Below are 51,247 nucleotides of genomic sequence, written 5' to 3'. Positions count from 1 at the left end.
GGCGCTCGCGGGGATACGCGGGGTCCAGGGGAACGTAGGCGGCGCCGGACTTGAGGACGGCGAGCAGCGCGACGACGAGGTCGAGCGAGCGCTCCAGGCAGACGCCGACGAGAGAACCCGGGCGAGCACCAAGGGAGCGCAGGTGCCACGCCAGTTGGTTGGAGCGTGAGTCGAGCTGCGCGTAGGAAAGAGCAGAGTCTTCGAAGCGCAGTGCCTCCGCGTCGGGAGTGCGACGAGCCTGGGCCTCGATGAGTGAGTGCAGGCACACGTCGCGCGGGAAGTCGTCCTGCTGGCCCTGGAAGTCGGAGAGCAGTTGGAGCTGCTCCTCCTGGGTGAGCAGGGGCAGCTCGGACAGACGGGCGTCGGGGTTGGCGGCCACTGCGCCGAGCAGCGAGTAGAAGTGCCCGCGCATCCGCTGGATGGTCGCGACGTCGAACAGGTCGGTGTTGTATTCGAGCCAGCCGAAGATTTCGTCCGGCCGGTCCTCGCGCAGCTCCAGCAGCAGGTCGAACTTGGCCGAGCCCGGGTCCACCAGCAGATAGGTGGACTGCAACCCCGGCATCGACAGGTCCTGGCGCGGGGTGTTCTGGAAGCTGAACATCACCTGGAACAACGGGTGACGGCTCAAGTCACGCGGGGGCTGCAGCTCCTCCACCAGCTTCTCGAAGGGCAGCTCCTGGTGTGCGTACGCGGCCATGCACACCTCCTTCGCGCGGCGCAGCAGCTCGCGGAAGGTGGGGTTGCCGCCCAGGTCATTGCGCAGCACCAGCGTGTTGACGAAGAAGCCGATCAGCGTCTCCAGCTCCGGCACGTTGCGGCCGGCGATGGGCGAGCCGACGGTGATGTCCGTCTGTCGAGAGTGCCGGTGCATCAACGTCTGGAACGTGGCCAAGAGCGTCATGAAGAGGGTGGCCCCCTCCTGCTGGCTGACCTCCTTCAGCGCACGCGTGAGCGCGACGGGGAGCGTGACGAACTGGCGGGAGCCCCGGTACGTCTGGCGCGCCGGGCGCTGCCTGTCCGTGGGCAGCTCCAACGGCGCTGGCAACGTCTTCAGGTGCTGCTTCCAGAAGTCCAGCTCGACGCGCAGCCGCTCACCCTGCATCCGCTCGCGCTGCCACTCCGCGAAGTCGGAGTACTGGATGACGAGCTCGGGAATCGCGGGCGCCTGTCCCGTGACCTCCGCCGCGTAGAAGGCCATCAGCTCGCGGACGAAGACACCCAGCGACCAACGGTCCGTCACCAGGTGATGCATGGTGACCAGGGCCACGTGGTTGTCGGGCCCCAGGCGCAGCACCTTGCCGCGCAGCAGGGGGCCTCGCGCCAGGTCGAACAGGCGCTGGGACTCCTCGCTCGTGCGGCGCTCCACCTCCTCGTCCTGCTCCGCCTTGCCGAGCCGGGAGATGTCCTCCACTGGGATGGTCAGCAAAAGCTCCGGCACGACGACCTGGATGGGGAGCCCGTCGTCCCTCGCGGCGAACACGGTGCGCAGCGACTCGTGGCGTCGCACCACCTGATTCACACACCGCTCCAGCAGCGGGACGTCCAGCACGCCGGTGAACTGCACGGTGATGTGAACGTTGTAGGCGAAGGCCTCTCCGCCCTCGAGCTGATCCACCACCCACAGTCGCTGCTGCGGGAAGGAAGCCGGTGCGGGCTCCGTTCCGGCGCGACGCGGAATGGTCCGCTCGAGCGCCTGCGTCGTCGTGGCCTGGAGCTGCCCCTTCTTCTCCTTGAGGAGCAACTCGTACAGCGCGCGCTGCTTGGGAGTGAGCTTGTCGAGATTCTTGGAGCTACCGCTCATTGCTGGACTCCAACTTCGGTGCCTCCGCGACCCGGGGGAACCCAGGGCGGAGGAGAAGGTTGCGGGGGGCCGATGACGTGTCCTGCTCGGCCCGGCTGAAATTCAGTGCGGGCTAGCGCGAGCGTCGCGCCAGCTCGGCTTCAATCTCTTCGTCGCTGAGGTTGGACAGCTCCTCGAGCGCGGCTTGACTGGCGGCCTCTTCGAGCGCGGTCTGGTGGTCGGCCACCAGCTTCGCGAGAGAGGCCACGGTGGCGGCCTCGAAGAGCTTCGCCAGGGGAATGTCGAACTCGAACTGGGTGCGCAGGCGTCCGGCCACGCGCGTGGCCAGCAGCGAGTGGCCTCCCAGGTCGAAGAAGTTGTCGTTGAGGCCCACGGAGTCCACGCCGAGGACTTCCTGCCAGATGGCCGCGAGCTGTTTCTCCAGCTCGCTCGCGGGCGCCACGAAGGGCGTCTTCGCGCGACGCGGCTTGCCGGCCGCCCGCGCACCCGACGTGGGCTGGGACGTGTCGCGCTGAATCCAAAGCTTCCAGCGCTGGGCCAGGTCTCCGGTGGCGACGATGACGTGTCCATCCACGCCGAGCGTCACCAGGCGACGGACGGCCTCGGCGCCTTCCTGGGGCGTCATGGCGTACTGGTCCATGCTGGTGCGCACGTGGGTGTGCTTCGTCTCTTCCGGCCACGGGTCCCACGACGCGCTCACCCAGCGAGTCCCAGTTCCTCCGGAGCGGGCTTGAGCGAAGGCGTCCATGAAGAGGTTGGAGGACGCGTACGTCAGGTAGCCGAGACCACCGAGGACCGCGGCGTTGGACGAGAAGAGCAGGGCGAAGTCCACCGAGCGACGGCTCAGCACCTTCTCCAGCGCATACGTGCCGTAGACCTTCGGGCCGAACTGCGTCTCGGACTCGCCCCGACCAATCTCCGTCAGCGGGTTGTAGAGCGACGGGCCGTGGGTGACGCCCGCGCAGTGGAGCACGCCATGCAACGCGCCGAAGCGGGCCTCCACCTGCGTCACCGCCGCCTCCAGTTGCTGGGCGTCCGCGACGTCCGCGCCCACCACCATCACCTGCGCGCCGCTCTGCTCCAGCTCCCGTACGCGGAGGATGCGCTGGGCCACCGCGTCAGTCTCCGGGTGCGTGGCCAGATACGAATCCCATTCGGACGGCGCCGGCAGGGTGGTCCGGCCCAGCAGCGCGAGCCGTGCCTTGAGGGTCTGCGCCAGGTGCCTGGCGAGCATCAGGCCCACGCCGCCAAGGCCTCCGGTGATGAGATAGACGCCCTGCTCGCGCAGCGGCGCGTGCGCCTCTCCCGAGGGTTCCAGGCGGAGCGGCGCATGGGTCTGCGTGAAGCGCTGGTTGGAGCGCCACGCGACGACCGCGTCACGCGTGCGTTGACTGAACTCGGCCAGCAGGCGCTCCGCGAGCTTCTCCACGCCCGCGCTCCGAGGCTCGGGGGCAATCAGGTCGATGCAGCGCGTGGTGACGTGCTCCTGCTCCTGCGGAATCACCTTGCAGGGCCCCAGCAGCGTGGCCTTCTCCGGGAGGGCTCTTCCTTCGCCCGCGACGTCATGCAGCCGGTCCGTCACGACCTCCAGCCGCACGGGGCGGGAGGTGTCACCCTGGGCGAGCGCCTGCCCCACGTGCAGGAGGCTGTAGTAGCCCGTGTCCTGGACCTTGCGGAACAGCTCCGGCCCCGGGAGGTCCTCGCCCGACGAGGCGAGGCTCCACAGGTGGACCACCACGGACGGGCTCAGCTCCTGGTCCGCCAGGTCCTTCCACAGCGTGGCGTAGTCACCGCGCAGACGCGGGTCGAGCGCGTAGCGGCGCGCGGCGTCTCGCATGAACGCGCTCCCCTGGCGCACGCTCACCACGTCCTGTCCTGACTCCTCCAGTCGACGGCACAAAGCCTCGCCGACGCCCAGTCCATCCACGAAGACGACCCAGCAACGACGCTCGGCCAGGGCCTTGCGGTCCAGGGCCACGGGCGCCGTGCGATGCCAGGCGGGCACGTGGAACCAGTCCGCCATGTCCACCAGCTTGCCCTGCGGCACCTGTGCCTGCGTGGCCTCGACGCGCGTGCCCGGAGCCACCCAGTAGCGCTGGCGCTCGAAGGGGTACGTGGGGAGCGGCACGCGGCGCAGGACACGGCCCTCGCTCACGGCTTCCCAGTCCACCTCCACGCCCTCCAGCCAGAGCTGGCCCAGCGTGCCGAGCACCGCCACCGGCGCGGGCTGGCTGTCTCCAGACGCGGGCAGGCAGCCTCGCACCGAGCGCGTCCCGGTGCTTCCCGCCAGCGCGCGCGCCCGCTCGACGATCAGCCCCGTGGCCCCCATCGCGAGCACGACGCGAGACGGCTCCTTCACCAGCTCACGAAGCGCGTCGTCCAGGCGCGGCGCGCGGCTCGCCGCGTCCTTCCACGTCTCCGGTCGAGTCGCCTCGGCGGCGGTGAGCAGGGCGCCCGTGACGAGAGAGTAGAGCGGCACTTCTGGCGCCTTCAGCGTGGAGGCGCTCGGTGACAGCTCGCGGCCCTCGCCTCGGGCGACCACCAACGAGAGGGCTTCCTCCAGCGGGAGCGTGCCCGCGAGGCTCGCGGCGATCCACGCGCCCATGCCCTCACCGAGCATCGACTCGGGCTGAACGCCCCATGACATCCACAGGCGCGCCAGGGCATACGGCTCGACGAAGCGCGCGGCGGCGCTCACCGGTCCGGAGCGGCTGGGACGGCTCCCGTCCTCCGGATACAGCACGGCGCGCAGGTCCACGCCGAGCCGCGACTGGAGCAGCTCCGCGCAGCGGTCCACTTCCGCGCGAAAGGCGGGCTCCGAGCGGTACAGCGACTCCAGCGGAGCCTCCGCTCCGGCGTCGGAGAAGAGGAAGGACACGGGGCGGTTGCCCGTCTCGTGCGTGCCCGAGAGGACGCGCTGGGGCTCCGCCATGCGCAACACGCGCACGGCATCCTGCCCGTCGCGAGCCACCACTACCCGACGGTGCGCATGGGCCTTGCGGCCCACCTGGAGCGTGTACGCCACGTCCGCCAGCGCCTGTTGCGGCTGAGACTCCAGGTGCTGCGCGAGCCGAGCGGTGGCCGAGTCGAGCGCGGTGTGGCTGCGCGCGGAGAGCACGAGCAACTCCCACGGGCGTCCGGTCGATGCCGACGGCGCGGGAGGTGCTTCTTCCAGGACGATGTGCGCGTTGGTGCCGCCAATGCCGAACGAGCTGACGCCCGCGCGCCGGGGCGTCCTGCCGCGCGGCCAGGGCTGCAGCGCGGTGTTCACGTAGAAGGGGCCGCTGTCGAAGTCGATCTGCGGGTTGGGGGACTCGAAGTGGAGGCTGGGCGGAAGCTGCTGATGCTTCATCGCGAGGATGGCCTTGAGCAGGCTCGCGCTGCCGGCCGCCGCGTCCAGGTGGCCCACGTTCGTCTTCACCGAGCCGATGGGCACCGTGCGACGGCCCTTCGCCTTAGCGCCGAACACCTTCGTCAGGGCGCGCAGCTCGATGGGGTCTCCCAGCGCGGTGCCGGTGCCGTGCGTTTCCACGTAGGAAATCGTGTCGGCGGAGACTTCCGCCGCGGCGAGGGCGTCCTTGATGACGGTGGCCTGGCCCTGCACGCTGGGCGCGGTGAAGCTGGCCTTCACTGCGCCGTCGTTGTTGATGGCGGAGCCCTTGATGACGGCATGGATGGTGTCGCCGTCGGCCAGCGCGTCCTCCAGGCGCTTGAGCACCACCAGACCAATGCCGCTGCCGAAGATGGTACCCGCCGCCTTCGCATCGAAGGCGCGGCAGTGGCCGTCCGGCGAGGCGATGCCGCCGTACTGATACAGGTAGCCCACCTTCTGCGGGACGTTGATGGCGACGCCGCCCGCGATGGCCATCCGGCACTCGTCCGCGAGCAGGGCCTGTCCCGCCAGGTGCAACGCGACCAGCGCGGTGGAGCACGCGGTGTGCACGGAGTACGCGGGCCCGCGCAGGTTGAGGCGGTGAGCGACGCGCGTGGTGAGGAAGGCCAGGTCATTGCCCAGGCCAATCTCGAACGGGTCCAGTCCACCCAGCGCGGCGGGGTTGGAGAAGAGGTTGAAGACGTACGTGTCCGTGCGCGCGCCGGCGTACACGCCGATGCGACCCTTGTAGCGCTCGGCGTCGTAGCCCGCGTGCTCCAGGGCCTCCACGGCGCACTCCAGGAAGACACGCTGCTGCGGGTCCATCACCTCCGCTTCCTTGGGGGTGACGCCGAAGTAGCCCGCGTCGAAGAGGTCCGCGTCCTCCAGGACGGCGGCGGCCTTCACGTAGTTCGGGTCCGAGCGGATGGCGGCCGTGTCCAACGCGCTCGCCTCCAGGTCCGCGTCCGTCAGGAAGCTGATGGACTCCACGCCGTCCCGCAGGTTGCGCCAGAAGGCCTCCAGGTCGCGTGCTCCCGGGAAGCGCCCGGCCATGCCGACGATGGCGATCTCCAGTCCCGTGGTGTCCGCGTTGGAAGAATCCGTGGCCATGTCTCTCTCCAAAGTCCCGCTCAAGTTTCGACCTTCCTCGCCCGCTGCTGCTTCAGCGCCATCCGCCGGCGCTGTTGCCGCCCCTCGTCATCCGCGTCCGCCTCGTTCTCGGTGCCCGAGTCCGAGGCGAGCCCTACTCGACGGACCAGGTCCTCGAGGAGGTGACGCGCCTTCATCGTTCCGTGCTCCGCGCGGAGCTGCTCGCCCAGCCGCGCCGCTGCCGCCTGGAGGTCCGCGCGAGCGTGCACCGTGCTCAGCGCGTCCCCGAGTCGCTCCGCGTTCAGCTCCCCGATGGGAAGCGCCGCGGCTCCACAACCCAGCTCCTGGACGACCTCGCCCCAGGTGAACTGGTCATACGTGTGCGGCACGACGACGTGCGGGACGCCCGCCCGGAAGGCCGCGCCCGTGGTCCCCGCGCCACCGTGATGCACCACGCACGACACCCGCGAGAAGAGCCAGGCGTGCGGCACCTGTCCCAAGGCCCTCACTGTCGACGGGAGGGCGCGCTGCCCCAGTCCGCTCCAGCCGTGCTGGATGAGGGCCCGTCGTCCCGAGCGCACCGTGGCCTGTACCAGCGCCTCCGTCAGCGCCTCCGGGTCCGCGTGCGTCATGCTGCCGAAGGTGATGCAGACGGGAGGTTCGCCCTCCGCGAGGAACGCGGCGAGCTCCGCGTCCGGCGTGAAGCCCGGCTCATCGAGGAAGCAGTACCCGACGGTGTGGTGGTGCGGCGGCAGGTCCGCGGCGGGAGGCCGCACGTGCCGGCTCAGCGCGGTGAGCACGAGCTGATTCGACAGGCCATCCACCAGCGGATTGTCGAGCGGTGGCAGGCCGTGGGCTTCGCGCAGGGGATTGACCAGTCCGCGCACGGCCGCCTGGAAGGCCGGGCCGCCACCACCACTGCCGCTGTGCTCCACCAGCACCGTGACGAAGGGCAGGTGCGTCAGGTCATGCACCATGCGCGCGGCGGGCTGGACGCGCCCGCTGATGAGCACGTCCGCGCCCCGACACGCGGCGCGCAGGTCCTCGAACATGCGGGGCAGCGACTCCACGAGCGGCTGGAAGAGCTGGAGCATGCCTCCGGCGGAGTGCACGACGTCCGGGCTCCCCATCATCGCCTGGGTGATGCCGCTCTGCGCCGCCCTCAGGTCGGGACCCACCGGGATGAAGTCGAGGTCATGGAGTTGCGCGAGCGCGCGGTACGAGGGCGCGGCGGCGAGCACGGGCTGATGGCCGTGGCGCTTCAGCTCGACGGCCAGCGCCACGAAGGGCTGGATGTCGCCGAGGGTTCCGAAGTTGGTGAGGATGGCTCGCATGGGGTGAGGGCGCGGGGAGGTCGAGGCGGAGCCGCGACGACTCAGTCGCCGTCCTCCGGCTCTTCGTCGTCCGCGCGTCGACGAGAGCGCTGACGCTGGAGGTTCTGTTTGCGGCGCTGGACGGTGGACTCGCGCTCGTCGGCCTCGTTGTTCGCCGAGCCCGGTCCCGCCTCGGGCGGCTGGAGCAACGCCGCGAGGGCCTTCACCGTGACGCCTTCGTAGAGGCTGGACGCGGGCACGCTGACATTGAGCCGCCGCTTGAGCCGGTCGCTGAGCTGCACGGCGATGAGGGAGTCACCGCCCAGCTCGAAGAAGTTGTCCTGGATGCCAATGGGCGCCACACCCAGCGTCTGCTGCCACAGGTCCGCCAGCGTCCGCTCCATGTCCGTCGTGGGCGCCACGTAGGCGCTGCGCAGGTTCGACGGCCGAGGATGCTGAGGGCGCGCCGCGGGCTCTTCGCGGAGCTCCTCGGACACGGAGGCCCGGGAGCCCGAAGACTGGCGCGCGGCCACGTCATGCGTGGACACCACCAGCCAGGGGCCCGTGGCATGCGCGAGCGCGCGGCTCAGGGCCTCCGCGCCTTGCTCGGGAGAGAGCGCCAGGCGGTCCAGCGCCTCGCCACGTGCGCCCGGGTGCGCGCCGTAGTCCTCCACCTTCACCACGTCCCAACCCAGGCTCAACCACCGCCGGCCTTCATGTGACGCGGCCTGGGCGAAGGCGTCCTGCCAAGCGCTCGCGGCCGTGTGCGCGACCGTGGCCATGCCGCCGAGCACCGCGGAGATGGACGAGGCCACCACGCGGAAGTCCAGCGCACGCTCACCCAGCACCGCGTCGAACAGGGCCAGCCCTCGCGCGCGCGGGTCGAAATGCCAGGCGCTCTCCTCGGGCCCCGTCTCGGAGACGAGTCGCGCCACCTGGTCTTTCGGGAGCCACGCCGCATGCACCACGCCGTGGAGCGCACCGAAGCGGGCCACGGCCGTGTCGACGGCTTCGCGCAGCGACTCCTGCCGCGTCAGGTCGACGGGGAGCACCACCACCTCCGCGCCCAGGGCCTCCAACTGCCGTGCCCGGCGGATCCGCTGCGTCCAGGCCTCGGTCTCACCGTGACTTGCGACGTGAGCGTCCCAGGTGTCGCGCGACGGAAAGCCCAGCGGCTCCAGGCAGACGAGCTTCGCTCCTGGCGACAGGCTGGCCAGCGCGCGCCCATTCATCGCGCCCAGACCGCCCAGCCCATGGACGAGCAGGTACACGCCACCGGGGCGCGCGCTCGGGTGGGGCGTGGGGGCATCGGGCAGCGGCAGCGGCTCCAGGGACTGGACCCAGCGATGCGGACCCCGCAGCGCGACCACCGTTTCCACGGGCACCGAACGCAGCTCCGCGCGGAGGGCCCGCAGTCCGGTGGAAGAGAGGTTCGCCGCCGGGCCCGTCACCACGTCCACGTGATGGAACCGCAGGCTCGGGTGCTCCTGCGGAATCACCCGGCAGGGGCCGAGCAGCGTGGCCTTGTCGGCGCGGAGCGACTCGTCGCCTGTCACGTCGTGGACGTGGTTGGACACCACCCAGACGGTGCAGGGCCGCTCGGGCGCGAACTCGACGAGCGCCCGCGCGAGCGCGACGAGCGTGAAGTAGCCGCTCGCCTGGACCTGCGCGAAGGAGGCGGGGACGTCCGACGTCAGGCTCCAGAGATGCAACACGGTGTCGGGGAGCCTGCTCGCATCCCGCAGCGCACCGAGGAGCGCGCGCAGGTCCGGAAGCGAGCCCGGCGCCACGGTGTAGTCCCACTCTCCCGTGCGACTGAAGCCCGCACCCGGCCGCACGCGGAGCACCATCCGCTCCTCGCCGGGCTCCGGCGTCAGCAGGGCCTCGGTGGGAGACGACTCGTCCTCGAGCACCAGGCAGACGCGCGGGTGTGTCGCCTTCGCGGTGCGGCCGGGAGGAAGCGGCGCGCGCTTCCACGACGGGGCATGGAACCAGCGCTCCATCGGCGCCTGGGCGAGCGGCACCCCGAGCGTCTCGGTCGTGACGGGCACGGCCTCGGCGTGAGGCTTCGTGTCGGGCTCTACCCAGAAGCGCTGTCGCTCGAAGGGGTAGGTCGGCAGCGGAAGGCGATGGCGACGCTCCTCGCCGTGGAAGCCTCGCCAATCCACGGTGACTCCGGCCTGCCACAGTCCGCCCAGCGTCGTGTACGCGAGCGGCGGCGCGTCCGTGGCCACGGTGTCCTGCGGCGTGGGCATGGAGGCGAGCACCGGGCGTCCCGGGGTGGTGTCGGGATACCGCCGCGTGAGCCGGCTGAGCACCTGTCCGGGTCCCACCTCCAGCACGACGCGCTTCGGGTCCGAGAGCAGCGCGTGCAGTCCATCCGCGAAGCGCACCGCGCCACGCAGGTGCTGGGCCCAGTACTTCGGGCTCGTCGCCTGCTCCGTGGTGATCCACGTCCCGGTGACATTGGAGACGAAGGGCAGGGTGGGGGGCCGCAGCGTCACAGCCGCCGCGCGCGCGGTGAAGGCCTCCAGGATGGGGTCCATCATCGCCGAGTGGAAGGCATGAGACGTGACGAGCACGTGGCTGCGTACGCCCGCCTCATCCAACTGGCGCTTCAACTTCTCCACGGCCTCCGTCGGCCCGGAGGCGACGCACTGCATGGGTGCGTTCACCGCGGCGAGGCTCAGCTCGGTGCCGAGATAGGGACGGACCTCGTCCTCGCTCAGCGGCACCGCCAGCATGGAGCCGGACGGCAGCGACTGCATCAGCCGGCCGCGTGCGGCGACCAGTTGAAGCGCGTGCTCCAGGGTGAAGACACCCGCGAGGCATGCGGCCACGTACTCGCCAATGCTGTGACCGAGCATCGCCGCGGGCTTCACGCCCCAGGACATCCAGAGCCGCGCGGTGGCGTACTCGAGGGTGAACAACGCGGGCTGTGTGAACTCCGTGCGCGCCAGCGTCTTCTCGTGCTCCGCGGGCTCTCCCGACTTCGGGTACATCACCTCGCGCAGGTCGCGCCCGGCCAGATGCGCCTTGAGCAGCTCGGCGCAGCGGTCCACTTCGGCGCGGAAGACGGGCTCCGCGTCATACAGTGCGCGCCCCATGCCCACGTGCTGCGAGCCCTGACCCGGGAAGAGGAACGCCACCGGGCGCTCCACCGCGTCCTGCGTCTCCGTGTGGCCGCGTGCATCCCCTGTCGTGGAGAGCACCTCCACCGCGTCACCCACGCTTCGCGCGAGGACGAAGCGTCGCTGCGAGAAGCGCTGGCGTCCCGCCTGGAGCGTCCAGGCCACGTCCGCGAGCTTCGCGTCGGGCTGGGACTTCAGGGCCTCGGCCAGTCGCTTCGTGCTGGCCTCCAGCGCGGAGGGAGTGCGCGCGGACAGCGGCAACAACTGCCACGCGCGACGCGAGGCCGCGCTGTCGGGCGACCGAGGCGCCTGCTCCAGCACCACATGCGCGTTGGTGCCACCCACGCCGAACGAACTCACGCCGCCGCGCCGGGGCAGTGCGCCGGCGGGCCAGGGCTTGAGCGTCGCATTGACGTAGAAGGGACTGCCGTCGAAGTCGATGGCCGGGTTGGGCCGCTCGTAGTGGAGGCTGGGCGGCAGCTCTCCGTGCTTCACGGCCAGGGCTGTCTTGATGAGGCCGGTGATGCCGGCGGCGGCGTCCAGGTGGCCGACGTTGCCCTTCACCGAGCCCAGCGCGCAGAAGCGCCGCCGCTGCGTGGAGGAGCGGAAGGCGCGCGTGAGGGCCTCCACCTCGATGGGGTCTCCCAGGGGCGTCGCGGTGCCGTGGGCTTCCACATAACCGATGGAGTCCGCGTCCAGTCCGGAGGCCGCGAGCGCCTCCGCCACCACCTGGGACTGCCCTTCGATGCCCGGGGCGGTGTAGCCCGCCTTGAGCGCGCCATCGTTGTTGATGGCCGAGCCCTTGATGACGGCGTGCACCGTGTCGCCATCTCGCACGGCGTTGCGCAGCTTCTTCAGCAGCACGACGCCCGCGCCGCTGCCGAACAGCGTGCCCCGGGCCTTCGCGTCGAAGGGACGGCAGCGGCCATCCGGTGACGCCATCCCACCCTCGGCGTGTCGGTAGCCATGGAGGAAGCTGACGTTGACGGACGCTCCGCCCGCGAGCGCCATGTCGCACTCGCCATTGAGCAGGCTCTGGCAGGCAAGGTGTACGGCCACCAGTGACGTCGAGCACGCGCTCTGCACCGCGTGGCTCGCTCCCCGGAGGTTCAGCTTGTACGAGACGCGGGTGGCCAGGAAGTCGGTGCCGTTGCCGATGTTGACCTGCACCGGCTCGACGGACTCCAGCACGCGGGGATTCCGCGCCAGGTTCATCAGCAGATACGTGTTGAGCGTGGCCCCGCCGTACACGGAGATGGCGCCCGGGTAGTCGCGCGGCGAATAGCCCGCGTGCTCCAGCGCCTCCCAGCAGACCTCCAGGAAGACGCGGTGCTGCGGGTCCGTCAGCTCCGCCTCACGCGGCGGCATGTCGAAGAAGGCGGCATCGAAGGACTCGGGCTCGGGCAGCACCGCGGCCGCGCGCACGAAGTCGGGGTCCTCCACCAGCTCCGGAGCAACTCCCGCCGCGAGACACTCCTCGGGGGTGAAGAAGCGGATGGACTCCACGCCGCCGCGTACGTTCGCCCAGAACTCCGCCGTGTCGCGGGCGCCAGGAAAGCGCCCGGACATGCCGATGATGGCAAGGTCCGCGTCGTCGATGTCTGCTGGCTGCTTCACGTCCACGTCATCCACTCCTTGACTGCTTCACTCACGGCGACTGCGCCGCTCCCTGCGCTGGGCTCCCCGGTTCTGACTCGTCTCGAAGCTGGGGGACTCCTCCGGGGCGGGCAGTCCTCCCAGTCGCTTCGCCAGCGCGGCCACGGTGGGAGCCTCGAAGACGGAGGTGAGGGGGACTTCGCGCCCCAGCTCCCGCTTCAGGCGGCCGACAATCTTGAGCCACAGCAGCGAGTTGCCACCAAGGTCGAAGAAGTTGTCGTGGATGCCCAGCCGCGCCAGTCCGAGCTGCTCCTGCCACACCTTCGTCAGCGCCAGCTCCACGTCATCCGTGGGCGCCACGTACTCGGTGCCGAGCTGGGGCCGCTCGTGCGTCGCGCCACCCGCCGCGTCCGCGTGCTTCCCCGTGCCCTCGCGCCGCACCCACCGCGCGACGCGCGCGACCAGGTCGCCGGTGGACACCACCACCTGTCCACTCAGGGGAGACTCCACCACGCGGCGGAAGGCCTCCACCGCTTCGGTGGGCGACATGGCGAACACGTCGATGCTCGTGCGGACCTCGCGAGTCACCTCGTCCACGCCGGGCCAGCCGTCCCAGTTGGTGCTCAGCCACCGGGTCAGCCCCTCGCGCGAGCGGGAGATGGCGAAGGCATCCAGGAAGGCGTTCGCCGCGCCATAGGCCGCGAGCCCCAATCCTCCGAGCACCGCGGCGTTGGAGGACACGAGCAGCACGAAGTCCAGGGGCCGGCCCGTCAGCGCGCGCTCCAGCGCGTAGGTGCCATGGACCTTGGCCCGGAAGTGGGGTGCGCAGGCCGCCGCGTCCAGTCCGGAGAGCAGTGCCACCGCGCCTTCACCCGCGAGTCCCGCCGCGTGAATCACTCCGTCCACCGCGCCGAAGCGAACGTCCGCCTCCGCGAGCGCCATGCGCAGCCGCGACTCGTCCGCCACGTCCGCGCGGACCACCAGCACCTCCGCGCCCGCTGCCTCCAGGTCCTTCACCGCGCGCTGCTTGTGCCCGCCCGGGTCCACTTCCAACCCCGCGCGGCTCACCAGGATGAGCCGGGCCTGATGGGCGCTCGCCAGATGCCGCGCGAGCAGCAGGCCCACGCCACCCAGGCCGCCGGTGATGAGGTACACGCCGCGCGCCTTGAAGGGCTGCGCCGGCACGCCATCCTGTTCGAGCCGCAGCGACTCATGCGTCTGCGCCAGTCGGTGCGTCCCTCTCCAGGCGACCACGGGCTCCGGGGTGTCGGAGGTGAGCTCGCGCAGAAGGGCGCTCGAGGTCATCGCCACGCCGCCAGGGCCCAGGTCCACGTAGCGGCAGGCCAGGGTGTCGTGCTCCTGGGGAATCACCTTGCACAGCGCGGGCAGCGTGGCGTGCTCGGGATTGACCGCGTCCATGCTCTCCACGTCGAACGCTCCGCGCCCCACCACCGTCAGCTCCACGGGGCCGGGAAGGGACCCCTCCGCCAGCGCGCGCGTCAGCCGCAGCAGGGGATGGAACCCGCGCTCCTGAAGTTGGTCGAAGCGGGCCTCGGCCGACTCGTGCTCCGCGCCGTCGAGTCCATCCAGGCTCCACAGGTGGACGATGCGCTCCACCTTGAAGTCCTTCGCCTTCAGGGCCAGCAGCAGGAACGTGGGCTCCTCCGCGTCCATCGGGTCCAGGCTGAAGTGGTGCCCGCCCAGCTCCTGAAGTCGAGCACCGCGTGACACGCGCGCCACGCGGTGACCCGCGCTCTCCAGTCGGGCGGCCAGCGCCTCGCCCACTCCACCCGCATCCACGAACACGACCCAGTCGCGCACCGTGCTGGCGCCCGCACGAGGCAGGGGCAGCGGCGCGCGACGCCACGAGGGCAGGTAGAACCAGCCGCCGACGTCCGACGTCTTGCGCGCCGCGCCTCGCCGCTGAGCAGACGGGGCCTCCGGTGCGAGCCAGTAGTCCTGTCCCTCGAAGGGATAGGTGGGCAGGGGCACGCGCAGGCGCCGCTTGTCGCCGCGCACCGCGTTCCAGTCGACGCCGATTCCCGCCGCCCAGAGCTTGCCGAGCGTGGCGGTGAGCAGTTCCTCGTCGGGCACCGGGTCCTGCGGATGGCGCAGCGAGGGAAGGACTGGTGGCGCCTGGGGCCCCGTGAGCTGGAGGCGCGCGAGCGTGCTCAGCGTGCGGCCGGGGCCGACCTCCAGGTAGACGCGGTGGGGCAGCTCCGCCAGCGTGCGGATGCCATCGCCAAAGCGCACGGTCTGCCGCAGGTGACGCGTCCAGTAGACCGGGTCCGTGGCCTCCTCGGGCGTCATCCATGTGCCGGTGACGTTGGACATCAGCGGCAGCGTGGGCGCGTTGCGCTGGAGCGTCCCGATGAACTCCTGGAAGCGCGCGAGAATCGGCCCCACCAGATGCGAGTGCGCCGCCACGTCGATGGGGATGTGACGGAACTCCACCTCACGTCGCGTCAGCTCGGCCGCCAGGGTCTCCACGGCTTCCACCGTGCCGGCCACCACGCACTGAGAGGGGCCGTTCACCGCCGCCAGGGACAGCGTCTCCCCCAGCAGGGGCCGCACTTCCGACTCGGGCAGCGGCACACTGAGCATTCCGCCACCCGGCAGTTCCTCGAAGAGCTTGCCGCGCAGCACCACCAGCGCCAGCGCGTCCTCCAGCGAGAAGACGCCCGCGAGACAGGCCGCCGTGTACTCGCCCAGGCTGTGGCCGATGACGGCCTCGGGCTTCACGCCCCAGGACTCCCAGAGTCGGGCCAGGGCGTACTCGATGGTGAACAGCGCGGGCAGCGCCAGCGAGGTCCGCTTGAGCCGCTGGCTCGCGCTCGCCGCGGAGTCCGCGTCCGGGTACATGACGGGCTTCAGGTCGAAGCCGAGTCGGGGACGCAGCAGCGTGCAGCACTGGTCCACCGCTTCGCGGAAGGCGGGCTCGGCGGCGTAGAGACCCCGGCCCATGTCCGGGTACTGCGCGCCGCCGCCCGGGAACATGAAGACGGCCGAGGGCGTGGCGGAGCCGGGCGCGAGCGTGAAGAGGCGCTGCGGATCTCTCGTCTCCAGCACACGCACGGCATCGTCCCTGTCGCGGCACACCAGCACGCGACGGAGGTCCAGCGCCTTGCGCCCCGACTGCAGCGTCCACGCCACGTCCGCGAGCTGCTGCTCGGGATGCACCTTCAGGTGCGCCAGCAGGGCGGTGGTCTGTTTCTCCAGCGCCGTCTGCGTCCGGGCGGAGAGCACCAGGAGCTGCCAGTCGCGAGGCGCATCGCCCGGCCGGACGAGCGGGGACTCTTCCAGGATGAGGTGCGCGTTGGTGCCACCGATACCGAACGAGCTCACCCCCGCGCGGCGCGGCGTGGCGCCTTCGGGCCAGGGCGTGAGCGCGGTGTTGACGTAGAAGGGGCTGTTGGCGAAGTCGATGCGCGGGTTGGGCGTCTCGTAGTTCAGGCTGGGGGGCAGCTCCGCGTGCTCCAGGGAGAGCACCGTCTTCACCAGTCCGGTGACTCCCGCCGCGGCGTCCAGGTGGCCCACGTTCGTCTTCACCGAGCCCAGGCCGCAGAAGGCGCGCTTGTCGGTGCCGGCGCGGAACACGGTGTCGAGCGCCTGCACCTCGATGGGGTCTCCGAGCGGCGTGGCGGTGCCGTGGGCCTCCACGTAGCTGATGGACTCCGGTGTCACCTCCGCGATGGCCTGGGCCCGGGCGATGACCTCCACCTGTCCCTCCACGCCCGGCGCGGTGAAGCCCACCTTCATCGCGCCGTCGTTGTTGATGGCCGAGGCGCGGATGACGGCGTGGATGGTGTCGCCGTCGTTGAGCGCATCCTCCAGGCGCTTGAGCACCACCACGCCCGCGCCGCTGCCGAAGAGCGTGCCCTGGCCCTTCGCGTCGAACGCGCGGCAGTGGCCATCCGGAGAGGTGATGCCGCCCTCTTGATAGTGGTATCCGGTGCGCTGAGGGACGTGCACGGACACGCCGCCCGCGAGCGCCACGTCGCACTGGTAGCCCAGCAGCGACTGGCAGGCGAGGTGCGTGGCGACGAGCGACGTGGAGCAGCCCGTCTGCACCGTCAGGGCCGGACCCTTGAGGTCCAGGTGATAGGCCACGCGCGTGGCGAGGAAGTCCTTGTCGTTGGCCACCATGGCCGGGAAGGTGTCCTCGGCCTGCTGGAACTCCGCGCGCGAGAGCAGGTTGAAGAGCAGGTAGCTGCTCAGGCTGGAGCCCGCGTAGATGCCCGTCGTCCCAGGGATTCGCCCCGGCGCGTAGCCCGCGTGCTCCAGCGCCGTCCAGACGCACTCCAGGAAGATACGGTGCTGCGGGTCCAGCAGCTCCGCCTCTCGCGGGGCGTAACCGAAGAAGCCCGCGTCGAAGCGGCCCGGCCGCTCCAGCACCGGCGCCGCGCGGACGAAGTGGGGGTTGGCCAGAAAGGCCGGGTCCACACCCAGGGATTTCAACGCGTCGTCGGAGAAGAAGGTGATGCCCTCTACTCCGTCGCGCAACAGGCGCCAGAAGGCGGCCACGTCCTCCGCGCCGGGCACGCGCACGGCCATGCCAACGATGGCCACCGCCAGCCCCAACTCCCCCTGGTACTCCGTGTGACGCCCCATGAAAGTCCTACCCCTGTTTCCTGGCCCGTTGCTGCTGTCGTTTCAGGCTTTCGAGCTGGCGCTTCGCCCGGTCCTGCGCCGTCTCCACCGATGAGGCACCCACCGGAGTCCCCTGCCGCAGGAAACGCGCGAGCGCGCTGACGGTGGGGTGCTCCAGCAGCTTGAGCAGCGGCAGCTCGCCCCCGAGCGCCGCCTTGAGTCGTGCGTGCACCTGGACCATGAGCAGCGAGTGCCCACCCAGGTCGAAGAAGTTGTCGTTCACGCCCACCTGCTCGACCTTGAGCACTTCCTTCCAGATTTCGGAAATCTGCTGCTCGAGCTGGCTCTGCGGCGCCACGTAGGCCGCGCGTGAGGAGCGCGCCGCGGTGGGCGCGGGCAGGGCCTTGCGGTCCACCTTGCCGTTGGGCGTGAGGGGCAGCGCCGGCAGGTCCACCACCAGCGACGGCACCATGTGCTCGGGCAGCCGCTGCGCCACCGCATCGCGCAGCGCCGCCGCGTCGACGGCGTGTCCGTCACGCGCCACCACGTAGGCGACCAGTCGCACGTCGCCCGGGGTGTCCTCGCGGGCCACCACCACCGCCTCGCGGACCTCGGGGCGCGCGCTGAGGACCGCCTCGATTTCACCCGCCTCGATGCGGAAGCCGCGCACCTTGAGCTGGTGGTCCACGCGGCCCAGGAACTCCACCGTGCCGTCCTCGCGCCAGCGAGCCCGGTCTCCGGTGCGGTACAGCCGCGCGCCCGGCTCGCGAGCGAACGGGTCCGGCAGGAAGCGGTCCGCCGTCAGCTCCGGACGTGCCAGGTAGCCGCGCACCACGCCCGCGCCGCCGATGAAGAGCTCTCCGGGCACGCCCACCGGCACCGGGCGCAGCCGCGCGTCGAGCAGGTAGAACTGCGTGCGCAGGAACGGCGTGCCGATGGAGACCACCGGCCCGGCCTCGCTCTTCACGTCGTGCGTGGACGACCAGATGGTCGTCTCCGTGGGGCCGTACATGTTGAGCAGCCCGGAGCCCTCGCCCAGGACCTGGCGCAGCGACGCACCCAGGGAGGAGGGGAGGGCCTCGCCGCCGACCATCAGCCGGCGCAGCCCGCCCACCGCTTCGGAGGACTCGGGCTCGGCCAGCAGTGCGCGCGCCAGTGACGGCGTGCATTGCAGGTGCGTGACGGCGTGCTCGCGCAGGTTGAGCGGGATGGAGCGCGCGGTGCCGGAGCGACGGCCATCGCGGTCCGCCTGGAGCTTCACCTCGAGGAGCAGGGGGAGGCTGGCCAGCACCGTGTCCGCCGGGATTCCGAAGTCGATGAGGCACCCCACCTCGTCCACGCCCAGGGCCCGCAACCGCTCCATCTGCTCGCGCACGGAGCGCGGTGTGCCGAACAGACCGCTCGTCTCGAAGTAACGCTCGAACGCCTGCGCCGCCAGCCGATCCAGATCCGCCTCGGTGGCCGTGTTCAGGTCCACGCCCAGCGTCTGCCCCAGGCCGCGCATCAGGTCCGCGGAGCTGCGCAGGTAGTCGCGGAAGGGCTTCTCCACCACCGAGCGCACCTTGGCGGCGTCCTCGCCGATGAAGGTGTGCAGCATCAGCGTGACGTGGCCGTCACCCGCGTGGCCCGCCGCGCGCCAGGCATCGCGGTAGAGGACCAGCTTCTTCTCCAGGTCCTCCCACGTCTGTCCCAGCAGGTGGGTGAGGACATGGCAGCCCAGGCGCCCCGCCGTAAGGAACGTTTCGGGGTTGCCCGCCGCCGTGAGCCACACCGGCAGCTCCTTCTGCACCGGACGGGGCCGCAGCGTGACGTCCACCTGCGCGCCCGCGCCGCCCGTCATGCGCAGCGTGTCGCCGCGCCAGAGGCGGCGCACCGTGTCCAGCCCCTCCAGCATCAGCTCGCGCCGCTTCTCGTAGCGCTCGGGCGCGAAGACGAAGTCATTCGCGTGCCAGCCGGAGGCGACGGAGATGCCCACGCGGCCCCGGGACAGGTTGTCGACGAGGGCCCACTCTTCCGCGACGCGGACCGGGTGGTGCAGGGGCAGCACGACGCTGCCGGCGCGGATGGCCACGCGCTCCGTCACGGCGGCGATGGCGGCGCCCGCCACGGAGGGACTGGGGTACAGGCCTCCGAAGGCGTGGAAATGGCGCTCCGGCGTCCACACCGCCGCGAAGCCATGGCGGTCCGCGAACTTCGCGCCCTCCAGCAGCAGCCGATAGCGGTCTCCCGACGACGCCTCCGCGTCATCCGCGAAGTAGAAGAGGCTCAGCTCCATCGACTTGCGCTTCGCGGCCGAGGCCCGGGCGGGCGCCTTGATGGACGCGCCCTCGCCCTGCACCACGACCTTGAAGCCGCGCGTGAGCGTCCACAGCAGCTCCAGCACGGAGATGTCGAAGGAGATGCTGGTGACGGCCAGCCACGAGCCCACGGGCTGGTGGCCGATGCGCGCGTCCATCGCGGTGAAGAAGTTGGCCACGCCGCCGTGGGGCACCATCACGCCCTTGGGCCGCCCCGTGGAACCCGACGTGTAGATGACGTACGCCAGGTGGGCCGGGCTCATGCCGAACGGAGGCGGGCTGTCGCGCCGCTCACCGTTGGCCAGGGCCACGCTCTCCAACGTCACGACGCGCGCCTTCCCCGGGGGCACGGTGCCTTCCAGGTGCGTCTCGGTGAGCAGCACGGCCGCGCCGGAGTCCTCCAGCATGTATGCCAGCCGCTCGCGGGGATAGTCCGGGTCCAGGGGCACGTACGCGCCGCCCGCCTTGAGCACCCCCATCATCGCGACAACCATCGCGGCCGAGCGCTCCACGCACAGGCCCACGCGCACCTCGGGCCCGACACCCATCAGCCGCAGGTGCCACGCCAGCGCGTTGGAGCGCGCGTCCAGCTCCGCGTACGTGAGCGTCGCGTCGTCACCCACCACGGCCACCGCGTCGGGCGTCTTCGCCGCCTGGGTGCGGAACTGCGCGTGGATGCACGCGTTGTCGTCCTCCGACTCCGAGGGCGTCAGGTCATTCCAGTCCACCAGCAGCCGCCGCGTCTCCTCGGCGTCGAGCAGGGGCAGGTCCTCCACCCGCGTCTCGGAGGAGTCCACCGCCGCGCGCAGCAGCGTCTCCAGGTGCTTCGCCAGGCGCGCCACGGTGGCGGACGAGAAGAGGTCCGTGCGGTACTCGAGCGCACCCGTCAGGCCGTCTGGCGTCTCCGCTAGCGACAGCTGGAGGTCGAACTTCGACGTGCCCTCCACCGCGCCATCCGGCACGGGCAGCACCGGCTGCCACTGCATGCCCGGCACCGTCAGGTCCGTGGGAGGCAGCGCCTCCAGCAAGAGCGCCGTCTGGAACAGCGGGTTGTCCGCGCCACCCCGAGGGGCTCGCGCCGCGCCGACGACTTCCTCGAAGGGAAGGTCCGCGTGGGACAGCGCCTCGTGGAAGGTCTGCCGCGTCCGGGAGAGCAGCTCGCGGAAGCTCGGCTGGCCCGCGAGGTTCGCGCGCAGCACGAGCGTGTGCGCGAAGAAGCCCACCACGTCACGCAGCTCGGGGCGCTCGCGGTTGGCCACCACGGTGCCCACGGCGAAGTCCTCCTGCCCGCTGTAGCGGTGTAGCAGCGCCGCCCAGGCCGCCGACAGGGTGACGAAGAGCGTGCAGCCCTCGCGACGTCCCAGCGCGCGCAGCGACTCCACCAGTGGACGCTCCAGCGTGAGCCGGTGCAGCGCGCCCTGGAACCCCGGCTCACGGGGGCGAGGGAAGTCGGTGGGCAGCTCCAGGCGGGACAGGCCCGCGAGCTGCTTCGCCCAGTACGCGCGCTGTCCGTCCAGCAGCGCGCCCAGGCCCTGCTGCCAGCGCGAGAAGTCCGTGTACTGGAAGGCGGGCAGCGGCAGCTCGGCGGTGGCCCCGGAGACCTGGGCCCGGTACAGCGCCGCCAGCTCACGCGCCAGCACGCCGATGGACCAGCCATCCGTGGCGATGTGGTGCTGCGTCATCAGCAGCACGTGCTCGTGCTCACCCAGGGCCACCAGCGACGCGCGCACGGAGGGACCCTCGGCCAGCCGGAAGGGCTCTCGCGACTGCTCCAGCGACAGCCGTCGCAGCTCTCCTTCGCGCACCTCGGGCTCCAGCGTGCGCAGGTCGAACCGGGGGAGCGCCAGCGGGGCGGGGGCTCGAGTCACCAGGCGCGGCTGTCCCTCCACCTCGGGGAAGGCCGCGCTCAGCATGGGGTGCCGCGCCAGCAGCGCGTCCAGGCTTCGGCGCAGGGCCTCCGCGTCCAGGGGGCCCGTGAGCCGCAACTGGAAGTGGAGGTTGTAGAGCGCGCTGTCCGGGACCAGCCGGTCCAGGAACCACAGCCGCAGCTGGCCCGACGACATGGGCAGCTCACCCTCGCGAGGCCCCGAGGTCAGCGGCGGCGCGACGAGCGAGGCCACGGGCCGGATGCCCTGCCACGCCTCCAACAGCCGCGCGGCGGCCGACTCCAACGTCGGGCTGGTCCAGAGGAAGGCCGCGGGCAGGGCCACGCCCAGCTCGGACTCCAGCAGGCCGTGCAGCTCCAGCACCATCAGCGAGTCCAGGCCCAGGCTCGCCAGCTCCGTGTGGGCCTGGAGCTTCGCGGCGTCCAGGCGCAGCGTGCGCGCCACGGCGTACCGCAGGAAGTCCGCGACATGCGCGGGGCGCTCGGCCTCGGACGCGGAGGCCAGCAGCTCCTTGAGGGGCAAGGAAGGCGTCGCGGGTGCTTCGATGACCTCGGGCTCCGTCACGGAGGCCTCGACGATCTCCAGCTCACCCGCGAGGTATGCGGCCTTCGTCGCGCGCCGCTGGATCTTCCCGCTCGACGTCTTCGGGATGCTGCGCGCCTGGAGCAGCACCACGCCATGCGCGTGGACCGAGTGCTGCTCCGCGAGCACGCGGCGCACCGAGGCCACGACGGCCGAGGCATCGAAGCCGTCGCGCACGTCCACCTCCGCCGCGAGCACCAGCCGCTCCTCGCCCTCCACGTCCACGCTGAAGGCCGCGCAGCAACCGGCGCGGATGGCGCGGTGGGCGCGCTCCGCCTCCAGCTCCAGGTCCTGGGGATACAGGTTGCGGCCCCGGATGATGAGCAGGTCCTTGAGCCGTCCGGTGACGAAGAGCTGCCCTTCGGGCGACAGGAACGCCAGGTCTCCGGTGCGCAGGAACGGGCCCTCGCCCGAGGCCAGCCGCGCCTCGAAGGCGTGCGCCGTCTCCTCGGGCCTTGCCCAGTAGCCTTGCGCCACGCTCGGACCCGACACCCAGACCTCGCCCACGGCGTTCGCCGCGAGCGGCTCACGCGTCTCCGGATGGACGATGAGAACCCGCTGATCCGGCGCGCTGATTCCCGCGCCCACCAGCGTGCGCACGCGCGCGCCCTCCACATCCGAAGCCGGCGCCTCCGCGCGACCCTGCTCCAGCGACTCCGCGGTGAAGCGTCCGTGGACGAAGGCTTCGCCCTGCGTGCCACCCGTGACGATGAGCGTCGCTTCGGCCAGGCCGTAACAGGGGTAGAAGGACGTGCTGCGGAAACCACAGGGCGCGAAGGTGTCCGCGAAGCGCTCCAGCGTCTCGCGCCGCACCGGCTCCGCGCCGTTGAACGCCAGGTCCCAGCTGCCCAGCTTCAGCTTGGCCCGGTCCTCCTCCGTCGCCTTCCGCACGCACAAGTCGTAGGCGAAGTTGGGGCCGCCGCTGCACGTCGCCTGGAAGTGGGAGATGGCCTCCAGCCACCGCAGCGGGCGCTGCAGGAAGGAGATGGGCGACATCAGCGTGCAGGGGAAGCCGAGATACATCGGCTGAAGCACTTTTCCGATGAGCCCCATGTCGTGGAACATGGGCAGCCAGCCCATCCCCGACGAGCGCGACGCATCCAGCCCGAACCCTCGGGAGATGAGCGCTTCGTTGTGGAGGATGTTGGCATGGCTCACCATCACCCCCTTGGGATTGCCCGTGGAGCCGGACGTGTACTGGAGGAACGCCAGCGTGCCGCCCTCCAATTCCGGGCGCCGCCATTCGGCCGCTTGAGACTCCGGCACCGCGTCGCTGGCCAGCCACGGCAGCTCCGCCAGCTCCGGCGCCTGCGGCTTGAACAGCTCCGACATCTCCAGGATGAAGCTCGTGGTGAGCACGTAGCGCGCGCCGCTGTCCTGGGCGATGGCGCGCAGGCGGGGCAGGGTGCGCTCCAGGCGTGTCGGGTCCGGCGGATAACAAGGCACCGCCACCACGCCGCCGTAGAGACAGCCCATGAAGCCCGCGACGAACTCCATGCCGGGCGGATACAGCAGCAGCGCACGCTGTCCCTGCGCCCCGGAAGCCCGCAAGAGCGCGCCCAGCGCGCGCGCCCGCGTGTCCAGCCGTGCGTAGCTCCACTCCTCGATAGGGCCGTCGACGTCTCCCGATTCGAGAAAGCGATACAGCAGCGAATCACCCTGTGTCTGCGCGCGATGGCACAGCAGATCCACGAGGTGGAGAAAGTCACCCGGTGACGGCTCGTTGCGCTGTTTCATCCCTGCTCCCAGGCGGACGGCTCGCGAAGTTGGTTCCGCGGGCCCGAGGAGTAGGCCGCTCCTGGGACCGCTTCAGTCCAGTTGGCTGCTGGTGAAGACCTCGCCCCTCAACAGCGGGCGGATTCGACAATCCGCCTCGCGGGAGGTACGGCCATGGAGCTCCCCCCGATCTGCCGCGAGAGGCCCGCTACCGCGCGGTGGCACGGCACCGTTGCTGGGAGCCGTGAACGAGGAAAATTAGGTCGGAGGTGAAGCATGCCCTCTGCCTTCATCCCTTGTTTTATCTGGAATGTCTAGTCAGCCTCGAACCGCGCTAACTCCTTGGTTTGTCAGGGGGTCAGGCACTTCTGATAAACTGGTGGGATTCGCTCCCGAGACCGCATGGCTTCGACTCCAGCTTCGCCTTACCCCCCGGGTCCCCGGGGTCTCCCCATCTGGGGCAACCTCCTGAGCCACGAGAAAGACCCGTTGGGTCTCTTCGTCGAGAGTTTCCGAGCGCATGGTGACGTGGTCCGCTTCAAGTTGGACGCCAAGCCCACCTACATGTTGAGTCATCCGGACCACGTCCGGTACTTCCTCACCGAGAACGCCCCCAACTACGCGAAGCCGGAGCTGGTGGACGACCCGTTCCTGGGCAACGGGCTCTTCGTGAGCGAGGGGAACTACTGGCGGCGGCAGCGGCGGCTCGTCCAGCCCGCCTTCCACCGGGAGCGGCTGGCCGGCCTGCTGACGGGCATGGTGGACCTCATCCAGCGCAAGCTGGCGCAGTGGGAGGCCGTGCGGGAGCCGGGGCGGCGGTTCGACATCGCGGAGGAGATGGGGGTGCTCTCGCTGCGGATGACGACGCGGGCGCTGTACTCGGATGAGCCCGACGAGCCGACGGCGGAGGCCATGCGCCGGATGATGTGGATGCTGAACGACCGCGGCTCGTTCCTGTACCGGCTCCTGAAGTTGGAGCGGCTGCCCATCTACAAGAAGAAGTGGGCGGACTTCTTCGCCACGTTGCGGCTGCTCAATGGCAAGGCCAAGGAGGTCATCGTCCAGCGCAAGCAAGGCGGTCCCGAGGACGACATCATGGCCATGCTGCTGGCGGCGAAGGACCGCGACACCGGCGAGGGCATGACGGACAAGGAGCTGCGCGACGAGTTCATGAACCTCTACTCCGCGAACGAAGGCGCGGGGGCCGCGCTGGCCTGGGCCTGGCATCTGTTGTCGACCCACCCGGAAATCGCCGACCGGCTGGCCGCCGAGAGCGCGGCGGTGCTCGGTGGCGGGGCGCCGACCCTGGAGTCCCTGCCGCGCCTGCGCTACGCCATGCAGGTGTTCGAGGAGACGCTCCGGCTCTATCCCACGGCCTGGAAGCTGGTGCGCGTGGCCAAGGAGGAGGACACCGTGGGTGGCTACCGCGTGGAGCCGGGCACGGTTGTCGTCGCCATCACCTACGTGCTGCACCGGCACCCGGAGTTCTGGTCGTCACCGGAGACCTTCGATCCGGACCGCTTCGCCCCCGAGTCGCGCGGGGCGCGCCACAAGTTCGCCTACATTCCGTTCGGCGCGGGCCAGCACATCTGCATCGGCAACAACCTGTCGCTGATGTTCGGCGCGCTGGTGCTGGCGATGGTCTCCCAGCGCTTCCGCCTGCGCGCCATTCCCGGGCGGAAGGTGGACATCTATCCGGGCATCTCGCTGCTCCCCCGGGGCGGACTGCCGCTGACGCTGGAGCCCCGGAAGTGATGTGACGTGCGTGGCCGCGGGCTCGTCTCAGCCCGCGGCGCGCGTGGCCTCCTGCTCCTTGGCCGCGTAGAGCGCCTGGATGTTGGCGCCACCGAAGCCTCGGGCCTGCTGCCGCTGGATGACCTCGAAGAAGAGGGTGCGCCGCGCGTGCTGGGAGCGGGTGAAGACCTGCAGCAGCACGCCCCAGGCGTCCCGGTCCATCAGGATGTTGCGCGCCTGGAGCAGCTCCCGGCGGAACGGGCCCAGGGTGCCGAGCCTCGCCTCCAGGTCCTCGTAGTACCCCCGGGGCGCGTCGAGCAGGCCCACGCCCCGCTGGGTCAGCGCATCCACCGCGCGGGTGATGTCGTCCGCGAGGAACGCCAGGTGCTGCACGCCCGAGCCACCATGGGCGTCGACGAAGTCCTCGAGCTGTCCCCTCCGCGCACCGGAGACGGGCTCCTGCAGCGGGAAGCACACCTGTCCCCCCGCGGCCTGCACCACCCGCGAGCTCATCCCGCTGTACTCGGTGCGCACGTCTTCCTGGTGCGTCTGCGCGAAGCCGAGCACGTCCACGTAGAACCCCACCGTGTCCAGCAGCCGGCCCCGCTCCAGGGCGAAGGCGAAGTGGTCCACCCCGGAGAACAGCGTCGCGCCGCCCGAGGGCCCCGCGTCCACCGGCAGGTATGCGCCCGGGAGGTACGCACCCGACGGCGTGTCGCGCTGGATGAACGAATGCACCCAGTTGCCTGGCCCCGCGATGGTGGCCTTCACCACGCGCTGGCCATCGGCTTCGTAGGTGAAGGGCTCGGCCACCGCCCGGGCGCCCCGGCTCACCGCCTCGCGAAAGGCCGTGTGCGCGTCCGGCGTCCCCAGCGCGATGTCTCGCACGCCGTCGCCATGGGCCCGCACGTACGCGGCGACTTCACCCTCGGAGCCCAGGGCGGACGTGACGACGAGCCGCGCGGCTCCCTGCTCGAGCACGAAGGAGCGACGGCCGGGCAGCCCCGTCTCCGGTCCACCGCTGGCCACCATCCGGAAGCCGAGCGCGTGGCAGAAGTAGTAGGCGGAGAGCGCCGCGTCGCCCACGAACAGCTCGGCATGCTCCACCCGCGTGAGCTCCACTCGGAGAACCTCGATTCAAGTGGGCGAGACCATTCCAGGCCAGCCCGATGGGAGCGCGAGACGGTGATTGCGTTGCAATAAGTCTTATCACGGATTGCCGCCGTAAACCTCTCAGCATGTCATCCGTGAAAAGTGTCGGACGCTGTATCACCCGGTGCTCACGCCGAGACATCACGTGGGGCGATGTATCACCCGCGGCTCACGCCGAGACGGCGGTGGGGGCGGTGTCTGGCATGGAGACGAGCTGTCCTGACTCGAGCTTGAGCAGACGGTCGGCCAGGTGGAAGTAACGGTCGTCGTGGCTGATGACGAAGACGAGCTTCCCCTGGTTCTTCAGCGCGGGGAGCATCTCCCGGTAGAACAGCTCGCGGAAGAGGGGGTCCTGGTCCGCGGCCCACTCGTCGAAGACGTAGATGGGGCGGTCCTCCAGGAACGACGTGAGCAGGGCCAGGCGCTTGCGCTGTCCCTGGGAGAGCGACACCGTGGACAGCTTGCCGTCCTCCACGCGCACCTTGTGCTGCAACTGGAGCCGGGACAGGAAACCTTTCGCCTTCTCCTCGAGCCCGGGTTGGTCCAGGCCGAGCATGCGCTCGAAGAGGTGGAAGTCGAAGAACACGGAGGAGAAGAGCTGGCGGTAGGAGCGGCGGTTGGCGGCGGTGATGGGCACGCCGTCCACTCGCAGCTCCCCCTTCTCCGGCGAGTACAGTCCGGTGAGCAGCTTGGCCAGCGTCGTCTTGCCGCTGCCGTTGCCGCCCACGAGGAAGACCAGCTCGCCCCGGCGCATCATCGTGTTGATGGGACCCAGGGTGAAGGTCGCGCCGTCCTGCTCGCGGTAGTAGGTGTGGGTGATGTCCACCAGTTCGACTCGCTCGAACTTCGTCGGCACGGCGCCGTCGGCGGGAGGCTCCGGGTCCGCCAGCGACAGGCCCAGTTTCTCCAACTTCTTCATCGCCACGTGGCTGCGAGACAGGGCGGGCCACTGGTTCATCAGGCCGTCGAGCGGCTGTTGCAGGTACAGCACCACCAGCGCGTACGCGGCCAGCGTGGACATCTCCACCGTCTGGAACCGGGGCACGCCGAAGAGGATGACGGCGATGACGGCCATCACCATGAAGCCGCCCCAGCTCCCGGTGATGATGAAGAGGTTGTTGGTCGTCAGCGAGACACGTGAGACCTCCTCGGCCGTCGGCTTGAGCTCCTTGTTGAAGAAGTCCTCGCTGCGCGCGTGGTGAAGCTGCAGCTCCTTGGCGCCGTCGATGAGCGTCCTGAAGTTGGAGTACAGGGCGTCCTGGCTCTCGCGCCGCTTGTAGAACTGCGAATACGCGTAGCGGTTGGGGATGGCCACGCTCGCCATCACCACGGCGATGACCGCGAGGATCATCATCAGGAGCGGCCCGGACAGCCACGCCAGGTAGACGAGGCAGCCCGCGAGCGTCGCCAGGCAGATGATGACGCCGGGGATGACGGAGATGGTGCTGTTGATGACGGCGATGTCCTCCGTCAGCGCGGCCAACAGCTTGTGCGGCCCGGCGCTCTCCAGCTTGCTCAGCGGGGCCTCCAGCATGCGCCGACACAGCGACAGCCGGAGGTCCAGCAAGGCCACCTGCTGCATGGAGCTGAGCTGCATCTGAGACACGATGCGCAGCACCAGCACCGCCACCGCGAAGCCGAGGAACGCGGGCATCAGCGTCAGCGCGTCCGCCACCGTCCGGGACGTCAGCGCCTGGTTCATCACCGCGACGAGCGCCGCGCTGCATGCACCCGTGAGGATGCCCAGGAGCGCCGCGAGAATGATGGGGAGTTTGGACTTCTGGAAGAGCAGGGCGAGCAATGACACGACGGCTCCCGGAGACCCGGAGGGACCTGAGAATCGGGCCCTCGCCGCTCTCATACGTCATTGCCGCGCGAAGTGATACCCGGGGACAGGCTGCTTATCGGGTTATCATGGTGCCAGGCGGGACGGGGTTGCGCCGCCCTTGGCGAGCGGCCCGGGGGCGCGGAATACTGGGCGGATATGCGACTGCCCGCCCTCGTCCCCAACGTCCTGACCGCCCTGGTGCTTTTCGGGGGGACCGCCTGGGTCGGGCTCGCGCTCGCCTTGACAGGGGCGGGGCCCGAAGGGGCGCACCTCCTCAGGGCATTGGGTGCCCTGGTCGTGGCGGGCCTGGCCCTCGTCGTGTGGCGGCGGTTCGGCTCGCGGTCGGGCGCGGTGGCGGTGGTGCTCGCGGCGTGTGGGGGGCTTCACGTCTGGGCCTGGTCCCAGGCGCCGTCGACCGAGCGCGACTGGGCGCCGGACCTGGCACGGATGGCTCGCGCGGACGTGGAGGGCTCGCGGGTGACGATTCACGACGTGCGCGACTTCCGCTACCGGAGCACGACGGACTGGGATGCGTCCTGGTACTCGGCCACGTATGACGCGCGCGAGCTGACGGGGGCGTGGTTCATCGTGGAGCCGTTCTCCGGCTTCTTCGGCGCCGCGCACACCATGGTGAGCTTCGGCTTCTCGGATGGGCGCTACCTCGTCTTCTCCGTGGAGATTCGTCGCGAGAAGGGGGAGACGTTCTCCGCCGTGGGAGGGCTGTTCCGCCAGTTCGAGCTCGTCTACGTCGTGGGCGACGAGCGGGACCTGGTGCAACTGCGCTCCAACCACCGACATGACGACGTGTACCTCTACCCGGTGAACGCGTCGAAGGAGCGCATCTCCGACTTCTTCCTGGACATGGTGGCCCGGATGAACGCGCTGCACGCGAAGCCGGAGTTCTACAACTCGCTCTCCAACAACTGCACCACCAACCTGGTGCACCACTTCGAGAAGGTGAGCGCGGTGAAGGTGCCCTATGACCACCGCACGCTGCTGCCGGCCTTCTCCGACGCGCTGGCGTACGAGCTGGGGCTCATCGAGACGGACGCGCCGCTGGAAGTGGTGCGCGCGCGGCACCTCATCAACCCGCGCGCGCTGGCGGCGGCGAACCAGCCGGACTTCTCGCGGCGCATCCGTGAGACGCAAGCGCGCGCGGCCGACTCAGCTCCCTGACGCCGCTTTCAAGACGGGGGCCGGCCCGGCCTCCAGGTGGCGGACGTAGTGCGCCTCCAGCGTGGAGAAGTAGCCGCGCTCCTCCCACAGCAGGGCGAGCAGCCGGTCCGCCAGCGACTTCACCTCCGCGCTCTCGCCCGGCTCGGGCGCGCGGGGGCCCACGTTCCTGGGATTGAGGAACACGCGCGTGGCCTCCGCCACCAGCAGCCGGCTGCTCGCGAAGAGGCGCCGCAGGGCCTGATTGACGGGCCTTGCATCCACCTCCGCGCAGGCCGCGACGATGGCCGCGTGGATGGCTTGAGGCTTGTCGCCCTGCAGGCTCAGCGCATCCAGGTCTCCGCGCTCCAGCGCGTGGTGGAGCAGGTAGCCGTGGTGCAGGGACACGGAGGCCACGTCCACGCAGTCCTTCACCCACAGGACGAAGAAGACCTTCCGGAAGAGCTTCTTCACCGGAAGCAGCATCATCCCCTTGAGGTAGCTGGCCAACCGCCCGCCCAGCGTGCGGCCCAGACTGGAGCCCGCGAGCGCCTCCACGGCCTGGTTCGGCGCGCGCAGCCCGCGCTCCTCCAACAGCGAGCGGACCAACTGCTCGCGCACCTGGAAGAGGGCGTAGTCATCCAGGAAGGGGACGGGGATGAGGGGCGTCAGCCCGGAGGCGACGGCATGCAGCGCCACGCGCCCCAGGGGCGGAGACGACGGAGGGCTCGGCGTGGGGCGGGGGCTCGGCTCGCTCATCACTCATCTCTATGCGAAATCCGGCGGACGATTGCGTCAGGCCGTCGGCCCGCTCGGTGGGTGGACGGACAGGCTCAGCCCTGACGCGCGCCGCGCACGTGGGGCATCAGCACGGAGTACAGGGTGCTCATGACGGGCGTGGGGACGCCGAGCGCATGGCCGCGCCGGGCCACCGTGCCCTGGAGGTATTCGACCTCCAGCGGCTTGCCCGCGTCGAAGTCCACCATCATCGACGGGCGGATCTCCGGGGCCATCGCCTCCATGAAGCGCATCACGTCGTCGGGACGCGTGGTGGTGGAGACGCCCTCCGCGGCGGCGACGCGGAGCACCTCGGCGGCGGCCTCGCGGAACATCTCCCGGAAGAAGGGGACCTCTCTCAAGGGGCCAATCGAGGAGCGCGCGGCGGTACAGAAGCCGGACATCGCGGCGAGGAAGGCGAGCTTCTCCCAGAGGGGCGCGCGGATGTCGGCCACCGCCTCCGCGTTGAGGCCCGCCTGGGCGAGCACGTCCCGCAGCGCCTGGACGCGCGGGGAGACGCGCGAGATGTCACCGAACGCCTCGCCCAGCACCACCCGGTGCAGCGTGCCCGCCTGACGGATGACGCCCGGCTCGGTGATGGCGGTGGAGATGTACGTCGTCCCTCCGATGACCGCGGCCTCGCCCACGGCGGCGGCCACCTCCGAGGGGCTGTCCACGCCGTTCTGGAGCGTGACGACCACCGTGCCGGGAGCGCCGTGCGAGGGCTGCTCCTTCGAGGCGAGCAGCGTCTTCACCTGGGCGAGCACGCTGGCGACGTCGTAGTTCTTCACCGCGAGCACCACCACGTCCACCGGCCCCAGCCGCGCGGCGTCCTCTTCGGCGCGGACGGGGACGGTGAAGTCCCCCTCCTGACTGAGGATGGTGAGGCCCCGCTCCCGCATGGCGCGCAGGTGCGAGCCTCGGGCAAGGAAGCCCACGTCGTGCCCCGCGCGCACCAACCTCGCGCCGTAATAGCCGCCCACTCCACCCGAACCGACGATGCCAAATCGCATGGCTCGCGAGGATAGCGAAGCGCCGCCGCTCCCGCAGGAGCGTTTCGACGGCGCCTCGCCCGGACTTCGAGTCTCAGCCGGCGAGAGGCCGGATTCTGGCTCCGGTGTCCCAGCCCATGGCTCCGGACGCGGCCAGCACGTCCGCGCTCGGCGTTCCCGCGTGGGCGATGAACTCCGCGGAGGCCTCGGGCGAGGCACAGGCGGAGAGGATGCGCTCGGGAATCATGAAGGCGCTGACGATGGCGTCGGCCACCCGGTTGTCCCGGCTGCCGGCGACCAGCAGGTCGACGACGTGCGGCGGAGGCGGTTGGAGCAGCGCGTTCGTCCAGTCGGTCGCCGGGGCGACGGCGGTCCACATCCGCGCCTCCGTGTCGCGGCAGAACGTCTCGTCGAAGGGGCGCTCGGACAGGAGCGCGTCCTGGATGGCGATGGCCAGCGTGAAGGCGGAGGCCGACGCGGCGTTGGCGCCCTGGCCCGCGACGGGGTCGTTCGTCACGTGGGTGTCGCCCACCGCCATGACGAAGCGGCCCTCGCCCACCTGGGCCCAGGCGCGGCGCACCACGGGCGTGAAGCCTCCCTGGAGGAAGTCCAGCGGACCTCGGACGCCGAACTCCGTCGGGTCGATGCGCTCGTAGGTGGCGGGCGCGTGGCGGCGCATGAGGTCCAGCAGCATCGCGTCGAAGGCGGCCGGGTCGTCGTCGCGCTTGAGGGAAATCATCGACGCCAGCTCGCTTCCGGGCACCGCCTCGATGAGCGTGCTGGGGACGCGGCCGTGGCGGGTGATCATCTGCGATTCGAAGACCTCACCCTGGCCCGGCACCAGGTTGACGTGCATGCCGAAGGGCTCCGGCATCCGCAGGCCCTTGAGGATCGCCGCGAACAGCACGCGAGGAGGCCGGGTATGCGGCGACAGCTCCGGCACGCGCGGAAACAGCGCGTTGAGCCCATTGCGCCCGGAGGCCACCACCACCAGCGCATGGCGCCGCGTCAGGCCCTCCAGCGCGACGTTGTCCACCGGCGCGACCTCCAGCCGCCCTCCGCGCTCCACGAAGGCCTCCGCGAGCCGGGGCTGATAGAGGCGATAGTCCACGCAGAGGCTCGGCTCGAGGACGCGCCCCTTCACGCTGAACGGATGCGGCCCGTGGACGTGGATGGCGCAGCGGTTCATCGCCAGCTCCGGCGCGCCCCAGAAGTCCACCCACAGCTCCCGCTCCCGTGCGCGAGTGGGCGCATGGTGAGTCACCGTGTTCAGAAGTCGGCCTGCGCGAAGGGCGTCTGGCTCCTGCTCCGCGTAGAGCGTGACGGGAATGCCCTGCGAGAGAAGCTTCAGACCCAGGTGCAGTCCGGCAGTGCCGGCGCCGACGATACCGATGCTCGCCATCTGTCTCTCCTTCACTTTTCCCGACTTGAAAGACTTTGCGTCGGGACGGCCCCTCAGGGGATGTGGGGTTCCCCGGGTGTTCCGGGGTGCGCAGGGCTCCATATCACAATGTGAATGGAGTTCTTTAGACTGGTCATACCCCGAGTCTCAGGAACATGGGGGTCCCCGGGCACCCGTTCGCGAGTGGACCGTTGGGTTCCAGGTTGGGGCCAGACAGTCAGCGGCCCTACAGTCGAGGGATGAGCGCGGCCCTCGACGTGGTGCTGGAAGTGGGCGACGTCACCGAGATGACGGCGGATGTCGCCTTGTTCAAATATGCACAAAAGCTGTACGGCGCGGCTGGCGAGGCGTCACGGCGGCTGGAGGCCGTGGGCGTGCCGCCGGTGCAGGTCGCGGTGCAGCCGGGCGAATTCCGCTTCGTGGAGACGCTGGGCGCGCTGGCCTCGCCGCTGGCGCTCTTCATGGGCACGGTGCGGCTGGGCGAGTTCGGCTACCACGAGATTCGCCAGTTCGCGTTGCGCGCGCTGAAGGCGCTGGAGGCGCACGCCTCGGTGAAGCACGTGGCGGGCACGGTGCACGGCCCCAACTACGGGCTCGACGAGGACGAGGCGGTGCTGGCCTTCGTGGGCGGACTCATCGAGGCCTTCCAGCGCGGCACGGGCCCCAAGGGGTTGGAGCGCTTCACGGTGGTGGAGCTGGACATGCGCCGTGCCCTGCGGCTGCGCAAGGCGCTGGAGCGGGGCCTGGGTGGAACGCCGGGCGTGGAGACGCTGCCAGGGGGAGGTTTCCGGGTGCGGCGCAGCAGCGCGTTCGTGCAGGCGCCGTCCATGGCCAGCGCGGGCACGGTGTCCATGGGAAAGCCTCACGCATTCGTGGCGATGCCCTTCACGCCCGAGTTGGAGGACACGTACCACTACGGCATCCAGGGGCCCGTGAAGGCGGCGGGCCTGCTGTGCGAGCGCGTGGACCAGGCCGTGTTCGACGGGCCCATCATCCAGCGAATCAAGGAGCGCATCGACACGGCGAAGGTCGTCATCGCCGACCTGTCGCTGGCCAATCCCAACGTGTACCTGGAGGTCGGCTACGCGTGGGGTAAAGGGCGGCCCACGCTGCTCCTGGTTCGCGACGTGAAGGAGCTGCGCTTCGACGTCGCGTCCTACCGGTGCATCGTCTATCGCAACATCCGCGAGCTGGAGTCGATGCTCTCGCGCGAGCTGGAGCGGCTCGACAAGCTGGTGTGAGAGGAAGCTACCAGCCGCGCGCGGCGACGGCCCACGTGGCCGTCACGGTGTCGCCGCGCAGCACGTGGAGCCGCTCGTGCAGGTTGACGGCGGCGCAGACGTGGTTGGGGACGACGCGCAACCGGTCCCCCACGCGGGGGCGCCAGGACGTGCCCGAGACGTCGAGCAGGCCGTGCTCCTCGGAGACGCTCCGGACGACGAGCTCGGGCCTGTCCAGCAGCGCGCCATAGCCACCCGTCGGGGCGAGCCCTTCCTCCTTGGCCAGGGCCTTGGAGCCCGCGTCGACCACCACCTGGCCGGGGACGGCGGTGCTCACCACGGTGGTCAGGACGGAGAACGCGCACTCGTTCCAGGCGCAGGCGTTGAGCGCGGCGGTGTTGCGGTCATTCAGCACGTTGATGCCGGGGCGGATCTCCGTCAGGCCTTCCACTTCGTGCGAGCGCCACAGCATGGGCGTGGAGCCTCCGCTGACGACGTCGGGGCGGAGTCCCTCGGAGGCGAGCGCGTCCACGAACTCGCGCACGCGTGCTCCCTGGTTCTTCAACGCGGACTCCTGCTGCTCCACCGGCACGCGCACGTGGCCTGGATAGAAGATGATGCCTCGGTACGTCGCGCCGGACGTGGCGGCGACCGCGCGGGCCAGGGCCACGGCATCGGCCGGGGTCTGCACGCCCACGCGGCGCATGCCCAGGTCCAGCTCCACCAGCACCCCCACGGTTCGCCCCGCGTCCCGGGCCGCGTGGCCCAGTCCCTCCAGCGCCTCCACCGAGTCGAGCGCCACCGTGAGCCGCGTGCGCCGGGGCAGGGCCATCAGTTGCGCGAGTCGGCTCGGGCCCACGGGTGGGTAGGCCAGCAGCACGTCGTCGCAGACGGTGGCCATGACCGCGGCCTCGCGCGGCGTGGCGACGGTGGCGCCCATGGCCCCGGCGGCGAGCTGGAGCGCGGTGAGCTCCGCGGTCTTGTGCGTCTTCGTGTGGGGGCGCCAGTGCAGGCGGTGCTCCCGCGTGTACGCGGCCACGCGCGCGAGGTTTGCTTCCACGCGGTCCAGGTCCACGAGGGCGGCGGGGGTCGTGAGCGCTTCGAGCGGGAGCAGGTCCATGCGGCGCAATCTGGCACCGCGCGCGCTGGCGCTCCAGGTGTCCGTGGCCCGCGCGTGCCCTTCACCTGACACGACGAGGCCCACCTCGGGCCCGGAGCGTTTCCTCCAGGTCCAGGGCGGGCCTCGCCAGCGTCAGCGTGTTACTGCGGCTTGGGGGCCGCGACCTTCTTCGCCGGCGGCAGGTACTTCACGCCGAGCTGGCTGAAGATGAACGAGTACGCGTCCACCTCCTCCTCGATGCGGGCGTTGAGCGGGGTGCCGGAGCCGTGGCCCGTCTCGGCGTCGGCGCGCAGCAGGATGGGGCTCTTGGCCGCCGTGGCCGTCTGCATCCGGGCCACCATCTTCCGCGAGTGGAACGGGTCCACGCGCGGGTCATTGGCGCCGGAGGTGAACAGCACGGGCGGGTACTTCGTGCCGTCCTTCACGTTGTGGACGGGCGAGTAGGCCAGCAGCGCCTTGAACTGCTCGGAGTCCTTCACCGTGCCGTACTCGGTGACGTTGAACTGGCCGTTGGACGTGCGCTCCGAGCGCAGCATGTCGTAGAGGCCCACGCGGGCCACCACGGCGCCGTACGCCTCCGGGTGCTGGGTGACGACGGCGCCCATCAGCAGGCCGCCGTTGCTGCCGCCCTGGATGGCCAGCTTCTTGGGCTGCGTGTACTTCTGGTCCACCAGCAGCTTCGCGCAGGCATAGAAGTCGTCGAAGACGTTCTGCTTCTTCGTCAGCGAGCCCTCGGCGTGCCACTTCTCGCCGAACTCCGAGCCGCCGCGCAGGTTCGCGATGGCGTAGACGCCGCCCTGCTCCAGCCACAGGCCCGCCAGCGGGCTGAAGCCCGGGCTGATGGAGATGTTGAAGCCGCCGTAGCCGGTGAGCAGCGTCGGGTTGGTGCCGTTGAGCTTCGTGCCCTTCTTCTTGAGGATGGTGAGCGGAACCTTGGTGCCGTCCTTCGACGTGGCCTCGGTGCGCACCACCTCCACGTCGCTCACGTCCATGGGCGAGGTCTTGGCCAGGGCCGTCTTGGTCACCTTGCCGTCCGCGGGCGTGAAGCGGTACCAGGCCTGCGGCTGCACGAAGCTGGAGTTGCTGAAGTAGATGTCCTCGCCGCCCGCGCTCACCAGTCCGCCCACCGACGATACCGGCGGGGTGGGGACCAGGCCCAGGTCCTTGCCCTTCAGGTCCACCATGCGCAGCTGCGACGGGCCGCCGAGCTGCTCGCTCACGTACAGGCGCGACTTCGTCGGGAAGAAGCCCTGGACGCTGGCCTCGCCCTCGGGCAGCAGCACCGTGGCCTTGTCCAGCGTCGGGGTGGCCAGGGCCAGGCGCAGCACCTTGCCGCGCGGCGCGTCCTGCCGGCTGAGCAGGTAGAGGGCGCCGTCATGGCCAAAGCGGGCGCGGATGACCTTGTCCGCGAACTTCGTCACCTGCGTCCACTTCCCGTCGGGGCCGTGGAGGTACAGCATGAACTCGCCGCCGTCGCCGTTGGCGACCATCGCAGTGATGTACTTGCCGTCGGGCGACGTCTCCAGCTCCGTCATGGCGATGCGTGGGAAGTCCTTGCCCAGCGCGTACGTGTCCTTCTCCGTGGGCGTGCCCAGCTTGTGGAAGTACACCTGCTGGAAGAAGTCCCGGTCCTCCGCCGGGCGCTCCTCGCCGCGCGGATAACGCGTGTAGAAGTAGCCCGTTCCGTCCGCGTTCCACGCGAGGCCACCGCCCGCCGTGCCGCCGTTCACGCGAGGGACGACCTCGTTCGGCAGCGGCTTGCCCGTGGCCACGTCATAGACGGACACGTCGCCGCTCTCCGTGCCGTTCTTCGACAGCGACACCGCCAGCTTCTTGCCGTCCAGCGTGGGCTCGATGAAGTCGATGGTGGTGTGGCCCGACGGGTCGATGACCATGGGGTCCAGCAGCGAGCGCTCCTTCGACGTGTCGTCAGCGGAGCCAATCACCACCACGTACGGCTGTTGCCGGGGCGGCTGATACTTGACGCCGATGAGGGTGCCGTTGGCCTCCGTCAAACCCGCGTAGCCCGGGGACTTCCAGGACAGCAGCTCGGCGACGCGCTGACGGATGCCCTCGCGGCCGGGCAGCCTGTCCAGGATGGCCCGCGTGTGGGCGTTCTGGGCGTCGTTCCACTGCTTCACCTTCGCGTCATCGGTGGCCTCCAGCCACTGGTAGGCGTCCTTCACCTCCGTGCCGTGGTAGGTGTCGACGACCTCCTTCTTCTCCGTGACGGGCGGCTTGGACGCGCCCTTGCCTGCGGCCGGGGACGTGAGTGGCAGCAGCAGTGCCGCCGCGGCCAGTGCGGTTGTCAGCTTCATGTTCACCTCGGGGATAGGGAAAGGCGGACGCAGCCTGCCACGTCCTATCCTCCGTGGCGTCGGTTCCCGACAGGGGAATGTCGCCACGGAGCCCGTGTTCCCTCGGGTTGCTTCCAGGCGTGCGCTGCGTCAAAGCCGCCGGGGAATTCGAGAACGCCCATCGTCACGGGGCGCGCAGGGGAAGCTCGACCAGGGCGGCGGCGAAGCGGTCGAAGGCCTCGTTGGCGGGGAGGGCGGTGGTTTCGTCCATGTTGCCGAGCATCAACGCGAAGACAACGCGCGGGTGCTCGGCGTCACCGGGCCGGTCCACCACGCCCGCGAAGCACTTCTGTCCGGAGAGCGTGCCCGTCTTGGCGCGGATGCGGCCCGCGGTGATGGCGGTGACGGGGCGGGTGGCCAGCGTGCCGTCCACGCCGGCCACGGGCAGGCTGTCCACCAGCGCGGCGCCGTAGGGCTCTCGCAGGCTGGTGAAGAGCACGCGCGCCAGGCCTCGCGCGGTGGCCAGGTTGTACCGGGACAGGCCGCTGCCATCGACGGGGCGCAGGTCTCGGGCGGGGATGCCGCGACGGGTGAGCTCCTCGGCCAACGCGCTGCGCAGCGTGGCGTAGCCCTCCGTGCCGCTGCGCTCGCGCGCGAAGCGCAGGCCCAGTCGCTCCGCGTAGAGGTTGAGGGACTCCTTGTTGGTGGCCTTCACCAGCTCCGACAGGGGCGGGCTGACCAGGGTGACGAGCGGCTCCGGCACGGGCGGGCGCAGGGGGCCGGGAGCCTCCAGGGTGGTGGGCAGGCGGGGCACGCCGCGCTTGAGCAGGGCTTCCTCCACGCAGGCGGAGAAGAGGACCTGGGGCTCGTCCACGGAGAGCTTCACCGCGGCGGAGCGGGGGCACTGGTTGACGGGGGAGCGCCACACGCAGCGCACGCCCGGGGCACCGCGCTGGCGCGTGCAGGAGAGGTTCGCGCGCTCCGCGTTCGGGTCCACGCGGACGATGGCGGAGAGCGTGGCGAAGGCCGGGGTGAGCTGCACGGTGGGAGGCAGCGCGCAGTCGGCGCCGTCCGCGCGGGACAGCGCGAGGTCCACGACGTTCTCCCGGAAGACGAAGGGCGTGGGGGCGGCGCTGTAGGCATAGGCGGCGTCATCCCAGGCCCAGCCCGGACCGAATGCGGCCTCCACGTCGTCGGTGCCTCGCACGCGCACCTGTCCGCGCCACTGTTGGACGCCGCGCGCCTGGAGCGCGTCCGCGACCTGCTCGCAGGCGAGCGCCGTCTCCGGAAAACGCCACGAGCCCAGCGACGGGTCCCCCGATGGGTCCACCACGAGGTCGCCAAGGTACAGCCCGTTCGTCAGCGTGCCCTCCAGCGTCACCGGCGTGTGGAAGCGGAAGTCCGGACCGAGCGCGGAGAGCACCGACGCGGTGGAGACGACCTTCATCGTGGACGCGGGCAGCAACCGGATGTGCTCCCGATGCGCGAACAGTGGCTCGCCGGTTCGCGCGTCCAGCACGAAGGCGCTCGCGAGCGCGCCCTCGTCCTCCAGGGTGGCGAAGAGGCTGCTCGCCACCGAGCCCACGGTGCGAGCTTCAGGGTGCTGCGCATGGCGACAGCCGGCGAGCATCGAGGTGGCCAGCAGCAGGGAGAGGGGCAGGGCTTGGCTCATCACGCGCGCCACGCTAACCCTGACGGCAGTGGGTGTCATGCGGCGAGGTGCGGGGGAGGGTGAGCCGTACGAACCCGGCCGTCCGGTATGCGACCCGGCTGTCCTCCCTTCGTGTGACTCGGCTCATCGTGTCACCGGGGCCGCATGAGAGGAATTGGGTGCGGGGCCTTGCTTCGGGGGGAGGGGGTGTTGGAGAAAGGGCGCGGGTTGTTCCCACCAGGGATGGTTCCGCATGTTTCCCGGCTTGTGGCTGTCGTTGCTCCTGACGCAGACGTCCGCGCCCTCGCTCCACTTCAGCGCCGAAAAGGTGAAGGAGGGGCAGCAGCGCACGCCGGAGCAATTCGCCTTCACGACCTGGGAGCCGTCCTGCGAGCTGGAGACATTGTTCGTGGGGGTGGATGAGGCGAACCTCCGGAAGGAGCCCTCGACGGAGGCGGCGGTGGTCGCCGTGTTGCCCCTGGGCGCGGCCGTGCGAGTGCAGGAGCGTGGCACGGCGCGTCTGAAGGTGGGGGAGTACGTCAACCACTGGTACTCGGTGGAGCATGTGGACACGAAGGGCACCGCGGAGAAGGCGGACGACGCGGTCTTGCGGGGCTGGCTCTTCGGCAACACGCTGACGCCCTTCCGGTTCGAGGAGGACTTCGACGGGGACGGAGAGAAGGAGGTCGCCACGGTGGTGATGAGTGGGGACTTCAAGATTCGCGTCCGGGTCCTGGAGCCGAAGCTGAAGCCTCCCTTCCGAGTCAGCAGCGTGGACGCCAAACCCGCGGGGGAGAACTGGCGCCAGGTCAGTGGCGGACCGGCGGCGGTGACACTCGTTCCCTCGAAGACCGCGGGAGTCGTCCTGCTGCGGGTGGACTCCACCCCCGAGGAGTGTGGCGACTACAGCACCACGTACGTGAGCTACACCGTGCCAGGGAACAAGAAGGGTGTCCTGGGCACGGCGAAGCTGGCGCTGTCGCTGGAGGGCGTGTCGGAGGCTCCCGGTGTCTCCCGATACGAGGTCTCCTTCCAGGCGCGGAAGAAGGAACTCACGATGGTGAGGACCGATGAGCAGGAGGATGAGTCCGGCAATGTGCTGACGACGAAGGCCCAGACGCGCTACCAGCTCAAGGACGGCGTCTACTCAGAACTGACGCCGGCGGGCTCCTCCGTCGCGGAGTCGAAGCCCTGACGGACGACGAGTCCCTGTCACGAAGGGACTCGTCGCCGAGCGTCAGTGCGTCGCGGGGACTGGACTCAGGGGCGTGAAGCCCAGCTCGTAGCCGATGTCCACGTTGGAGATAACCAACGGACACCAGAAATTCGGGTGGGTGAGCCGGGCCTTCCAGCAGAGCTGAGAACCTCCGGACGGCGGAAGGCTCATCACGGCTTCGTTCTGTCCGGGCTCGAAGGGTACGTTCAACCAGGTGGGCGCGGGATTCGTCTGGCAGCTCCCATTCGCGCACACGTTGCAGTCCGAGGCGACGGCGTACGCGATGCCGAAGTTGCTCGCTGATTGCTGGCACTCCAGGGGAGCCCAGTCGGTCTTGCGAACGCGCAGGCGGGAGATGGCGCACTGGCCATCCAGGGCGGGGCTGATGACGTTGGAGCGGACGTTGCCTGGCACGCGAGTGGCCTGAAGGAGGAGCACCACGTTCGTGAAGTCCCGATCGCCTCCTCCGTTGAGGTCCTCGATGCCGAGGATCCAGTTGCCCGGGCTCGTGGTCACCGCTTGCACCTGGAAGTGCGGCATGTTGCCGTTGCTGACCCTGGGCACCCAGCTTCGCGCCTTCGGCAGGACGATGTTTCCATAGGCGGGCGTCCCGAGCAGGTCGTGGGAGGTATACTGGAGCCAACCACAGAGCGGCTGGCTGGTGGAGGCATCGGGGCAGGTGTAGTCCATGGGCCTGATGGGATTGCAGCGCGGGTCACGCGCACAACCCAGGTTGTACTGGGCCACCGGCGAGGTTCCGCGGGCATCCTGATCCAGGTTCCAACCCGGCTTCGAGAAGAAGACGGACGTGGAGGTCTTCAGGTGCAGGCTGCACCGGCCATCTATCGCCTTCATCAGGCAGGGATACACCGTGCCGTCACCGTTCGGGTCGTGGGTGGCGTCGTAATAGGTGACGAGGAAGAAGACGATCTCCCGTCCCGCCTGGATGCGCCCCAGCTTCACGGTGCGGTCGGCCGGAGTGATGCCAGGGTCCGGGTTGGTGGTCCGAAGCACTCCGTCCGGCGTGTACGCGGAGGTGTCGTAGTCGGGAAGGCCGTCCTCGAAGGACTCGCTCCGGTCTTGGACCGGGCCCAGTTGCTTGAAGGTGGTCCTGTTGGGGTCGTCGTCAGTCAACAGGAAGGCCAGATGCCCGAGTCCCATGTTGGCATTCGCGGGCGCCGCGGGCTCGAGCAGATTGGGGATGCGCGCAAAGAGGCCTCCGTCCGAGAAACCGGTGGCTGGAGTCTGCGCGACAGCGAGTGCGCCGACGACATCCACGGGGATGAGGTTGTTTGTCTGTCCCGGTCGGGCGTCCGCGAGCAGGACATCGGGCGAGAAGACCGGGTTGCAGGTTCGGTCCATCGCCAGTTCCGGCTGGCTGAGGAAGCCATTGACCGAGAGGAAGGGTTGGGAGCACCGGCGAGTCGTGCCGATGTAGGGCCGTGATGCATGGAAGCCGGACGGAGGCGCGAGGTTGTAGATGTCCTCGTGGAGGTCGGTGATGCCGTTGTTGTTGGCGTCGCTCAGGAAGTCGTCGCCGGAGTATTCTGGGGTCCCGCGGGTGTCGACATAGCCGCGCGCGATGAGGTCGTCGTAGTACATCCAGCCCAGCGAATGGGATGCCAGGGCGTCGGTGCTCAGGAAGGACAGGGACAGCTCGACGTCCGAGGCGAACATCATCAACTCGCCGCCGAAAACGGAGAGGAGCGGCTCCGGATAATTCAGCGCCGAGTTCGATAGGAGGGACACGTTGTCGAGGGACTGGAACTGGCCTTCCGCGAAAGGGGGCTGGTGGTCGTCGTTGAGGGTGGGGCCCACTTGGAAGGAGAAGTCCACTTCGGAGGAGAGGCCCTGTGCGTTGGTGACGGTGACCTTCACGGGGGCGCTGCCGGGGATGATGCAGTCCGGGGCGGTCCAGGTGATTTCGCTGCTGTCCTCGCCGTTCAGCTGGGTGCTCAGCTCTCCCATGGTGGCGGTCCAGGTGAAATTGATTCGACCGCCCTGGGGATCACGTGCCCTCACCACCAACCGCGCGGTGCCGCGCGAGGGCACGACGGACTGGGACTGGCTGCTACCGAGAATCAGGGGCGGTGGAGGGGTCCTCGCGGCGGCTGCCCGGGTGCCCGTGGCCAGCAGTGCCAGCATGACGACGAAAGCCAGGCTTCGTGGAACTGGAGTTGGAATCAATGACAAGACAATCCCCCTCGGATTGACGGTTGATGGATGCTGCCCCCGTGCTGAATCCAGCCTTCCGAGGGCGCGCTCATGGACGCCGGAGCGTGCACCGACTGACGGTGCGCGCTCACGCCGCGATGCCACGCTTTCTCCGGGGGGTATGGGTCGAATCAGAACCGGCCGACGAGCCCCGCGAAGCCGCCATCCCTCGACGCGCCCACGGTGGGGGCGACCAGGAGCCCCTCGTCTCGCCGCGGACTTCGCGCGGAGAGCCCACCCCCGCTGAATCGGTGCGACAGCTCGTTGAGCAGGAGCGCGCCCACGGTGGGAATCAGCAGGCTGAGCACGATGTGCGTGCCTCCCTCCGTCACGAGCGGTTCGCCCGGCGCGTTGTCCCCCGTCATCAGGGCCACGACCACCGTGCCGAGCCCGCCGCCCAGCACGCTGAGCGCGAAGTCGCCGTTGCTCCCGAGGGCCCGGCCCGTGGCGAAGACCCCGATGCCCGAGCCGCCAGCCATGCCGATGAAGATGGGAATCAGGCTTTGTCCGCAGTGGATGGTGGCGGGGAAGGAGCCGCAGCTCGTGAGCCTGCCCATGGAGAAGAGCCCGCCAATGGTTCCACCCGCGGCGCCGCCCAGAAGCGTCCCCGCGAGTCGGACGCGGGTGTCCATGGGCGTGGAGGCGCCTCGCACGCCGCTCGGGTTGTCTTCATTCGCCGAGGTGAGGGGAGGGGGACTAGGCCTTCCTGGGCGAAGGACGTGAAGGACAGCAACGCGACGACGAACAGCGTTGGGAGACGCGCGGTCATGGCAGACACCCAAAGCTCGTGCGCCCGGCCGGGCACTTCACTTCAGGGTGGGGTGTGGGAATGGCCAGGAATGACATGCGCGAGTGGCCCGAGTCCGCGCATGACTGGCGCACCCACGATAGCCGAACGCCAGCTGGCCGACGCAAGTGACCGGTGGTCTCAGCCCCGCTAGAACCTGCCAGCGACTCCACCCATCAGCCCGCCGTGAGGCGTCACCCGGAAGGTGAACGCGGGCAGCGGCGCACCCTGGTTGCGTGTCTGGGAAAAGCGAGACACCGCGGGCGGCTCTGAGCGGGAGAGCTCATAACCCAGCATGGCGCCGATGGGAGGAAGGGCCAGGAGGGTGATGATTCCGAAGGCGTCTGCCCCTTCGTTGGCGAAGAACCCCAGCGCGCCCGCGCCAGTGCCCGCCAGCCCGCCCACCACGGTCGCCAGGAGCGACCCGCGCCCCCTCATCACGCTTCCGGCCGCGTAGGTCCCCATCGCCGAGCCCAGCGCCATGCCCGCGAAGCCCGCGACGATGGGGAGGGCGCAATCCTCGTCGATGAACGCGCAGTCCCCCACGAGGGTTCCTCCGAGCAGTGCCAGGACGCCGCCTCCCACCATCCCCAGCCCGCCCGCCACCGTCTCGATCATGACGCGCGGCACGGTGGACACCCCTGCCTTCTCGGGGGCCTCGGCCAACGGGGGCCGCTGAGGCACGAAGGGCGCGGGCTCCACGTCGTCCGGCGCGGAGATCAACGGTGGTGCCTGGACCGTCGTGGGCGCCTGGGCGTCCTCCTGCGCGAGCACTTCCCGGGGGAGGGTGGCACCCAGCAAGAGCACGGCGAGCAGGCACGACACAGGGGCGAGCTTCATGGGCGGTACATTCCTCCAACCGCGAGGTAGGCACCAGCGCACCCGTGTCCCGGTCGGGAGGGGGACAGCACCAAGAGTGCCTTGACGTCGTAGCTCGCGCCCCCCATCCTGCCGCGCCCCATGCCTGTCCTTCGTGGTGCCGTCACCTTCTCGCGCTTCCGGGTCGAACCCGCCAAGGAAGCGCCTTCCGACATCAAGCGCTGGCTGACCCGCGGTCTCAAGGCGCACGCGTTCGAGCCCATCGACCGTCGCTCCGAGGATGACCGCGCGGCCGGCTTCGTCGAACTGGAGAACGCGGACGCCGTCGAGTTCTCCGTCGGCCGCGTCTTTTACGGAGAGTACGTCCTCTTCTCCTTCCGCATCGACTCGTTGAAGGTCCCCGCGTCCGCGATGAAGGAGGAGATGGCGAAGTGGTCCGCCAACTTCGAGGCGGAGAATGACCGTCCGCCCAGCCGTGGCGAGAAGACGCAGGCGAAGGCGCAGGTCAAGCAGATGCTCCGCACCCGCGCCACGCCGCGCACCAACGTGCTGGACGTGAGCTGGAACCAGAAGACGCAGCAGCTGCAGATCTGGGCCGCGTCCCGCAAGGTGGTGGAGGAGATCATCATCGCGCTGGAGAACGCGCTGGGCCTGAAGCTCGTGGGGCTGACGCCGGCCGCCATCGCCCAGACGTCGGGAATCGACGAGAACGCGCTCGGGCCCACGGCGGAGCTGATTGGCATGGACCTGCCGGCGACGTCGGCGGAGGTGGCACATGGCGAAGCGTGAGCAGGCGCGGGCGGAAGCCGCCTTCGCGCGAGGAGATGTCGGCGTCGACGGCGCCGCCACCGAGGAGACGAAGGACGTCGCCGAGGTGGAGCGTGGTCAGGCGCGAGAGCAGCTCCTGCGGGGCCGGGCCTACCTGGGCCGCGAGCTGCTGACGTGGATGCTGTGGCGCTCGGAGACGGGTGACGCGCTGGTGGAGCTGGAGGGCACGGGCGTCAATGTGCTCTTCATGGGACGCATCACCCTGCGCGGCGTGGCGGGCGACGTCACGGAGCTGAGCGCGAAGGGCACGCTGGCGCCGTACTCGGAGCAGGTGAAGCACGCGCTGGACAAGGGCCTGCTGGTGGCCCAGGCGCGCATCCGCTTCACGCATGGCGAGAAGGAGTATGAGGCCACGCTCGACTCGGAGTTCCTCGACGTTCGCGCCGCGAAGCTGCCCGCGCTGATGAGCGAGGAAGAGGATGACCAGCTCAACGAGCGGTTGTTCCTCACCGAGCAACTGTCCGCGATGATCGACGCGCTGGTGGGGGACTTCCTCAAGATTCGCGTGGGGAAGACCTGGAGCAAGCAGGTGGTTCCGGCGATGAAGGAGTGGATGCGCGGCGACGAGCAGGGCGCCAACGCGCTCTCCAAGGCCGCGCGCGCCCGGGGCCGCGACGCCCGCGCAGCCCGGCACTGAGCATTGGGGCCGCTGACAGGGGCGTGTTCCCCTGTCAGCGCCTCGCGAAGCGTGGAACGGAAGCCGCGCGCCCGTTGTCGGCTCTCCACGATTCACGGACTCAACGCCATACGGACAGACGCCCGCTTCAAGCGAGCCGTCAATGATTCCTCCCGGTCGGGAGAGGCATTCCGTCAGGAATGTCAGACATTGACGAAAGAGGCGGCGCGGACCCGTCAGTGCCGGGGGGCCAAAACCGCACACATGTCAGTCCATGGGCGGAAAGGGAGTGGATGCGCGGCCGCGAACAACAGGCTTGGCGAATCCGCGAATCCAGGGTAACTGTTCCAGCCGCAGGGGCCGCAGCCACGGGATGGATCATCGATTCATCCCTTGATGGGACGTATATCCATGCAAGCAGCCCCCTTGTTCCGCTCTCCGGCGGTGAAGCTCCGTACAAGTCCCTGGATTCGTGCCCTGTCCCTGCTCGTGGTCCTGGGTGGGGGGCTGGCGCACGCCGCCAGTTCTCAGGCCGTGTCCCGCTCAAGTCCCTCGAGCCTGGCGTCCCTGCTTCCAACCATGTGCGCCCGCGTCCATGGGACCGCTGGCTTCCAGCGCGCTTTCTGCGCGGCCGGCAATGTCGGCGCCACCTGCGTCGGCGACGTCACCCGGACCTGCACCGATGATGGCAGCACCCTCCATCCGCGCTGGTATCAGGCCGCCATCGACTGGGCGAAGGCCAACGGTCACTCGAGGGTGGTGTTGGATCCAGGCACCATCACCATCTCCGAAGCCACGAAGCTCGCGTGGAGCTGGCCCTGGGGCAATGGCTTTGGCCTCCACGTCCCGACGGGAATCCACCTGGAGGGCACGTCGCTGTCCCCGCCCACCATCATCAACGTCGACCACGACACCACGAAGCTCAACGGGTTGATCATCGTCGCGGGCACGGGCACCGAGGAGGGCCTGCTCAACGACGCCAGCGTCTCCAACCTGACCCTGGTGGGCACCACGAACGTTGGCTACAGCCAGGGACAGGAGTGCCCGGCGCGCGCCCACTCACTCAACTCCATCCTGGAGCTGGATGGCCACGAGCCGCCCTCACCCGACGCCACGGTCTTCAACACGGGGACGATGCCGCGCCGGTGGACCGTCGGAGTCCAGGTCAACCACGCCGAGGCCATGAACGGCCCGGCGGTGAACGTCCACCACCTGCGCATCGTCCACCTCGGGGCGGGTATCGCGTATGGCTGGAACACGGCCCACGTGAAGGAGAACCCCACGTGCGAGACCACGCCCGGAATCAAGATCTCCATCCAGCCCGCCAGCGCGACGTGGAACGGGCCCACCAACCCCGTGACCTATACCTGCCCCAGCGGGTGGGATCTCAAGGCGCTGAGCCGCCGGCCCGGCACCGCCGAGTGCCGCCCCACGTCCTGCAACGCGGACGGCAGCATCCCCTCTGGACAGTGCCCGGCGCTGCCCCCGCTTGGCGAGGGTGAGACCGTGCCGAACACGATGTACTGCATGCGAGTCGACCCCACCACGGAGTTCGGAACGCGGCGGTATTGCACGAACCAGCCCTTCGAGTTCCGAGGCAACGCCAATGCCCGCTCCCAGGTCCACCACAACTCCATCTGTGATGTGAATGTGGGCATCAACATCGTGGGCGGTAACGTCGACGTCTCCAAGAACGTCGTCCTGCGGGCGCCCCACAACGTGCCCCTCACCAGCAACTTCGGCCTGAGCACCGACGGGCACATGCCGTACACCAGCTCGACGACCCACACCGAAAACTTCGTCTCGGGTTTCTCGCTGGGCTTCCTCACCGATGGCAGCCAGTACACCGTCGCGCCCCCGTGCGCGTTTCGCCAGTTGACCGGCTTTGATGTCGGGGACTTCGGCGACTACAACCACGTGCTCGAGCTGCAGCAGCACCTGCTCGATGACGCGCAGAAGTACTACGCGTTGACCGAACCGATGCGCGGCTTCATCGACCATGTGTATGTGCGCGACAACCGCTTCTACAAGAACCCGATTGGCCTCACCTTCTACCGGGTCAACTGGGGCTTCGTCGGCTTCAACACCATCGACTCCCAGCTCACCGGCGTGAAGGGGCAGGTCGGCGTCCTCGTCGACAACACGCTCAACAGTTGGGTTTACGGAAACACCATCCGAGACTTCAGCACCAGCCTCGAGTTCCGCGGGTCGCCGGGCCATCAGTCGACGCTGGGCTCCTGCTACAACGGCAACCACGTGGTCTGTGATGCGCCGGGCTGCCCCAACTGGGCCAGCTACCCCAACGTGTTCTCGGGAAGCGATGTCGTGGGTGGCACGGCGTGCAACGTCGCGTACTCGGCGAACTACTGCGCGGACCCGACGTCGCTGCCCTCTCCCTCGTTCCCCGTGGGCGTCACGAGGCAGTGCTACTCATACTGAGGTCACGGTGGAGTCAGGGATGCGCGGCGTGGAATGGACCGCGCATCCCCACCGCGAGCCCGCGGAGCGCTTCACGCACCGTCAGGCCAGGGAGGGTGTCAGAGCTGCAGCTTGCCGTTGACGCAGGTGATCTTCGGGCTGCGGAACCCCATCGCGATCCATGCGCCCAGGAGCTTGGCGAAGAATGAGACCGATTGCCGCTTCCCGTTCGGGATATCGTCGGGAAGCGTCGTGCCGGGCGGAAGGTCCTCGGTCATCGTTCGCAGCTGGAGCGGGGGCAGCGTTCCCGCGGGCCAAAGACAGCCATAGAGGCTGAGCCAGTGGCCGCCCTGGAACTCGAGGAAGACGGGCGTGTTGCAACAGGTGGCGACGACCCGCCGGGTCTTCGCCTCGGGCGTGAGGCGGAACTCCTCGAAGTGGTCGGTGCCCGCGAGGAAGCGGACGCGGTCCTTGCGGTAGAGAACGAAGCGCGTCGCGCCGATTGGTCCCAGGATGCGCGGGGCCGAGGGAAGGGTCTGTATCCGGGCGCCGGCGGCACGGCAGCTATTGCAGCAGCATTCGGTGCTGACGATGGGCGCGCCCTCCACCTCGAGATGGACCTGTCCGCACGCGCAGCCGAGTCGAGTGGTCTGTGTCATGTCCGTGCTTTCTACCTGCTGGAGCCGCCGACGCGCAGGTGATTGTAGGGGCGCGTCGCGGGCTCACGGAGCGGGTGGGGCGAGCGCCCGGAAACCCTCCGCGAGCGCGAGACCGATGTTGCCCATCAAGTCCTGCCGCGCGTTGACCACGTAGAGGTGGGGCGTGAGCGCCCAGACCTCGCGGACGATGCGACGGGGAGGCGGGGCGGGCTGGGTGCTCAGCTCCGCCTGGAGCAGGGGCAGCACCTTGTCGGACAGCCGCAGCGCGGTGTCCATGACGAAGACGGACACGTGCGGACGCAGCGCGCGCACGCGCCGGAAGAAGGCGCCCACCTCGTCCGCTGCCAGGTGCTTGGGCGGCGAGGACTTCATCTCCAGATAGACGAGTCGTCCTTCCGCCGCGCCCACGACGTCCAGGTCTCCGCCGACGTCGGGCGCATGGAACTTCACGCCCGCGGCCACGTCGAAGCCGAAGCGGCCTCGCAGCTCGTGCGCGACGTACCACTCCAGCGTGCCTCCGAAGCTGGCGGTGGGGTGGCGCAGCAGGTAACGCCCGTCGGCCTCGCGCGTGGCCAGGTCCAGTGCCACCAGGTCCTCGGCGAAGGCCGTGGCGCCGGCTTCCTCCAGGTAGCGCGTGGCCTCCATCGGCGTGAAGCTCCCGTGCCGCAGAATGGCGCCGCGCAGGAACAGTCGGAAGGCGTAGTGGCCCAGGCGCTCCACGAGTCGCTCCGCCCGCGCGCCGCTCACGTCGGCGGGGAAGGGCAGGTCCAGTGGTGCGACGGTGGCCTGGAATCCACGGCGCGCCAGCATCGCCAGGGGCTCGTTACCCGGTGGCACCAACAGGCGCGGCGCGGGGGAAGCACCGGCCTCGCCCAGCTCCAGCTCACGCGCCGTGGGGAGGTCTTCCTCGGGGGGCGGCTGCTCCGTCATGGCCGCACCCTAGCCCGCTTCCGGACGAGAGGTGGGGCCGCGGCTCACTGCACGTAGACGGGGCAGTAGCGCAGGAACTCCGTCACCGGAGGCTGGCAGAGCTGGAGGATGCGGGAGTCGGCACCGAAGCTCTTGCCGCGCGCCTGGAGATAGCAGGAGGCCGGGTCATCATCGCTTGTGGCGAACTGGCAGAGCTGGAGGGCCTGCGCCTGCGTCAGCGAGCCCTCGTCCTGGACACGCAGGAAGCATTTCGCGGGAGCGTTGGAGCGCGCGCCGCGACAGAGCTGCGTGGCCGCGTAGTCATCGGTGAGCCCGCCCTGGCTCGCGGCCGTGTAGCAGGAGACCTGAGGAGCGACCGCCTCCCCATCGTCGTCATCATCTTGCGCGAGCCCACTTGCCGGGGCCACGAGCAGGAGCACCACGCCCAACCCTCCCGAGCTGGTGTGCCGCAGAAAGGACCGGAACCTGGGGCTGTCTGATTTCATCGCGGGCCTCGTGCCGAGAATCTAGGGAGCACTCCGCGAGGGATGAGCAGGCGAGGCATGAGGCTGGCCCCCGACGGGGCGAGCGATGGGGCGCCACCCGGGCCCCCGCGCCCCCAGGACTCGGGGAAGAAAGCCCGGGCCCGAGGCGGGGACGCCTGCCTGGTGGGCTTGCCCTGGAGGACCGAGCGCCTTGTACAGTGCCCACCGCGATTGTCAGCGGAGGCGGCATGGCCGACGTGGCATCCAGCCTGGGCTCGGAGTGGCGGGCGTGGCTGGCGGAGAACGTGGTGCGAGGCGTGGCCTCGGAGCGACTCGTCGACACGCTGGTGTCGGCGGGCGTGCCGCTCGCGAGGGCTTGCGCGGAAATCGAAGCCACGCGTGCGCATCCGGCCGTGGCGGCGGGTCTGCGACGCATGGCCCCTCACGAGGACGTGCTCTGCCTGCTCGACACCCGCGTCGCGTTGCACCGTCACTCCGGACGGCACCAACGCCTGGAGCGGCGCACGGACGTGTCGGTGCACGAACTGATGGCGCGCTACTACCTGGCGCACGAACCCGTGCTCCTCGCGGGCTTCATGCGCGACTGGCCCCTGATGGCGAACTGGCGGCCGGAGGCGCTCTCCCGGCGCCATGGCCATGTGGAGGTGGAGGTCATGGCCGGCCGTGAGGCGCGCGCGGACCACGACGTGGAGCCGGATGCCTGTCGCGCGGTGATGCGCCTGGGCGAGTTCCTCCGCAGGCTGGAGGAGGGCGGCCCCAGCAACGACCTCTACCTCACGGCTCGCAACTTCGCCCTGGAGCGAGAGGAGCTGCGCGGGTTGCTCGACGACGTGCGCTATCCGCCGGGCCTGCTGCGCGAGTCAGCGCGGGCCGGTGCGGTGAAGCTCTGGGTGGGGCCCTCGGGCACTCGGACGGAGCTGCACCACGACCTGGGCACCGTCCTCTTCGGCCAGGTCTTCGGCCGCAAGCGCTTCCGCCTCATTCCCTCGTTCCACACGCACCACGTCTACAGCCACCTCGAGGTGTGGAGTCAGGTCGACGCGGACCGCCCCGACCTCACGCGCTTCCCCTCATATCGCGAGGCCGACGTCCTCGAAGTCGTCGTCGAGCCCGGCGACATGCTGCTGATTCCCGCGGGGTGGTGGCACTGGGTACACGCGCTGGACGTCAGCGTGTCCGTCACCTTCCAGGAGTTCGACGTCCCGGACGGCAATACGTGGTGGAAGCTGGGATGAACCGCTTCCGCCGTGCCGCTACTTCTCCAGTGGCGGTGTGGTGGGGGGCTCGGTGGGGCGCGTGCGCTCCTGCGGAGGCGCGGAATGACCTCCCGGATTGGGGACGATTCGCGGCGCCTGGCGCGTGGCCGGGTTGGGCGGCGGGTTCGGGACGATGGTTGGAGCAGGATCCTTTGACGTGGTCATGCGGTCCCCAATGCAACGTGGTTGCCTACCCGGGTGGTATATCGCACCCCGCGAACCATGACTCCTGACGAGCGCGAGAGCCTGCCGCCCCCGGTGCGTTCCTGGCTCGCTGAGAACTTGACCTCGGGCGTGGACCCGTCCCGGCTCGTCCAGGC

The 51,247-nt window shown here is 69.8% G+C and carries 30 protein-coding genes (1 of these 30 running past the window's edge); 9 read left to right on the top strand and 21 right to left on the bottom strand.

Annotation, left to right across the window (positions count from 1 at the left end; all coding sequences use genetic code 11):
• The 6 genes from HUA78_RS39150 to HUA78_RS39125 all read right to left on the bottom strand — a co-directional run.
• Positions 1 to 1,801 (bottom strand): condensation domain-containing protein (locus HUA78_RS39150; RefSeq protein WP_174478531.1); only part of this gene is annotated, 1,801 nt, incomplete at its 3' end.
• A 112-nt stretch (positions 1,802 to 1,913) separates the two neighbouring features.
• The gene (locus HUA78_RS39145) at positions 1,914 to 6,284 is read right to left on the bottom strand and encodes a type I polyketide synthase (RefSeq protein WP_254624143.1); all 4,371 of its coding nucleotides are present in this window, start codon (positions 6,282 to 6,284) and stop codon (positions 1,914 to 1,916) included.
• Positions 6,285 to 6,304: 20 nt separating this feature from the next.
• Positions 6,305 to 7,597, bottom strand: a complete 1,293-nt coding sequence (locus tag HUA78_RS39140) for a glycosyltransferase (protein WP_174478529.1) — start codon at positions 7,595 to 7,597, stop codon at positions 6,305 to 6,307.
• A 41-nt stretch (positions 7,598 to 7,638) separates the two neighbouring features.
• Positions 7,639 to 12,324: a type I polyketide synthase gene (locus HUA78_RS39135; RefSeq protein WP_217442769.1), complete on the bottom strand. Its 4,686-nt coding sequence runs from the start codon at positions 12,322 to 12,324 to the stop codon at positions 7,639 to 7,641.
• 27 nt (positions 12,325 to 12,351) lie between these two features.
• Entirely contained in the window at positions 12,352 to 16,914 is a 4,563-nt protein-coding gene (locus tag HUA78_RS39130; protein WP_174478527.1) for a type I polyketide synthase, read from the bottom strand.
• 7 nt (positions 16,915 to 16,921) lie between these two features.
• Positions 16,922 to 23,395 carry a MupA/Atu3671 family FMN-dependent luciferase-like monooxygenase gene (locus HUA78_RS39125; protein ID WP_174478526.1) on the bottom strand — a complete coding sequence of 2,158 codons (6,474 nt, stop codon included), beginning with the start codon at positions 23,393 to 23,395 and terminating at the stop codon, positions 16,922 to 16,924.
• A 381-nt stretch (positions 23,396 to 23,776) separates the two neighbouring features.
• On the opposite strand from HUA78_RS39125, the gene HUA78_RS39120 reads away from it, so the two are divergent.
• Positions 23,777 to 25,129, top strand: a complete 1,353-nt coding sequence (locus HUA78_RS39120) for a cytochrome P450 (RefSeq protein ID WP_174478525.1) — start codon at positions 23,777 to 23,779, stop codon at positions 25,127 to 25,129.
• Between the two features lie 27 nt (positions 25,130 to 25,156).
• Here the strand turns inward: HUA78_RS39120 and hppD are convergent, their stop codons facing one another.
• The gene (gene hppD, locus HUA78_RS39115) at positions 25,157 to 26,230 is read right to left on the bottom strand and encodes a 4-hydroxyphenylpyruvate dioxygenase (protein WP_174459231.1); all 1,074 of its coding nucleotides are present in this window, start codon (positions 26,228 to 26,230) and stop codon (positions 25,157 to 25,159) included.
• Positions 26,231 to 26,429: 199 nt separating this feature from the next.
• Positions 26,430 to 28,067, bottom strand: coding sequence for a cyclic peptide export ABC transporter (locus HUA78_RS39110; protein WP_141644144.1), 1,638 nt, complete (start codon positions 28,065 to 28,067; stop codon positions 26,430 to 26,432).
• A gap of 177 nt (positions 28,068 to 28,244) precedes the next feature.
• On the opposite strand from HUA78_RS39110, the gene HUA78_RS39105 reads away from it, so the two are divergent.
• Entirely contained in the window at positions 28,245 to 29,264 is a 1,020-nt protein-coding gene (locus tag HUA78_RS39105) for a DUF4105 domain-containing protein (RefSeq protein ID WP_174459230.1), read from the top strand.
• On the opposite strand, the gene HUA78_RS39100 is transcribed toward HUA78_RS39105, so the two are convergent.
• From HUA78_RS39100 to HUA78_RS39090, 3 genes are all read right to left on the bottom strand, one after another.
• Positions 29,253 to 29,999 carry a hypothetical protein gene (locus tag HUA78_RS39100; protein ID WP_174462576.1) on the bottom strand — a complete coding sequence of 249 codons (747 nt, stop codon included), beginning with the start codon at positions 29,997 to 29,999 and terminating at the stop codon, positions 29,253 to 29,255. The two genes, HUA78_RS39105 and HUA78_RS39100, sit on opposite strands and share 12 nt — an antisense overlap.
• Before the next feature lie 74 nt (positions 30,000 to 30,073).
• The gene (locus HUA78_RS39095) at positions 30,074 to 31,030 is read right to left on the bottom strand and encodes a ketopantoate reductase family protein (protein ID WP_141644141.1); all 957 of its coding nucleotides are present in this window, start codon (positions 31,028 to 31,030) and stop codon (positions 30,074 to 30,076) included.
• Positions 31,031 to 31,103: 73 nt separating this feature from the next.
• Complete coding sequence (locus HUA78_RS39090; protein WP_174459228.1) at positions 31,104 to 32,411, bottom strand: styrene monooxygenase/indole monooxygenase family protein; 1,308 nt, start codon at positions 32,409 to 32,411, stop codon at positions 31,104 to 31,106.
• 239 nt (positions 32,412 to 32,650) lie between these two features.
• Here HUA78_RS39090 and HUA78_RS39085 point away from each other — a divergent pair, with 239 nt between their 5' ends.
• Positions 32,651 to 33,652, top strand: coding sequence for a hypothetical protein (locus HUA78_RS39085; protein WP_174478524.1), 1,002 nt, complete (start codon positions 32,651 to 32,653; stop codon positions 33,650 to 33,652).
• A 7-nt stretch (positions 33,653 to 33,659) separates the two neighbouring features.
• On the opposite strand, the gene HUA78_RS39080 is transcribed toward HUA78_RS39085, so the two are convergent.
• The 3 genes from HUA78_RS39080 to dacB all read right to left on the bottom strand — a co-directional run bounded on the left by HUA78_RS39080 (position 33,660) and on the right by dacB (position 38,720).
• The gene (locus tag HUA78_RS39080; protein WP_174478523.1) at positions 33,660 to 34,751 is read right to left on the bottom strand and encodes an alanine racemase; all 1,092 of its coding nucleotides are present in this window, start codon (positions 34,749 to 34,751) and stop codon (positions 33,660 to 33,662) included.
• Between the two features lie 140 nt (positions 34,752 to 34,891).
• Positions 34,892 to 37,069, bottom strand: coding sequence for a prolyl oligopeptidase family protein (locus HUA78_RS39075; protein WP_174478522.1), 2,178 nt, complete (start codon positions 37,067 to 37,069; stop codon positions 34,892 to 34,894).
• Between the two features lie 163 nt (positions 37,070 to 37,232).
• Positions 37,233 to 38,720: a D-alanyl-D-alanine carboxypeptidase/D-alanyl-D-alanine-endopeptidase gene (gene dacB, locus HUA78_RS39070; protein WP_174478521.1), complete on the bottom strand. Its 1,488-nt coding sequence runs from the start codon at positions 38,718 to 38,720 to the stop codon at positions 37,233 to 37,235.
• Positions 38,721 to 38,952: 232 nt separating this feature from the next.
• Between dacB and HUA78_RS39065 the strand changes: the two genes are divergently transcribed.
• Entirely contained in the window at positions 38,953 to 39,894 is a 942-nt protein-coding gene (locus tag HUA78_RS39065) for an SH3 domain-containing protein (protein WP_174462580.1), read from the top strand.
• Between the two features lie 42 nt (positions 39,895 to 39,936).
• On the opposite strand, the gene HUA78_RS39060 is transcribed toward HUA78_RS39065, so the two are convergent.
• From HUA78_RS39060 to HUA78_RS39050, 3 genes are all read right to left on the bottom strand, one after another.
• Positions 39,937 to 42,060: a DUF4114 domain-containing protein gene (locus HUA78_RS39060; protein WP_174478520.1), complete on the bottom strand. Its 2,124-nt coding sequence runs from the start codon at positions 42,058 to 42,060 to the stop codon at positions 39,937 to 39,939.
• Positions 42,061 to 42,260: 200 nt separating this feature from the next.
• On the bottom strand, positions 42,261 to 42,761 hold the full coding sequence (locus HUA78_RS39055) for a hypothetical protein (RefSeq protein WP_174478519.1): 501 nt from the start codon (positions 42,759 to 42,761) through the stop codon (positions 42,261 to 42,263).
• A gap of 305 nt (positions 42,762 to 43,066) precedes the next feature.
• Positions 43,067 to 43,756, bottom strand: a complete 690-nt coding sequence (locus HUA78_RS39050) for a hypothetical protein (RefSeq protein WP_174478518.1) — start codon at positions 43,754 to 43,756, stop codon at positions 43,067 to 43,069.
• Positions 43,757 to 43,876: 120 nt separating this feature from the next.
• Here HUA78_RS39050 and rdgC point away from each other — a divergent pair, with 120 nt between their 5' ends.
• The 3 genes from rdgC (at position 43,877) to HUA78_RS39035 (ending at position 47,618) form a co-directional block, all read left to right on the top strand.
• Positions 43,877 to 44,524: a recombination-associated protein RdgC gene (gene rdgC / locus HUA78_RS39045; protein WP_174462585.1), complete on the top strand. Its 648-nt coding sequence runs from the start codon at positions 43,877 to 43,879 to the stop codon at positions 44,522 to 44,524.
• Positions 44,511 to 45,200 carry a hypothetical protein gene (locus HUA78_RS39040; RefSeq protein WP_141646853.1) on the top strand — a complete coding sequence of 230 codons (690 nt, stop codon included), beginning with the start codon at positions 44,511 to 44,513 and terminating at the stop codon, positions 45,198 to 45,200. Before rdgC ends, HUA78_RS39040 begins: the two co-directional genes overlap by 14 nt.
• 558 nt (positions 45,201 to 45,758) lie before the next feature.
• A complete protein-coding gene (locus tag HUA78_RS39035; RefSeq protein WP_174459219.1) occupies positions 45,759 to 47,618 on the top strand; it encodes a hypothetical protein in 1,860 nt (619 codons plus the stop codon).
• A 98-nt stretch (positions 47,619 to 47,716) separates the two neighbouring features.
• On the opposite strand, the gene HUA78_RS39030 is transcribed toward HUA78_RS39035, so the two are convergent.
• The 3 genes from HUA78_RS39030 to HUA78_RS39020 all read right to left on the bottom strand — a co-directional run bounded on the left by HUA78_RS39030 (position 47,717) and on the right by HUA78_RS39020 (position 49,671).
• Entirely contained in the window at positions 47,717 to 48,256 is a 540-nt protein-coding gene (locus HUA78_RS39030; RefSeq protein WP_174462586.1) for a GFA family protein, read from the bottom strand.
• A gap of 63 nt (positions 48,257 to 48,319) precedes the next feature.
• Positions 48,320 to 49,186: a hypothetical protein gene (locus HUA78_RS39025; protein WP_141646850.1), complete on the bottom strand. Its 867-nt coding sequence runs from the start codon at positions 49,184 to 49,186 to the stop codon at positions 48,320 to 48,322.
• Positions 49,187 to 49,230: 44 nt separating this feature from the next.
• A complete protein-coding gene (locus HUA78_RS39020) occupies positions 49,231 to 49,671 on the bottom strand; it encodes a hypothetical protein (protein ID WP_141646849.1) in 441 nt (146 codons plus the stop codon).
• 227 nt (positions 49,672 to 49,898) lie between these two features.
• Between HUA78_RS39020 and HUA78_RS39015 the strand changes: the two genes are divergently transcribed.
• Positions 49,899 to 50,906 (top strand): cupin-like domain-containing protein, encoded by a 1,008-nt coding sequence (locus tag HUA78_RS39015; protein ID WP_174462587.1) that lies wholly within the window; start codon positions 49,899 to 49,901, stop codon positions 50,904 to 50,906.
• 18 nt (positions 50,907 to 50,924) lie between these two features.
• On the opposite strand, the gene HUA78_RS39010 is transcribed toward HUA78_RS39015, so the two are convergent.
• Entirely contained in the window at positions 50,925 to 51,092 is a 168-nt protein-coding gene (locus HUA78_RS39010; RefSeq protein WP_174462588.1) for a hypothetical protein, read from the bottom strand.
• Positions 51,093 to 51,149: 57 nt separating this feature from the next.
• Here HUA78_RS39010 and HUA78_RS39005 point away from each other — a divergent pair, with 57 nt between their 5' ends.
• Positions 51,150 to 51,247, top strand: partial view of a cupin-like domain-containing protein gene (locus HUA78_RS39005; RefSeq protein WP_174462589.1) — the 5' end (the start) only. 958 nt of this gene lie beyond the right edge of the window; only the first 98 of its 1,056 coding nucleotides appear in the window; the start codon lies at positions 51,150 to 51,152; the stop codon falls past the right edge of the window.

Origin of the sequence: Myxococcus sp. CA033 (assembly GCF_013336625.1) — a bacterium.
GTDB lineage: Bacteria > Myxococcota > Myxococcia > Myxococcales > Myxococcaceae > Myxococcus > Myxococcus llanfairpwllgwyngyllgogerychwyrndrobwllllantysiliogogogochensis.
Note: the sequence above shows the minus strand (reverse complement) of the source record. Positions and strands in the feature narration are given on the sequence as shown.

Bases quoted from the DNA above. Each gene is read 5' to 3' on its own strand.
- HUA78_RS39095 (WP_141644141.1), bottom strand. From the start codon at position 31,030: ATGCGATTTGGCATCGTCGGTTCGGGTGGAGTGGGCGGCTATTACGGC.
- HUA78_RS39015 (WP_174462587.1), top strand. From the start codon at position 49,899: ATGGCCGACGTGGCATCCAGCCTGGGCTCGGAGTGGCGGGCGTGGCTG.
- HUA78_RS39030 (WP_174462586.1), bottom strand. From the start codon at position 48,256: ATGACACAGACCACTCGACTCGGCTGCGCGTGCGGACAGGTCCATCTC.
- HUA78_RS39035 (WP_174459219.1), top strand. From the start codon at position 45,759: ATGTGCGCCCGCGTCCATGGGACCGCTGGCTTCCAGCGCGCTTTCTGC.
- HUA78_RS39025 (WP_141646850.1), bottom strand. From the start codon at position 49,186: ATGACGGAGCAGCCGCCCCCCGAGGAAGACCTCCCCACGGCGCGTGAG.
- HUA78_RS39065 (WP_174462580.1), top strand. From the start codon at position 38,953: ATGTTTCCCGGCTTGTGGCTGTCGTTGCTCCTGACGCAGACGTCCGCG.
- HUA78_RS39130 (WP_174478527.1), bottom strand. From the start codon at position 16,914: ATGGGGCGTCACACGGAGTACCAGGGGGAGTTGGGGCTGGCGGTGGCC.
- HUA78_RS39080 (WP_174478523.1), bottom strand. From the start codon at position 34,751: ATGGACCTGCTCCCGCTCGAAGCGCTCACGACCCCCGCCGCCCTCGTG.
- HUA78_RS39055 (WP_174478519.1), bottom strand. From the start codon at position 42,761: ATGGACACCCGCGTCCGACTCGCGGGGACGCTTCTGGGCGGCGCCGCG.
- rdgC (WP_174462585.1), top strand. From the start codon at position 43,877: ATGCCTGTCCTTCGTGGTGCCGTCACCTTCTCGCGCTTCCGGGTCGAA.
- HUA78_RS39125 (WP_174478526.1), bottom strand. From the start codon at position 23,395: ATGAAACAGCGCAACGAGCCGTCACCGGGTGACTTTCTCCACCTCGTG.
- HUA78_RS39040 (WP_141646853.1), top strand. From the start codon at position 44,511: ATGGCGAAGCGTGAGCAGGCGCGGGCGGAAGCCGCCTTCGCGCGAGGA.
- HUA78_RS39100 (WP_174462576.1), bottom strand. From the start codon at position 29,999: ATGAGCGAGCCGAGCCCCCGCCCCACGCCGAGCCCTCCGTCGTCTCCG.
- HUA78_RS39075 (WP_174478522.1), bottom strand. From the start codon at position 37,069: ATGAAGCTGACAACCGCACTGGCCGCGGCGGCACTGCTGCTGCCACTC.
- HUA78_RS39020 (WP_141646849.1), bottom strand. From the start codon at position 49,671: ATGAAATCAGACAGCCCCAGGTTCCGGTCCTTTCTGCGGCACACCAGC.
- HUA78_RS39060 (WP_174478520.1), bottom strand. From the start codon at position 42,060: ATGCTGGCACTGCTGGCCACGGGCACCCGGGCAGCCGCCGCGAGGACC.
- HUA78_RS39105 (WP_174459230.1), top strand. From the start codon at position 28,245: ATGCGACTGCCCGCCCTCGTCCCCAACGTCCTGACCGCCCTGGTGCTT.
- HUA78_RS39085 (WP_174478524.1), top strand. From the start codon at position 32,651: ATGAGCGCGGCCCTCGACGTGGTGCTGGAAGTGGGCGACGTCACCGAG.
- HUA78_RS39010 (WP_174462588.1), bottom strand. From the start codon at position 51,092: ATGACCACGTCAAAGGATCCTGCTCCAACCATCGTCCCGAACCCGCCG.
- HUA78_RS39120 (WP_174478525.1), top strand. From the start codon at position 23,777: ATGGCTTCGACTCCAGCTTCGCCTTACCCCCCGGGTCCCCGGGGTCTC.
- HUA78_RS39140 (WP_174478529.1), bottom strand. From the start codon at position 7,597: ATGCGAGCCATCCTCACCAACTTCGGAACCCTCGGCGACATCCAGCCC.
- HUA78_RS39090 (WP_174459228.1), bottom strand. From the start codon at position 32,411: ATGGCGAGCATCGGTATCGTCGGCGCCGGCACTGCCGGACTGCACCTG.
- HUA78_RS39145 (WP_254624143.1), bottom strand. From the start codon at position 6,284: ATGGCCACGGATTCTTCCAACGCGGACACCACGGGACTGGAGATCGCC.
- HUA78_RS39050 (WP_174478518.1), bottom strand. From the start codon at position 43,756: ATGAAGCTCGCCCCTGTGTCGTGCCTGCTCGCCGTGCTCTTGCTGGGT.
- dacB (WP_174478521.1), bottom strand. From the start codon at position 38,720: ATGAGCCAAGCCCTGCCCCTCTCCCTGCTGCTGGCCACCTCGATGCTC.